Below are 57,671 nucleotides of genomic sequence, written 5' to 3' on the forward strand. Positions count from 1 at the left end.
GCTCAGAAGTGCTGGTGCAAGGGCTGCTGGCTCTGCTCAAAGATGAGGACTCTGATGTCCGTTCCAGCGCCGCGTATGCGTTGGGCAAGTTAGGCAAAGGCTCAGAAGAGGTGGTGCAAGGGCTGCTGGCTCTGCTCAAACATGAGGACTCTGATGTCCGTGACAGCGCCGCGTATGCGTTGGGCAAGTTAGGCAATAGCTCAGAAGTGGCGGTGCAACGGCTGCTGGCTCTGCTCAAACATCAGTCCTCGAGTGTCCGTTCCAGCGCCGCGTATGCGTTGGGCAAGTTAGGCAAAGGCTCAGAAGAGGTGGTGCAAGGGCTGCTGGCTCTGCTCAAAGATGAGGACTCTGATGTCCGTTACCGCGCCGCCGCTGCGTTGGGCAACTTAGGCAATAGCTCAGAAGTGCTGGTGCAAGGGCTGCTGGCTCTGCTCAAAGATGAGGACTCTGATGTCCGTTCCCGCGCCGCCGATGCGTTGGGCAAGTTAGGCAATAGCTCACAAGAGGTGGTGCAAGGGCTGCTGGCTCTGCTCAAAGATGAGGACTCTCGTGTCCGTTTCAGCGCCGCCGATGCGTTGGGCAAGTTAGGCAATAGCTCAGAAGTGCTGGTGCAAGGGCTGCTGGCTCTGCTCAAAGATGAGGACTCTCGTGTCCCTTACTACGCCGCCCAAGCGTTGGGCAAGTTAGGCAAAAAAAATCGTGATTTAGTCACTGCTGTTGTTCAATGGATTGAGCAGCACCAGGATTCAGAATATGTTGGAAATGGGATTGATGTGCTGTGGGATTTGGTGACAGGTGAGTGAGGTAAGCAATTCAAAATTCAAAATTCAAAATTAGACTTCTTGCAAAAACACGAATAAGCTTATACCAATTCTCTGTGACATTGCACTTTATTTACCCCCCGCCTACCGCGTCCCTCCAAGGCATCGGGGGGACTACAGGGGGGTTGAATAAGCGTGCATCTTCATGGAGAAGTTGAGTGTATGCAAATGAAAGGCGTGACAGCTTATATCATGTTCGGCTAATTAGTTATAATTCCCACGTTGACTGCACCCCACCCCGCCAAAGCTGCGCTTAGGCTCCCCTCCCCGCACGCGGGGAGGGGATAAAGGGGTGGGGTTCTTCAGGAATGATAAGTAATCTACCGAACCTGATATTACTTGCTTGTCGGTGTAGGATAAAAAACAAAATTCTTTAACTATGCCCACTCGCAACTACCTTTTTTATGCTCTCACAAATAGCGTTTGCTCGCAGTGTCTCGTCAAAGTAGAAGCAAAAATTATTTTTCAGGACGGTTGCGTCTACTTGGTGAAACACTGTCCCACCCACGGACGAGAAGAGGTTTTGATTGCCGACGATATCGAATACTATAAACAATCTCTGGAATTTATCAAACCTGGGGATATGCCATTGAAGTTTAATACACCGATAAAATATGGCTGTCCTTATGATTGCGGGCTTTGCCCAGATCATGAACAACATAGCTGCTTAACTTTAATAGAAGTGACAGATAGGTGCAATCTTTCCTGTCCCATTTGCTATGCTGACTCTGGTGCAGAAGAAGTTTCCGCAATTTCGCATCAACCCCGCCGTCACCGCAGTTTAGCAGAAATTGAAAGAATGATTGATGCGGTGGTGGCGAATGAGGGTGAACCGCAGGTTGTACAACTCAGTGGCGGTGAACCAACACTGCACCCAGAGTTTTTTCAAATCATGGATATTGCCAAAAGCAAGCCAATTCAGCATTTGATGATTAACACGAATGGCGTCAGGATAGCAAAGGAGAAATCTTTTTGCGATCGCCTGAGTCAATATATGCCTGGAATTGAAGTTTACCTACAATTTGACAGCTTTGAGGCGGAAGCTTTACGCGAATTGCGTGGCGCAGATTTACGCATTATTCGAGAACAGGCGATCGCAAATCTCAATGAATACAATATCTCCACAACCTTAGTCCTCACCCTAAAAAAAGGGCTGAATGACCACGAAATCGGCAAAATTATTGAGTATGCATTGCAACAGCGATGCGTACGGGGTGTCACGTTTCAACCCATCCAAGCTGCTGGACGGTTAGAGGGATTTAATCTCAAGCGAGACAGATATACTTTAACAGAAGTTCGCAGGGCAATTTTACAACAAAGTCCTTACTTTAAACCAGAAGATATTCTCCCAGTTCCTTGCCATCCCGACTGCTTAGCAATGGCGTACGCGCTGAAACTCAATGGTAAAGTGATACCACTGACTGGGTTAATCAATCCAGATACGTTTGTAAAAATTATGCCCAACAGCGTACTTTACGAACAGAATGAAGAACTAAAGCGCCACATTTTTCAGCTATTTTCTACGAGTCATTCACCCAGTTCAGCCGCAACTTCATTAAAGCAGTTGTTATGTTGTTTGCCAATGGTTGCCGTCCCTCAAGGTATTAGCTATTCCAATATCTTTCGGATAATGATTGTCCAGTTTCTTGACCCTTTTAACTTTGATGTTCGTTCAGTGAAGCGTTCCTGTATTCATATTGTCCACCCCGATGGTAGGATTATTCCCTTTGATACTTTCAATATGTTTTATCGTGAAGGTAGCGCTGGCTATCACTTAGTTAATAATCGTTTTATTTAATTAAGTAGAGCTTGTCTGCGCTTATTAGGGTGTTAATTTATGTCACAAAAAAATGAAATTTTAGGTGTTTTTTTAGGCATACTCTTGTTAATTGCTATGCATATTTTAGCGATACTAGCAATAGTTTTACTTAGTTTTATTAGAGGTATTTACGGTGGTCAAATTTTGATTATTGGGGCTTTTGGCTTTTTCTTGTGGCAACTTCTCTATGTCATTCCAGTCACTCTTTGGCTAAAAAGACGGCGGCAATATGGCTTAATGAAAGGAGTAATTATTGGTGCGGTTATTACCGCTTTATTAAATGGAGGTTGTTCTTTATTGTTTTCTTTTCAAGGATTTCGATAATATGCTCAGTTTAAAAATAGCTCTTGTGGGGTTGGTCTAGAAAGCCGTCTCTCATCTACAAAATAAGTGAAGACTTCTGTCCCACAAGAAATAGGTTAACTTTTTATTTCGGATTTTTGAGATTTTTTAACAGAATGTGCAATTGTGAAGGAAGGTGAATCATCAAGCAGGGGTTGTTCCAATGTTGCTTCACTCGTTGCATTACTCAAGTAGGAGCCAAAAAGCTTATCGTAGTTGGAAGCAACAGCCAAAAACGCCCCACCTAATATATATATAGGTAGCGGTAGGGTAAATTCTTTCACCCAGTCAAACAGTTCCGCTAGGGCAAACAGCACCAAAAAGCAGGCTAGCCAAACTCTCATGTTTCTACCCCTGGGATTCAAACGACTTTATTAATTGTAGATAGGTTAAAGACACTTTATATGTACCACAACAATAATTGGATGAAAACGGGGGTGATGTGTACGCCTTTCACATCCTACACCCTTATATCATGTTCGGCTAATGACCCTTAATTCCCCAAGAACCCCACCCCGCCTTTGACTTACGTCAAAGTCTCCCCTCCCCGCAAGCGGGGAGGGGATTAAGGGGTGGGGTGCAGTCAGCGTGGGAATTATGGGTAAGCAACCGGAGATGATATCACGCCTACTATTATTCTCCTGCGTTGGCAGACAAAGGAGGAATTTTTGCTAAAATTCCTTTTTTAAGCGGTTCTGGTCTTTCTGCCCAGGGTAACAATCCTTGAGGATGAGTGTAATACTTACTAGCACACTCTAACACCCCGGCTATTTGTGAGGGTGACAAATCTGGCGATAAATCACCAAAAAGATAAGTATATTTACCAACAGATGCCAAAGAAATTGTACAAGAGCGATCGCAAGCACTCATGCATTCTACTGGTTGAATAGCAAATTCTTCATGCAACTTCCAGTCTTGATACTGTTGTTGCAATCGCTTGAATAATGTTTCGCCACCACTTTCACCGACACGTTTTCCATCTTTCCACACACTTGAGCAAGTGGTGCAGACAAATAAATTATGTTGCGCTTTCATCCATACCTCGTAGACGTGCTAAAGCAGAAGTTAACTAGTCGGTGGGTATTCTGACTGACAAGGAAACCCTTGATTACAGCTGCGGGACAGCGTTGGACTTACACCAGACTTTCCCCGTTACCTCTGATGGCTGATCCCCAACAGAACCGTCTACCTGGCTATCATATAGCATTTGAGCAGTTGTGGAAGGAAAAACCTTTTACCAAGAAAGAACTCAGGAATCAGAACTCAGGAGTCAGAATATTAAACGCGCTTTTCGAGCATGAATTAAGAGTAGAGACGCCCATAGAGCGCGTCTGTACTGAGTGTTGGTAAGACAGCCCCCGGCTCCGTGGAGACCAAGAAAGTTTTTCCGCACTTATTTCCCCCGGATTCACTCGTTTTGGATATTCTGATTACTGTGTTCTGTGTTCTTCTTAACCTTTGTCCTTTGCTTTCGTTCCCCCGTGAGTCAAGAGGTTTGACAGCCTGTCTTTTGACGACACGCGGTGTGAACAAGAGAATTATGAAGGATATTCTCTAGAATGCGTCGATTCATAGAGGGAACACGGGATGAAAAAGATTTTTTTAGTATTGTTGCTGGGCATAGCAATTTTTACCTTTGCCTTGAATCGTCCAGCTTTTGCTGCAGATGCTGTTAAGGGAGCCAAAGTCTTCTCTACCAATTGCGCTTCTTGTCATGCGGGTGGAAAGAATTTGGTTCAAGCTAACAAGAACCTGACAAAGGAGGCTTTGGAAAAGTATGGAATGTACTCTGAGGAAGCCATTATCGCTCAAGTGACAAATGGTAAAAATGCCATGCCCGCTTTCAAAGGTCGTTTAAAACCCGAGCAAATTGAAGATGTAGCTGCATATGTGCTGGGAAAAGCCGATAAAAGCTGGAAGTGAACTACCTACACGCTCCCTTGCGGTGAGCGTGTAGGCTTCCCAATTCACCGGGGATTGCCTCTGTTTTCGTGGATTTTTTACGCCCAGAAGACTTTGGTCTTACATCCCCTCCAAGGGCAGAAGCGCTAGTTCCTAACGCCCATAATCGCAAACCTTCATTTCTAATATTTATGGCAGCATTGATGTCTCTATCATGCTGTTTCTGGCAGTGTGGACAATCTACAAACCTGACACCCAATGAATCATAACCATTTTGCAGTATTGGTATTGGTAGTAGAGTCTCACTACAAAGTTGAGAAGATGGGAAGAAACGACCTATTTCTTGATAAGTATGTCCAAATCTCTCAGCCTTGTATTTCAGCATGGTTAAAAACATTCCCCACCCTTGGTCACTAATAGATTTCGCCAAGTTAGGATTCTTCACCATGTTCTTAACTGCCAAGTCTTCCACACAAATCACTTGGTTTTCGTATGCTATTTTGCGAGATAGCTTGTGTAGAAAATCCTCTCGAACTCTAGCTATTTTACTAGAAACTCTGGCAAGTGAACGTTTAGCCTTACGACGTTTGTTAGACGTTTTGTCTATCTTTCTAGATAGCTTCTTTTGTTTACGCTTTCTATTGTTCTCTAGCAAAGCTAGTTGTTTCTTGGGGAGGTCATATTTTGACCCGTCAGAAGTTACTGCAAAGTTCTTTAATCCTAAATCAACCCCAATAGCTTCATTAACTGCAACTACTGGGTTGTCCTCTTGATTAAACAGAATAGAAGCGTAGTATTTACCATCAGCATTTTTCGATATAGTTACAGTCGTGAATTTTACGTTTGGTAGGTCTTTATGAAACACGGTTTTGACCATCCCCAATAACCCCGGAAACTTAATCACAGAATCCTGTGGCATTAGCTTCACATTTTGAGGATATTGGATTGATTGCTTACCATGCTTGGATTTGAAGTTGGGATATTTAGCACGTCCCTCAAAAAAATTGACAAACGCACTTGAAAGATTGAAAGTTACTCTTTGCAATACTTGACTGTAGGCAAGTCCTAACCATTCGTATTCCTTCTTTAATCCTGGCAACAACTTGTCCATTGCAGCCTTAGAAAGTCCTTTCCCTGTTTCTTTATATGCTGTGGTTGTGGCATGAAGCATATAATTCCACAACCAGCGAGTATTACCGAAACATTGAGCTAAATAAGATTCTTGCTCATCAGTGGGATAAATTCTAACCTTGACTGCTCTATACATGCTGAGTCCAGTTGGCGGTGTCGGTTTCCGTCCCGCCAAACTGGCGAACCCGGAGGGCATCGACCTGTTACTGTGTTTATAAAATCATGGTAACCTAACTATGTGCAGCATGACCATAAAAATAAAAAATTGTTCGTTTCCTCCATATCTCCCTCCCACGAAGAATCGTATTGGTCGGGAGATTGTCGTCAACTCACAAAGCAATTCATCAAGGGCACTGACCGCAACGGGCGTCAGTGTGAGCCTTCTTGCTGGTTCAGGTAAATAGGATGAATTAAGCAACACTAGTGTGAAATCGCGATTTCGTCACAGTACTAGCTTTCTCTTCCAGGGTTGCTTTCACTACCTGCTATATATTCAGATTTGCACAGCTAAATAACTAAAGTTAGTTCTTTTAATAAGCCTTAAATTAAATTTGTCGAAAATTGCATACAGTAAAAACGATTCATGATTTGATTACAGCAGTTTTCACTTATTTAGACCACATTTTTAGGCGTTCTTCTTTGCGTTTTTGCAACGCCAGTCGCCGTGAGAGCGGGAAAGCCGTCATTCGCGCTGGCTCGTCTTTGCGCGACACAAAAAAGGTCTATTTACCTGAAAATAGCTGTAAAGTAACCTCACAGAAACTGGTTTGGAAATTGCCTTTGCGCCCGCTGCGGTTCTATTAGAGGAGTCAAGCGCTATAGAACTATTGGTGACGGCTCAAAAAACCCCAACTTTTTTACAACGAGTGGCGATCGCCCTGTGGGCGGGTACTTCGTGCGATCGCCTTTATGCGGGGTTTTGCCCATCGCGCCTTTAAATCAATACGGGTTCAGTTAAGATTTTTTGTGATAGTGAACGCTCTTTACGGCAGCGCATAGCACGAATGTGCCGCCGTTGTACACGTGCTTTGACGTTGCATACAACGCCTGTTCCATTGGTTATCATTTTTGCAAGTTGTCTTATCGGCAACCGTATTGCCCTATATTCCTCCACCAATACACCGCTCACTGCTATAATTTTGACTGCTTTAATTGAGGAAATATCCCTGAGGTAAGCTAATGAGCGTCTTCATCACACTTTTTTTCATCAAGACAGTCCTGAGTTCTTCTTGAGTTTTGAACAGCAGTTTGGAAAAAGAAGGGGGAACTTCCAAGGGCACAGTGGCTCATCTGTTGGAGCTTAGGTTTTGCAACCACTGCCTTCTCAACACTGTTAACTCCCCTTATGACGAACGATCCAAGATTATTTGTGTAACGTACTAACGCTTTATAACTGCTCTATAATGTTAAATTTAGCAAAAATTTTCTATCTGTAACGAGACGTTTACGCTACGTAAATGGGAATGCTTTATTAGAGGAATTAACCAATGGGATATGTGATTGCTACTGCAAATATGAAGGGCGGAGTTGGCAAAACCACCCTTACTGTTAATATGGCTACTTGTTTAACGAAAAATTATGGCAAGCGGGTGCTTGTCCTTGATTTAGATAGCCAAATTAGTGCCACACTCAGTCTCATGTCTCCTGTAGACTTTGCTAAGCTGCGCAAACAAAGACGGACATTGAGATATCTGATAGATGATATTATCAACCCCTCGTCAAGGGCAAAGTTGACAATTCGGGATATCATTCAGACCCAGGTTTGCAATCTCCCTGGATTAGATTTATTACCAGGAGATATTGACCTGTACGATGAATTTGTTGTCTCAGAAATGCTGCATCAACAAGCAGTGAATCTGGGTGAAAATGAATTTGAAACGATTTGGAATCGGTTTGAAAGAGTCTTGCTAGGTAAAATCTTAGAACCAATTCGGGAAGAATATGATTTTATTATCTTAGACTGCGCTCCTGGATATAATCTTTTGACGCGTAGCGCTTTGGCAACTAGTAATTTCTACATACTTCCTGCTAAACCGGAACCATTATCTGTGGTAGGTATCCAATTACTGGAAAGACGCATTGCTAAGTTAAAAGAAAGTCACGAGCATGAAGCAAAGATAGATATACAAATGCTGGGTATTGTCTTCACAATGTCCAACGCCAACTTTCTCAGCGGAAGATACTACAAACAAGTTATGCAACGTGTTTCTCAAGATTTTGGTGAGGCAAAAATTTGTCAGACACAAATACCAACTGATGTGAATGTTGCTAAAGCAGTTGACAGTTTTATGCCTGTTGTTTTAAACAATTCCGGCACAGCAGGGTCAAAAGCATTCCTTCAATTAACTCAAGAGTTGTTGCAAAAGCTAGAGTCTGCTGAGCGTGAAAAGCAACAAAGAACTAATTTAGAATTTGCCACACCGTAGAAGAGATAAGGGAGATGAGGGAGATGAGGGAGATGGGGAAGAAGTAAAAATTCTCCCTTGTCCTCCTCATCCGACAGCATCCTCTTTTCCCCTTGTCCTCCTAAAACTGCCCTGCCAAGGCGGGAACACACCGTTCGCAAAGCAGGGGATGTTCAGCAAATTCTCCGACATGAGTTGAGTAGTTCCAGCAGCGATCGCATTTCTGCCCTTCTGCATTCACAACTCCTATTTCCCACGTATCGGACTGCAATTTGTACTCCAACCCTTGCACCCCTTCAGGAGAATCTAACAAGTCCACTTGCGAGGTGATAAACAGGTAGCGCAGTTCGTCTATTCCATTCTGACTCGCATTCAATGCTTTTACTGAGGAACGTAACTGCTCATCTGCTACATACAGCAATACCTTTGCCTCCAGGGAAGAACCAATCATTTTATTGACTCTGGCTTCTTCCAGTACCTTGTTCACTTCAGTGCGGAGTTGTCGCAATTGTTGCCACAATGCTGCTAATTCTGGATTTTGCCACTTTTGGTCTAACTGCACCCAGCCAGCTTCAAACACCGACTTGTAGGGTGTCTTGTACGGAAGAAATTGCCAGATATCCTCTGCCATGTGGCACAGCACAGGGGCGATCGCTCGTGCTAAATTTTCCAAAGCAATCTTCAGCACTGTCTGACAACTGCGACGGCGGAAAGAATTCGGCGCACTGATGTAGAGTCTGTCCTTAGCGATATCCAAATAAAAGTTGGATAAATCGACCACGCAGAAATTCTGCACCGTTTGGAAAAAGCGGAAGAATTGGAAACTGTCAAATGCTTCTGTAACTTCCTTAAACACCTCCGTCATGCGGTGCAGCATATAGCGGTCAAGCTGCGTCATTTCCTCAAATGGTACCGCATCCTTTTCCGGGTCGAAATCGTGCAGATTGCCCAACAAGAACCGCGCCGTATTACGAATCTTGTTTCTGATATCCGTCAGTTGCTTGAGGATATTTTTACCGAGAGGCACATCTGAGGTGTAATCTACCGACGACACCCATAAACGCAACACGTCTACACCATAGCCAGGTTCTTGTTTTTGATTTTTCCCACCCTCGATAACGATTTTGGGGTCAATCACATTTCCCAGCGACTTACTCTGCTTGCGTCCTTGTTCGTCTAGGATAAAGCCGTGGGTCAACACCTTTTTATACGGTGCACAGTCATTAACTGCCACGCTGGTGAGCAAACTCGACTGGAACCAACCGCGATGCTGATCTGAACCTTCCAAATACAAATCAACAGGATAGCCCAACTCTGGTCGCCGTTCTGCCACAGCTGCCCAGGATGAACCAGAATCAAACCACACATCCATCGTATCAGTCCCCTTACGGTAAGACCGACCGTTGTTGCGGTATTTTTCTGGTAATAACTCTTGGGCTGAAAGTTCCCACCAAGCATCAGAACCCTTTTCGGCAAATATCCCTTGCACGTGGGAAATAGTTTCCTCATTTAGCAGAGGTTCGCCAGTTTCTTCATCGTAGAAAACAGGAATTGGCACACCCCAACTCCGCTGACGAGAAATACACCAGTCAGAACGTTCCGCAACCATTGGTCTGATGCGGTTTTCACCTTGCGCGGGAATCCATTTCACTGAGGCGATCGCCTTTAGCGCCTCATCTCGAAATCCTTCTACTGAAGCAAACCACTGTTCTGTAGCACGGAAAATCGTCGGTTTCTTCGTCCGCCAGTCATAAGGATACTTGTGTTGGTAAGCTTCCTCCTTCAGCAGAGAACCCGCCGCCGTCAGCGCATCAATGACTGCTTGGTTTCCATCACCCAAGACATTCAACCCAGCAAACTGTCCCGCCTCTTCGGTAAAGTTGCCATTGTCATCTACTGGCGCAAGAATAGGCAAGCCGTAACGCTGACCAACGATGTAGTCTTCTTGACCGTGACCGGGGGCAGTATGTACTAACCCTGTACCTGAGTCAGTTGTGACGTAATCACCGCCAATGACAATCGGACTTTCGCGGTCAAATAAGGGATGACGGTAGGTGGAGTGTTCTAAATCTTTCCCTTTGATTGTGGCTTTTACCGTTAGCTGAGTTCCCAGAACCTCAGATAGACGTTCCACCAAATCAGCCGCAACGATAAGGTAGCGGAACCTCACCCCCTCAGTCCCCCTCTGCCCAAGGGGAGAGGGGGAGGAAACTTCCTTACTTTCTTTGTGTGCTTGCAAAGAGGAAGAAGCATTCTCTTCACTCCCCCTCTCCGCTTGCGGGGAGGGGGTAGGGGGGTGGGGTTCCACTTCCACCACCGCGTACTTCAAAGATGGATTGAGAGCAACAGCCAAGTTACCCGGAATTGTCCAAGGCGTTGTTGTCCAAATAGCCACACCCAACTCAGGTAAAAATTCCCCAAGTACAGGTTTGACAGCTTCCGATAAACCTGTCATTGGGAAAGCAGCATAGATACTACGCGAAGTGTGACCTTCAGGATATTCCAACTCAGCTTCTGCCAACGCCGTTTTAGAACTGGGACTCCAGTGTACTGGCTTCAGTCCACGATAGATGTAGCCTTTCAACACCATCTGACCGAAAACACCAATTTGAGCCGCTTCGTATTGCGGTTTCATCGTCAGATACGGGTGTTCCCAATCACCCCAAATACCGTAGCGTTTGAAACTTTCGCGCTGTTCATCAACTGTGGAAAGGGCAAATTCTTTCGCTTTTTGCCGTAGTTGCAAAGGCGTCAAGTTTTGCCGTTCTGCCGACTTCATATTCTGCAAAACTTTCAGTTCAATTGGCAAACCGTGGCAATCCCAACCAGGTACATAACGAACTTTACGCCCGCGCAGCAGTTGATAGCGGTTAATAATGTCTTTAAGAATTTTATTTAAGGCATGACCCAGGTGGAGAGAACCATTAGCATAAGGTGGTCCATCGTGCAATATAAATAATTCGCCTGGATTATTCTGAGACAGGCGTTCATAAATCTTATTGTCTTCCCAAAACTTTTGGATTTCTGGCTCCCGCTTGACAGCGTTCGCTCGCATATCAAAGTTCGTTTTGGGCAGGTTTACAGTATCTTTGTATTTTCCAGTTTCTGTCACGATTTCATGCCAAGGAATAGTAAGGTCATCTTCTCACTATTATCAGGGAGAAGGTTTTTAATTTGGATCCAAAACATCCAACCAGGCGACCCGAAGTGTGCCTGCCGAAATACTAGAATATTAAATTCATGGTACTCTATGTTTGTTGTCGGGGGTCTTCTTCAGGCGGATGCCAACCACCCTGCAGCCACAAACGACGTGCTTTAACGATAGAACCTTCATTGTGACGTTCATCATTGACGTCCAAACGATTACAGGTAGCTCGTCCAGTAGGAGTAACCCCGATTATTCTTAAACCATCTGTTGACCAAATAAAGTGATCTGACCACTTTTGCTTACGTGGATGAAATAAAGGGATAACTTCTTGTGTTTGTGGATCAATCCCAGTTGTAAAGTTATAGCGGTATCCATTGCAGCGCTGGCAAGCCAATGCTAAGTTATCAGGGTTATCAGAACCACCAAGAGATTGGGGAAGAATATGGTCGATAGCAAACTTGGCTGCACTGGCTTCTTCTAAAGAATGACAGTATTCGCAAAGAAAGTTAGCTCTTTGTCGTACTAACTTTCTTGTTGCATCATTAACTGTCATGACTCAGCAATTATTCGGGCGTTGAGCAAGGTAAAAATTCTGTCGAGTTCCAATATTCCTGTCAGTTCAGCCTCTTCTTCTGAAGTGAGGAAACCAGCTTTTTTCTTCTGTGAAAGTTCTTCAAGCCGAGACTGGAGTTCATCGGTAAATTTGAACAGATAGAGATTCCTGACTTTGCTGATTTTGACTCCAGATTCTACCCAGAATGAAGGTTGGACCATCATTTGAGTAATCATGTTTTTGTCTTGCTTTGTGGGTGATTGCTCGTATTGTAACAGTGAATCCTCGTCTTTCTGCTTCTTGGAAGGCGATCGCCCCAAAAGAGCGATCGCCTCGTCCCGCATGATTTACTACTTATGAGCTTTGCCCTGGGGGATTTGGTGGTACTTCCCCAGGTGGTGCTTCTGCTGGGGGAGCAAGTGCAGCATCAGGAGCAATTTCCTCAACTGGAATTTTTGCTAATTCCTCTGCCACAGCCTCTCCTTCAGCAGCAGCTTCAATTGCCGCTTCTACCAATTCCCTTGATGGCGGATTCGGTGGAACAGCTTCTGGGACACTCTCAGTTTTAACTTCCCTAGGGGCAGATGGAACTGCTTCTGCTGGTTGATCTAATGTCGGAGTTTTTGCTTCGATATCAGTCACGCTAGCAGAGGTCACTACTGATTGTTCTGTTACAGGAGTACGTTGATCAACAATCTCAACTGTAGATTTACCTGCTGGTGCAGGAGTTTCGGTCGTTTTAGGTTTGTCAGGTGTCTTTTTACCCACAGTTTGCACTCGGTCTTTCGCACCCGAAAAGGTTCTACCAATACTCTTTTGCACCTGCGCTAGCCTTTCGGGAAGCGATAACTTAGAAACCTGCTCCTGAATGTTTGTTTTTACTGTTTCAGTGCTGGGTATTTGGGTTTGTTGTGCCTGTGGCGTCACTTGACGACGTAATGACAGTGTTTGCCAGCCAAACCAACTCAAAAGAGCGACACTAGCCACATGACCCAGCAAAAGACCTCCAGTAATGCGTTGGGCAAATATCCATAAGACCAAGGCGTAGAAGAGTCCTACACCACTCCATATAAAATCATTCTTACGGTGGATTTCAGGGAAAAAGAAAGCTGCTAAGTAAAGCGCTACACTTCCAAGACCGACAGTCAACGCTAGGACATATGCCAGCATTTTGTGGTTACTCCTTACTGTGTCATTTCACTAGGGATTTGAGATTGGGGATCAGAAGTTGGGAATTTTTCGCTGTCAGTGGTGGCTGTTAGTTGTCAACCCTCTAACCACTCAACAGTCCACTCAACAGTAGAAGTACTCACTCCCAAGTATCTACTCCCCAATCGCTTAACTAGATATCTCAATTTTGCAAATTTTGCCAGAAAGTTGTTGATTCAGATACAAATTAAAATTTTTTATGTGTGTAGCTTGGGTATCCTTGCTTTGTGCATGAACTCTTAATGTCTTCTTTAGGAGAGAAGCAGAAATCTCGGACTACCCTTAAAGATAAAGAGAAACTGCAAGAGTTAGCCAGAATTTTATGACACAGCAAAGCTTTGGTGTGATTGGTTTAGCTGTTATGGGTGAAAACATCGCTCTCAATGTGGAGCGTAACGGCTTTCCAATCGCAGTTTACAACCGCTCGCGCGACAAAACTGATAAATTCATGGCGGAGCGTGCCCCAGGAAGAAATGTCAAAGCCGCTTTTACTCTAGAAGACTTTGTTGCTTCCTTGGAACGTCCCAGAAGAATTCTCATCATGGTGCAAGCTGGTAAACCTGTAGACGCAGTGATTAATCAGCTCAAACCCTTGCTGGACGAAGGCGACATTATTATCGATGGTGGCAACTCTTGGTTTGAAGACACGGATCGCCGTACCCAAGAATTAGAACCTGCTGGGTTTCGGTTCATTGGTATGGGCGTCAGCGGTGGTGAAGAAGGAGCACTCAATGGTCCTTCACTCATGCCAGGAGGTACGCAAAGCTCTTACCAGTATCTGGAGCCAATTTTTACGAAAATTGCCGCCCAAGTCGATGATGGTCCCTGTGTGACATACATTGGTCCTGGTGGTTCTGGTCACTACGTCAAAATGGTACACAACGGTATTGAGTACGGCGATATGCAGCTCATTGCCGAGGCATACGATTTACTGAAAAATGCCGCAGGACTTGACCATAATCAACTCCATGAAGTTTTTGCCCAATGGAACACCACGGACGAACTCAATTCGTTTTTGATTGAAATTACGGCAAATATTTTCCCTTACATTGACCCAGATACAAATTTACCTCTGGTAGATTTGATTGTTGACTCCGCAGGTCAAAAGGGCACTGGACGTTGGACGGTACAGACTGCTTTGGAATTGGGTGTTTCCATACCGACGATTATCGCCGCAGTCAATGGTCGCATCATCTCTTCTTACAAGCAAGAACGGGTAGCAGCATCTAAAATCCTCACAGGTCCCACTGGCAAGTATGACGGGGATACCAAAGAGTTTATCAACAAGGTGCGTGACGCCCTCTACTGCTCGAAAATCTGTTCCTACGCCCAGGGAATGGCGCTGCTTTCTAAAGCTTCCCAAACCTATAACTGGAATTTGCAACTGGGTGAATTGGCTCGGATTTGGAAGGGCGGCTGTATCATTCGCGCTGGATTTTTGAATAAGATTAAGAATGCATTTGGCGAAAATCCATCACTGCCAAACCTCCTGTTAGCTCCTGAATTCAAGCAGACAATTCTCGACAGACAAACAGCTTGGCGGGATGTGTTGGCAACAGCAGCAAAACTGGGAATTCCAGTGCCAGCATTTAGTGCATCTTTAGATTACTTCGATAGCTATCGTCGCGATCGCTTGCCTCAAAACCTCACACAAGCTCAACGCGACTACTTCGGCGCGCATACCTACGAGCGTTTGGATAAGCCTGGTGCCTTCCACACAGAATGGGTACCCATTACTGAGAAGTCCTAGTCAACTTCAACGGCAGAATCACTGCCAGATTAACAACCAACAACACCTTCAAGTTCTACGGTAAATTTTGAGTGACTCTGAAAACCTCAGAGTCACTTTTTTTGAATAGACAAGATTGCATCTGTTTGATTCTATCTGTGTCCATCTGTGTCCATCTGTGGTTCATTATTCTTTTTTTTGGAATGAATGCAAGAAGTCTAATCCTTAACTGAACCGTATTGCCATATAGCGGTTTTAAATTTCAGTAAAAATTAGTAAAAATAAAGTTTTATAATTTACAACCTAAAATTCACCATTTTTATATTTAGCCTTTAATTCTTCCAATTCTGCATCTATTTCGCTTTTGCTAGAAGAAGGCTGGGGTGTTTGCGGCTGAGGCTGAAACTCAGTTTTCTTATTGCTTTTGGCATGACCACCTTGAAGAAACAGAGTTTTCATTTCCTGTAATTCTATATCTATTTGACTAGTCGTTTTATTGATAGAAACAGGTGTAGAGGTAGGTGGTGATGAAGTAACAGGTTTTACTGGTTGGCTTACAGGTGTTGGAGTTAATTGCTGCCCCCCGTTTAAGTCTTGGAGAACTTCATCTACAGTTTGGTAGCGCCGAACGGGGATGCTTTCTAGCATTTTGTCCAGAATACGGCTCAACTCATTGCTCACCGGGCTTTTTAGATATTGCCGCCAAATCCAAGCGTCGTTGTTAATGTCGTATAAGTCAAAAGGAGAAAGTTGGGTTAAGAGATGAACGCAGGTAACACCTAAGCTGTATATATCACTGGCAAAAATAGCTCTTCCTCTAATTTGTTCGGGTGCTACATATTCTGGGCTGCCAATACTGGTTCCTGTTCTGTTTAACGCTGTGTAAGTGGCTTCTTTTGCAGCGCCAAAATCAACCAGAACTAAATTTCCATTGCTTGATTGGGGAGTTATACGACGAATAATATTTTCCGGCTTGATATCTCGATGAATGACTTGTCTTGCATGACAAAATTGCAGCACTGGCAATAAATCATTCAGCAGTTGGCGAATTTGAGTTTCATTGAAAGCACCTTTTTGTTCCAATTCTTGAGCTAAGTTCAGTCCATCGATAAATTCTTGTACAAGATATTGCCGATCATCTTGAGTAAAATAAGCCAAGAGTTCCGGAATTTGGGGATGCCTGCCCAATTCATCCAACCGCATTGCCTCTTGGGTAAATAACTCTACTGCTTTCTGCACTGTGCTAGTCCCTTGAGCTTGGGGATAGAATTGCTTAATCACGCAGGGCGGTTTAGAGGGTTTATCCTCATCTATTGCTAAGAAGGTTCTGCCAAAACCGCCTTGCCCTATCGGTTTGATAGCACGGTAGCGTTCTTTGAGAAGTAACTTGGAACCACACGTCAGGCAAAACTTTCCACCATTCGTGTTAACAGGCTTGGGACAATTGGGGTTTAAGCAATAGCTCATGTGACAAATAAAGGCTTTAGCGTAGCTCTTAATACACTGGGCTACGCGCTTATATGTTTTTATTTTGCCACGCCTAAACATGAAGACGAATGTTGGTAAGAAACAATTGTCAATTTTCAAGTGATGAACGCTGAGTTTTTTGCTGGAGGAGTGCTTTCCAATCTTGTAAAGCCTTCTCTGTCCACAGCCAATTTTTACCCAATTCTCTCATCTCAAAATTAATTGGATCTTCTTTTATGACCATTTGACGTAGCTTGATTGCTTCATTGAGATATTGCTCACGTTTTCCAGCAGGTTGATTACTTGCAGTTTTATACAAGCCAAGGGCTAAGCCAGCATAAGCTGTTAAAGCATCCCGAGGCACTGGCTTTGAGGGAGAAAATGCTGTGGGAGAAGCAGCAGTTCTATTTTGCTCTCTAACTGCTAAACTCAATGCCTTGAACCAGGAGTCATTTGCCCGGTTGATATTACCTTGTGCGTAGTAAGCAAATCCTAATGCGTTGCTATACAAAACTGAGTCTGGTTGAGCCTTAAGTGCGCTTTCCCAGTAACGACGGGCGTCATCGACGCTGTATTTGTTGTCTCCTGTCTGGATAGATTGCCACGCCAATCGCCCTTTGAAAAAGTAGATAGATGGATTGTCTGCTGACGCTTGGGGAACGGCGTTCAAGGCTGATTCAGCGTTAGAAAGTACATTACGGTTGAGCAGTTCTTCCACAGCCTGAAGCCCTACTTGCAAGTCACCCTGGCTCAATTTTTCGGTGGCGAGCGCACTGACAGATTGGGTGTCAACCGTTTTGAGATTGATTTGTGGGGTGTTAGAGTTTGGTTCAGACTGATGAATTGCCACTACCGACGGCTGTTTCGATATTTGTTGATTGTGCGACCACCAGTTGAAACCGACAACAGCGGCGATCGCACTCACTCCCACAGCGCCAACAACGCCCAATAATTTGCGTCTTTTGCCTCGTTTTGCCTTCGGTGTTTGTGATGCAGGCGTGGTTCTTTGAGCTAACGACCCGGCATTTGAGTCGTCCCAACCTGCTTGCAATCCAGCTTCTTGACGAGTCAGTTCACTATTGGAGGGGTGTTCGCGACTTCCAGATGCGCCCAGCTTACCATAAGAAGCCGCTTTGCGGACTTCTTCCCACATCCGGACATCGTTTTCCAGCGAAGCTATTTCACCGGAAACTTCTGTTTCGTCAAGACCATCTTCCCCAAATTGCACAAGTTCAGCCTTCATGGAAGATTGCTCGGATGTCTTTTGTTTATCTAGTTGCCGAAACAAATCCGAAACAATCGCTGAATCTTCTTCGTAGCTTGGGTCATCGTACTCAATTTCATCAACAAGGTCGCCCCAGGTTTCTTCACCCAGCCAGTCTAAGTCAGAGGGTTCCCTTGTCAAATCTGAGGGTAACATATCCTCAATGGGTAATGCCATTTCGGCGTCATGTGCCGGGTCTGAATAAATTGTCGCTGTAGTTTTTAAAGAGGAATTATACTCATTAAATAATTCTTCATCTTCAGGTAAGAAAACTCCTGGGCTGAGATAGCCATCGAATTCTGGCTGGAGATATAAAATTGGCAATGCCCAGTAAAGTTGGTGAGAACCATAGCCAGCAATCAATCCTTGGCGCATCCGACTCACGCACAAATCCAGAGAATATCCCTGAGATAAGTTGCGGTAAAACAATTGTGTCAGCAGCAGCGCCACTTCATCGGGGATGCGTTCTGACATTGCCAAAACGCTCCTAATCCCCCGCTTTACCAAGGTTTCTGTCAAATTGCGTTCGCCTGTGTCTCCTGTGGGGTCCGAAGAGGTGGCTGCATATGTTCCCAAGCAGGAGTTAAACACTGCCATCTGGATGTTATTATTGACCAGCAAACCCGCCAAGTCATCGCCACTTAGGGTTTCCCTTAAACCAGTTCTGTTACTGACAAGATAAATTTCTCCGCCGTTGGAGGCGATGTTACTGTGACCAGAGTAGTGCAGAACGTGGTATCGTCCTTGTTCTAGGGCTTGTGTCAATTCTTCCCGCCCTGGTTGTTCGAGTAAGGTGAGTTCTATCTGCGGTAGTGAATTGCCACCTTCTCCATCACGATGAAGTTCGGCTTGGAGTTTGATAGCTTCTTGTTTAAGCAGATCCAGACGCACAAGATCCGTAGGAGAAGCGATCGCCATCAGTACTTTTATGCCACCTTCGTCTGTTGGTATTGGCATACTTGTCGAAGGTAAACGAGAACCCCCGCCAATGCCACTTTGATAGCGAGAAAAAGCAATATACGGTCCTGTCGCAATCGGGCGATCGCCTGCATGCATCACTTCCCAAGGTAACCGCGCTAACCTTGTGTCTTTCAGTCCCAAGCGCAGACGCAACACCTGTTGGTGGTTTTGGGCAATCCCTTGTGCCGTAATCCAACTATCTCTGAGGGTGCCTTGAAACAGTGCGTTATAAAATTGCTGACCCAACGCCACCAAGTTGACGGAGTTTCTTGCTAAAGCATCTCCCTGCAGCACCGACTTCAACGGGTCATTCATCAAATGTCCCGCAGCCGTCAACCAATCACCTACAGGCCAAGTCACCAGTTCTTCTGCCAATGGCACCCCAGGCGCGACTTGTTCCGTCCGCACCAAGTAGTCATTTTGCCCTACTGGGGTTACGGAAATGTGAAATTCCTGGGTCACAACTGCTCCTGTTTGCCTCCTAAATTTGGTTTGAAACGCGATTCATTTTCCACTCAATGTTTTGCTTCTTCTGATACCTTAGATGCATCCTGCCACTGATTGTTTCTGATTCACGTTGTTTTGCTCATACCTGTATTACCTGTAAGAACTCATAACCCACGAGTCAGAATTTATTCTGTATTCTCTACGACTGGGTTCTGAGTCCAAGTTCCAAGCCTCGACATTTGGTTACTGCGGAGAAAAAATTCTTTGTTCATAAAACTACATTCCGTAGGCTGACTTCTTCTAAAATTTTGAATTCAGCAATTCAGTCTCCTTTCATCACTTTATCCGGATCTTGTTAGTTTCGCCCAGAACATTCTTAGTGGTAGATGCACCTTGATCTTCAACTCCCATGTAGGCTAACACCCTCTGGGAGTTTTCTGTCTTAAGAGTTGAAGACTTTTGCGCTCGTCTCAGGGAAAATAATTTCCCTACACCGTTCACACAAACCTACTCATATCTGGTCATTGCTAGACACACCTAGGACTTGCGCATTCGCGCTGGAGTCAACCACAGAGCGTGATACAACGGCAATCCCTGCTTAATTCCCTACACCCAAATTAATGCTCTGTTGATCATCAACTCCCCTAGTTTCTTAACACCCTCTAGGTTTTTTTCGTCGTTTACAAATCGCAACTATTTCTGATACACGTAAAATCATCCAGAAAAAGGTAGTTATCTCCTTACCATAGGATTGGTAGATGCACCCTGACAACTGACTTCCCTGGTAGAATTTCGGCTACTTACGGTTTTCTTATTTTTAGATAAAATCAAAATATTTTTACCTCCATTTTGGAGGATTCATCCGGAAGAGGGTAGTTATCTGTGGAACATAGGATTGGTAGATGCACCCTGATAACTGACTCCCCTAGTGGACTTTCGGCTGCTGGGGGATTTTTTTGACTACTAACACAACTATAACTCTAATTTTCGCGCTTTTTCTCCGGAACCTACTGGTTTTTTCCGAGAACATAGTATTGCTAGATGCACCCTGATAACTGACACCCCTGGCTAGCTACTAGCTACTTGGGGTTTTTTGTTTTTTACACCAACATCCCCAGAATTTTCGCGTTTTTGTCCGGAATACCTTAGTTATTCATAGAACATAGTATTGGTAGATGCACCCTGATAACTGACACCCCTGGCTAGCTACTAGCTACTTGGGGTTTTTTATTTTTTACACCAACATCCCCAGAATTTTCGCGTTTTTGTCCGGAATACCTTAGTTATTCATAGAACATAGTATTGGTAGATGCACCCTGATAACTGACACCCCTGGCTAGCTACTAGCTACTTGGGGTTTTTTATTTTTTACACCAACATCCCCAGAATTTTCGCGTTTTTGTCCGGAATACCTTGGTTATTCATAGAACATAGTATTGGTAGATGCACCCTGATAACTGACACCCCTGGCTAGCTACTAGCTACTTGGGGTTTTTTGTTTTGAACAAAATAACAGCAGCTACAATTCTTAATATTTTTTCTATAATTTTTTGCGTTGTATACTGCTATGTTGTTCTTTGAGCCAAAAGCTAGTGTTAGTAGCTAGAGAGTTGCAGAGCCATGAATTTAGCTGTCATTAAGTTTTCTTCAGAAGACTGCGGTATTTGCCATAAGATGTCTTTCTATGACAAAAAGGTGTCTGAAGAGCTGGGCTTGCAATTTATTGATGTCAAAATGCAGGATACAGCTAGTTATCGTAAGTATCGTAAGATTCTGCTCACTCAGTATCCTGATAAATCAGAAATGGGATGGCCTACTTATATCGTCTGTGATTCGCCAGAAGGAGAATTTCAGATTTTGGGTGAGGTTAAAGGTGGTCATCCCAAAGGGGAATTTAGAAGTCGCCTGCAAGAAGTTCTGAATTCAGAAGCGTCTAACCAGAACTAAGGACTTCAAAAGATTTTACTTCCAGCACTGGACCAATCATCGCAATGGTCATAACATCTTCACGCACCTGTCCAGTGACTTTTGCTTTTTGTCCTTGTTTGAGTAAGCTTTTGTCAGATTTTTTAGAGATTTCATAGGTCACACCATCATCAGTAACTAACGCCCAAGCGCCAGTACCAATGTCACGGCGTTCAACGGTACCTGTAACTGTAATGCTCATATTTAGTAACCTCCGGTGTTGAGGGGATGAGGGGGATGAGGGGGATGAGGGGGATGAGGAAGTAAATAAACAATGACTTCTTCCTTGTCTCCCCCTACTTCCACATCTCTCGTTAGGCTGGTTGTTCTTCGTTTTTGACTGCTAAACGAGCTAAACCGAAACATAGCAGGGCATTAACGAGCAAGAACATACGAGCTAGGATACCACTGCCTAATCCCCAAACTGCGGGATCTGATACCGCACTTACCACCAAACACGCTGCTACACCTAGCGATGAACCAATGGCAAACCACTTCCATTTAGGATTTCCTAGCAATAATGCCATTAAGACTAAGGGAATCAGCACGCTGGCAAACAGCGGATTAAAAGCATTTGTTCCTTGCAGGGTGTTGCCTAATTCCGGAATGGAACTGCCTAACAAGCGGAAGGGCCATTGTGGAAGGTCAAAGATAAAGATTCCTTTGAGGGGGAATAATCCTGAACTACCAGCAATCAAACCGCAAGATAAAGTCCAGCCCCAGCTGAACGGAAAGTAAACCCGTAAAAACCAAGCCAGCGCATAGGAACCGAGGATCATCAAAATCTTGGGTAACAGCGCCACAGCACCGCCATCGATCCAAAAACCGGGGTTGAGATAGCCGTTATCCCGTAACCAGCGGAAGAAATCTTGGAAACTGATTTGCCCTTGGGTAGCACGTTGCACTGCGGCATCTGCATTCAGTAGTCCAGCACCATAGTAGTTCAAACCATCATCCTGGACAGTTCGTGCTGACTGTTTAAGGACTTCGAGGATTTCATCTGGTTCTTTGACGCCAGAGGCTTTGACTAATGCAGCAACACCAGCAACGTGAGGCGCTGCCATGCTTGTACCTTGGAAGCCGATAAACACGCCTACACCATTGTTTTCAGGGTCTATGGTTTCTTGCAGAATCTTGCCCGCATCACTGCCACCAGGGGCGGAGATATCGACTCCAGCACCAAAGTTAGAATAGGGTGCTCTTTCTCCATCTGGACCTAATGCCGAAACGCCAATAACATAGGGATAACGCGCTGGATAGGAAGCAGAATTCTGATTTTCATTGCCCGCTGCGGCAATGATGACGACGCCTTTTCTATGGGCATAGTCAATCGCGTCTTTCATCAGATGGCTTTCACCGCCACCGCCCAAGCTCATATTAATCACATCTGCGCCATTATCAGCAGCAAATTTAATCGCTTCGGCAATATCGGCAACAGTACCGCCGCCATAATCGCTAAGCACCTTAAGAGGCATCAGCTTGGCTTCGTAGGCAATACCAGCTACGCCATAGCTGTTGTTCGTGGATTGGGCGATGGTACCAGCAACGTGGGTGCCGTGTCCGTTGTCGTCGTCAGCTTCTACTCTGTCGTTAACAAAGTCGTAGCCAGGGACAAATTCTGTCTCTACTAAGTCACGGACGCGAGTAATGCCAGTATCAATGACCGCAACCGTAATGTCTTTGCCTTTGGTTTGAGTCCACGCGCCTTCAATATTGATATTGTGCAGATTCCACTGCTTGCTGTAATAGGGGTCGTTGGGACCTTTTAATGTCGGTTTCGCTTGGTCAGCCTCTTGTGAGGGCTGCAATAATTCTCCCAGCCAAGCAACTTTACCTGGTTTGGGAATCTTGTAGATATAATTTGGCTCAATAAAATCCATTGCTTGGGCAAATGGCGACTTTTTCAGTTCTTTGAGTCGCTGTTTATCGCCCTTGATGATATAAACATTCTCCTTGGCGGAAAATTGATTATCTAATCGGGGAGTGACGTTGTACTGTTGAGCAATAGCTTGCAGATCCTGCTGCAATACCTCTTTGGGAATATCTTCGCGAAAGTTTAGCACTATCGTCTCAAATTCCCCTTTGGCTGCCAGTCCCTGAAAATTAATAAAATTAAACAGGGCAACACCTAGCCCGATGACAAATAAGCAAAATAATATTAGCTTTCTCATCTCAAACCATTACAGCTTTTTGCCAGTTTGCTCACTACCATAACTCATACACGCGCCTTATTGCTGCGTTTACGAGTAAACTTACAATTTTTACACAAAACTCAGGACAATTTATCAACGATGGAACGCGGTCTTTTATGGTTACCCCTGTTATTTGCATTTTTTTGGTTGGCTTGGCAAGGCTCTAAGGAGTATCAAAAAATTGAGGCATATCGCACTTGGGCGGAGCAATTTGAACGAGCTAAGTTTGATATCTATGCAGTTTTAGGTCAAAAAGGTAACAATATAACTTGGGGCAAACCAACGCCAAAAGGTCCAATTAAGCTAGAAACTTTTTCTTTGCTTGATGTCCAACAAGTTCGCCTTTTAGTAGATGACAAACCAGTAGAGATAGAACAGCCGCCACAAAAAGGTCGTACTATCGAGTTGGAATTTCTGTTTGCTGAAAGAGGGAATTCAGTACGTGTTCCTTTTACGGAAATTCCCTTAGCCGCAGAATGGGGCAAGTTTTTGCACTCAAGAGTCATTAGTCATTAGTCACAGGACTTACGTATGTATTATGAAAAACGAACCGCCAAGGGCGCAAAGGACACAAAGAAATAAGAGTTTCACGACTAGTTCTTGCGTAAGTCCTAAGTCATTAGCAATTTATTCTCATCTTCCCTGGCTTCCTCCACTTCCCTATCTCCCTTTTGTGTGAACTATGAACGCCGAAACAACACCCAAAGTGCCCGTTGCTTTAACCATCGCCGGATCTGATAGCGGTGGTGGTGCGGGTATTCAAGCCGATTTACGCACTTTTGCCTTTCATTGCGTCCACGGTACAAGCGCTATTACCTGCGTCACCGCACAAAATACTTTGGGGGTGAACCGGGTTGATGCTATGGCACCAGAGGCTGTTGTGGCGCAAATTCGTGCGGTATATGAAGATATAGGTGTGCAAGCGGCGAAAACGGGAATGTTACTTAATAAGGAAATTATTGCCGCTGTTGCCCAACAGGTGAAGGCTTTAGAAATTCATAACTTAGTTGTCGATCCAGTGATGGTATCCCGCACGGGGGCGCAATTAATTGATGATGATGCCGTGAAAAGTCTCCGCAATCTCCTCATTCCCCTGGCAACTATCATCACACCGAATCGCTACGAAGCTCAGATTTTGAGCGGTTTACAAATTAATTCCTTAGATGATATGAGAGCAGCCGCGCAAATTATTCACCAGAATACAGGAGCAAAGGTTGTTTTAGTTAAGGGTGGAGGTATGCAGGGGAGTGTGCGTGGTGTTGATATCTGGTTCGATGGACATAAGATGGAAACTTTGACAACAAAACACGTAGATACAAAAAATTCCCACGGTACTGGTTGTACACTCTCGGCTGCGATCGCCGCTCATCTTGCACTAGGAAGCGACTTGCTCACAGCAGTACGAAAGGCAAAGGAATATGTCACTTCTGCACTCTCCTACTCTCTTGATATTGGCAAAGGACAAGGTCCTGTGGGACACTTCTTTCCATTATTGATATCAGGGGAACGTCAAGTGTAAGTCTCTACCAAAGTCGTTCAGTAGTTACGCAAGTTGCAGAAGATCCTGAACTCCTTTTCTACCTAAACTTCCAGTTAACCTCATACCGAATGGGATATATATTCTACTATTGATTGACTTGTATCTTTTTGCCCTAAATTGTAAATTAATAATCTTTCCCCTATGCACACTTTTCCATTATTGTTGGGCATAGTTTCAGAGACTGCTAGTCTCTGATAGCAAATCCGCTTCGTTGACTTAAGTTCTATTTTGATGCTAATCCACCAATGCGAACAATCTCAGATTCTGTTCACAGCAGTACACCCGTAGGAAATACCCAAGCCTATTCTCCCTCTGTACCCATCTCTGTTTATCGGGATTTGGCAACAGAGTTACATGCTTCTCAAGCAAAGTTAGATAGTCTTACCGCCCAAAATCAACAACTGGTACAAGAAAATCAATTACTTCGCCAAGAAATCAAGAAAGCTGTTGAGTCTGTTTTGCGCCTGCAAAAGTTGGTTGATTCACAACCAAAGGTGAGTTTTCACACAGATTCTCAATTTATACCTGATGATAAATCTCAAACCAAACAACCAGTCACCCCAGTGTCTCCCAAAGAACAAGTTTCCCGTGGGCGTGCTTTTTCCGCAGAACCTTCCTCAACACCTGTCTTTCCTCCAGAAATGGAAATTTCGAGTTCCATTTCAGAACCAGTCTTCATAGAAGAGGAGGAAGTCAGCTATTATCCCTACGCCGAATCAGAACCAACGCATGTTAAAGGCTGGTGGTTAATAATAGCTATCTTGTTAATTGTTGTTGTAGGTTTTGGTACTGGGTATTTGGTTGTCCGCCCCTTATTGGAAAACCATAGTCGTTAGGTTAAACCATTCTCCCAGTCAATTGAGCGCTTATCACAATTCATCTTTATTTTCAGTTAAATAAACTACGAAAAAATGATAAATTGAGCTAGAAACCTCAAGTTATTACTTAAAAGACGATTCAGGTAGACAATGCTTACTAATTAGACTTTTATTTGATAAGCAGGGCATCTATCGTGATGCCATGTGCCAATTTCGTAGATATTTATTTGAGGTTGCGCTGCTTTTTTTTAGCGTTACACCACTCCCAAGGCTTGTGCAAATTAAGCGCCAAAGGTTTCATCTTTGGCGTAAACGCACTGGCTTTTCAGCCTACACTCTTATAAACATAGAAGTCAGGAGACAAAAAATGAAAAAAGTAGAAGCTATTATCCGTCCCTTTAAGCTTGATGAGGTCAAAATTGCCCTAGTCAATGCTGGTATAGTTGGTATGACTGTTTCTGAAGTCCGGGGTTTTGGACGGCAGAAAGGTCAAACAGAACGCTATCGTGGTTCTGAGTACACTGTTGAGTTTTTGCAAAAACTTAAAGTGGAAATAGTTGTTGAAGACAACCAGGTTGATATGGTCGTTGACAAAATTATCGCAGCTGCTCGTACTGGTGAAATCGGTGATGGCAAAATTTTCATCTCCCCAGTTGAACAAGTTGTGCGGATTCGGACTGGGGAAAAGAATACAGAAGCAGTTTAGTCGTTAATTGTTAGTGGTTAGTCGTTAGTCAGAAATTTAACTAACAACTAACAACTAACAATTAACAATTAACAATTAGTACTTTCTAAATGAGGCAACTTTTGAAGTAAAGCGGCAAAAGCTTTGCCTCGATGACTAACAGAACGCTTCAATTGTGATGTCATCTCAGCAAATGTCAGTTGCATTTCGGGGACGTAAAAAATGGGATCGTAGCCGAAACCGCCACTACCACGAGGGGCATGGAGAATTTCGCCACGACAAACACCTTCTGATTCTAAAGCAATAGTACCATCTGGACGAGCGATCGCCACTGCACAAACAAATTGCGCTTGCCGATTTGGTGTATCGCCCAATTCGCTCAACAACCTGGCAATGCGATCGCTATCGGTTTTGCCATAACGTGCAGAGTACACTCCTGGTGCGCCACCGAGGGCATCGACTTGCAAGCCAGAATCATCAGCGATCGCCCAATTTCCCGTTGCTTGTGCCACTTGGGATGCTTTTAAGCAGGCGTTGGCAGCAAAGGTGTCCCCCGTTTCTTCTATTTCCAATTCTTCTGGTTTGAGGGTTAATTCCCAACCAGAATCAACCAGGTAAGCTTGCATTTCCTTCAACTTACCTGGATTTCCTGTGGCTACTACGAGTAATGTCATAAGTCTGTTAACAGTTCACAGTTAACAGTTAACAGTTAAGAGTGATAACTGACAACTGATAAAGCACGTTGTTCGTGCATGAAGTACAATGCTCTTGTCTAAAAGCCAGACATAAAGCCCTTTTTACTTCTGAGTTCCTAGCTGCGGTTTCTGAATTCTGTTGTATTACTCTGCCCAGTCTTTCGCCCAAGCTAGAGTTTGATGCACTTGCTCTAGTGTAGGGGCTTCGCAGTACAAGCGTAAAACGGGTTCAGTACCGCTGAAACGAATCATTAACCAACTTTGATCTGCTAGGCGGAACTTGTAGCCGTCAATTGTTTGGCAATCAATGACTGCTTTTCCTGCTATTTCTGTTAAAGGTTGGGTTTGGAGTTGTTGCAGAAGACGCGATCGCACTTCCATACTGGCAAGGGGTAAATCGATGCGATCATATGCGGAAGTGAAACCTGTTTGTTGTTGCAAGTGGCGATAATAGTCGCCTAAATCCAGCCCAGATTCCACAATGGCTTCTAGTACATACAATGCCGACAGAAGTGCATCGCGTTCGGGAATGTGGCTTCCGTAGCCAATTCCTCCTGACTCTTCGCCGCCCAACAACACCTGAGTTTCTAGCATTCTGTCAGCGATGTATTTATAACCTACGGGTGTTTCAAAAATTGACAAATTATGCAGTGCTGCTACCTTGGGCATTAAGTCAGAACCACTGACAGTTTTGACTATTTCACCCTGAAAGCCGCGCCGTAGGGTCAAGTGGTCGATTAATATTGGGATTAAGATTTGTGAACTCAGGAAGTTACCTTGTTTATCAACAGCGGCAATGCGATCGCTGTCTCCGTCAAACACCAAAGCCACCGTTAAACCTGCTTGATTCGTTTCTCGGTGATTTCGCATCACCTCAAATAGATGCGAAAGATATTTAGGTAGTGGTTCGGGTGCGCCGCCACCAAACAGAGGATCGCGATTGCTGTTAATTTCTTTAACCTCATTGCCGAGTAGCATCGCCAGCCCGCCAGCAGCAGCGCCATGCATCACATCGGCAAATACCGTGAGTTTACCTGTGCTTATCGCATTGCGGATTTTCCCTATGTTGACTTTGCCTTCTAAACCTTCACAATAACTGCGCCAAGGGTTAAATATCTCTATCTTGCCTGGAATTGACGCGGGGGGTAGTGCCTCTGCTGATAAAAGTGCTTCTATTTCTTGAGTGACTTCTGGCGGTACGGAACCACCAAAAGCGCTTTTGACTTTTAAGCCCAAATATTTACCAGGATTGTGACTAGCAGTAATAACCAATGCCCCTAAAGCATTTTCTTGCTTTGCCGCCCAACTAAAAGCTGGGGTTGGGGCAAAGGCATCTGTCAGCAGTACATCAAACCCAGCGGCTGAGACAACATCAGCAACTTTACGGGCAAAGTCTTCTGCCATAAATCGTCTATCGTGTCCGACAACGATTGTCCGGCTGCCTACTTTTTCTCCATATGTATTAAGTAACACTTTTGCGGCAAGTGGAGCGACCAAGGCTACACGTTCAAATGTGAACTCATCGCCTATCACACCACGCCAGCCATCTGTACCAAACTTGATTGAGTTAGCTGCTACTGGCATTGAGGTATCCCTACTTCCTAACTGAGGATTCTAGCATTCACACAGGGCACCCGGTAAAAAACGTATCTAGTATACAAAATGTAACAGTAATACCACGCTATTGATGACACCTTAGCAAACGAGTATGTTCCCTACTCACTTAATGGAAACTTATCTGTCGCTTCAATTAAGGCACTGCGAATTCCTGGTTCACTCATCGAATGTCCAGCATCGGGAATCACAACAAATTTTGCTTCCTGCCAAGCACGATGTAATTCCCAAGCTGATATCATTGGACAAACGACATCATAACGCCCTTGAACAATCACAGCAGGTATATGGCGGATGCGGTCAACATTTAAAAGTAATTGATTTTCTGTTTCAAAGAATCCCTTATTCACAAAGTAATGACATTCAATTCGCGCAAATGCCTCGGCAAAGTCATTCTCGCCAAACTTTTGGATAAGTTGTGTATCTACGAACAATCGACTTGTACTCGCTTCCCAAATTGACCAAGCACGCGCTGCTTCTAACCTAATTTGTGAATCTGGGCTCGTCAACCGTTTGTAATAAGCTGTGAGCAAATCGTCACGTTCAGCAGGTGGAATTGGTTTTAAATATTCTTCCCAAGTATCAGGAAAAATATAGCTAGCCCCCTCTTGGTAGAACCAGCGCAATTCTTTTTGCCTCAACATGAATATGCCGCGTAGAATCAGCCCCGTGCATGAAGTGGGATGAGTTTGGCTGTAGGCTAATGATAAAGTACTTCCCCAACTGCCCCCGAATACCACCCACTTTTCTATACCTAAATGCTCTCGTAGCTTTTCAATATCACTGACCAAATCCCAAGTGGTGTTCTCGCGCAGTTCCGCATGAGGTGTACTTTGACCGCAACCGCGTTGGTCAAACATCACCAGACGCCATTTTTCTGGGTGGAAATATTGTCGATAAAAAGGCGGACATCCACCTCCTGGTCCTCCATGTAGCAAAACAATCGGCTTGCCCTGAGGGTTGCCTGACTCTTCAAAATGAATCGTGTGGAGGTCGGAAACCTTTAATTTGCCTTGTTTGTAAGGTTCGATGGGTGGGTAGAGTTCTCGCATTATTGACATTAAGGTATTTCACTAACCTGTTATGACATAAAAATGACCAAATTTGTACTCTGGTTAGCACAAGTGCGTACCCCTAACGCGCTACTCCTAAGGGTTTACACTATTGGCATGGCAAGCATCTACCGTAACGACTAGGAGAGCAATTCAGTACTAAATTAGAGATTTTTCCGGAATTATCTTACTTGCGTGAGGTAGGATTAGATAACAGCACACTCCCGCTTCATTAAAACCGGAAAAACTGCGGTGCCTCATTACTAAGCGCGTTGGTTTAGCGCCAACGATCTGGGCGCTAAGATGCCCCAAACGTAGATTTTTCGGAAAAAATGAGTATTTATACATGGGCGATTTTTCCGGAGGCTGGCAGATTTTTCAATCGTTGTGACCCAACCCTACACACGCACTTATGACTAGATATGTCACACCGCGAGAAGCGATGCAAATCCTCCAAGTTTCAGAAAAGACTCTCAGAGACTGGGACAAAGCCGGAAAAATACGTACAGTTAGAACTCCTGCGGGACATAGACGTTACGACATTGACAGCGTACTTAGTCCACAATCAACCAAGAAGCGAAAGGTCATCCTTTATTGCCGAGTCAGTTCCCATAAACAAAGAGACGATCTCAATAGACAAGCTGACTACCTCCAGTCCTTGTTCCCACATGGAGAAGTCGTCAAGGAAATTGGCTCAGGACTCAACTACCGAAGAAAAAACTTACAAGCCCTTTTGGGACAAATTCTGTCTGAAGATATCGAACAAGTTGTATGCAGCTATAAGGATAGACTTGCAAGATTTGGAATCGAACTCATCGACTACATCTGTCAGCAAAACAATACAAAACTCGTGGTTCTCAACCGCGTTGATTTATCTCCAGAGAGAGAGTTTGTCGAAGACATTTTGGCAATTATCCATGTCTTCAGTTCCAAACTCTATGGACTTAGAAAATACAAACAAAAAATCAAAGAAGATACGGATTTACCCGGAAACAAACCTCAAACTAGTTTATAGGAGGTGGCTGGCTGCATGTCGCTGGTGTTATAACCATGCGCTAGCATATCAGCGTGATTGTTTTGTTAAAGGTGAGAAACAGCCTAGTAAGTACGAGTTACGAGAAATTGTTCTCAAATCTTGCCCAAAATGGGTCAATGAATGTCCCTATTCTCCTAAAGAAGAATCAGTATTTGATGCCAAAACAGCTTTTTTGAAAACTGCTGTTAAGAACAAATTAAATCCAAGATTTAAGTCATGTCGCGAAGCAGTTAAGAGCTTAAGAATAAGTGCTAAATATTGGGGTAATTTTTACACAGGCAAGGGCAAAGCGAAACTTGTTGCTGGGTTTACTCACTATGCTGCCAGTCAGGTCTTAATAAACGGTAAAAATCATGCTATCAAAGATTTACAGCTAAATCCCGTTGAAGCCTTGTGCGAGGAAATGCCATCAGAGTTTACTATCTTACTCGATAAAGGTAGATGGTATATCTGCTTTTCCATAGCATTTGAAGCACAAGATAATCAACGTAAAAATTGTATGGGAGTTGACCCAGGAGTTAGAACATTTTTAACTGGTTTTGATGGTGAGAATATTTTAGAGATAGGTAACGGTTCCATCTCTAAAATAGTAATTCTCTGTCAGCGATTAGATAAACTTCAATCTCAGATTGCTAAATCTAAGGGCAGAGATAATAAGCGTCTACGTTGGAAGTTAAGAAAACAGTCAGAAGCAATAAGAACTAGGATTAGGAATCTCACTAACGAAGTTCATAACAAAGCTTCTGTTTTGTTAACCAAAAATTATAAGCATATTTTCTTGCCGACATTTGACACATCACAGATGGTTGTCAAGAAAAAACGCAAGCTCAACTCTAAGACAGCTAGAAATATGCTTACATGGTCGCACTATCGTTTCAAAAAAACTCTCAAATTCCACGCATTAAAGCGGGGTTGCGTTGTGCATGATGTGACAGAAGAATACACAAGCAAGACTTGCTCAAAATGTGGTCATATCCATGAAAAATTAGGCGTAAACAAAAAGTTCAAATGTCCTAATTGCGGTCATGAAATAGCAAGAGATTGGAATGGTGCAATCAATATTTTCATCAAGTCATTAAATGATTTGGTAAATGCCTCAACTTCTGTTGAGGCTGGGCAGGACGTAGCCCGATACACGGTAGAAACTAGTACTTGTTACTAGAATTTACCGGGTTAAATGATGTCCGTTAGCATCGTATATTTAATAATTAAAACAATAAAGGCTTGAGGGCTGAAAGTAGTGATAGACAATAGGGCAATATCAATCAGTTTGTTTACTGGAGCTGGTGGGCTAGATATTGGGATGGAGCAAGCAGGTTTCCAGACAGTAAGTATGGTTGAGAAAGACCCTGATGCTGCCAAGACTATAGCTCTAAACCGACCTTACTTTAATACTGCTGTATCAAGAGACGTACAGAACATCACTGCTCAAAATCTTTTAGAAGAAGGGGGACGTGTTCTTGACCTTGGCAGATCTCTGTACTCTGGTGAAGTAGATTTGGTGACTGGGGGTCCACCTTGTCAACCCTTCAGCACAGCAGGCAAACGTGGCTCAGTTATCGATCCCCGTGGCAGCCTATTTATGGACTTTATACGCATTGTTGAACAAGTGCAGCCGCGCTTTTTTGTGATGGAGAATGTTAAAGGTTTACTCTCTGCCCCTATCCGTCATAGACCTCACCTGAACCGTGGATCTGGTTATCCTCCTTTGGAACTAGATGAAATGCCAGGTTCTGCTCTTGAAGTAGTGTTGGCAGAAATGAAGCGTCTTGGATATCGAGTTGTGTACAATCTCTTGGAAGCAGCAGATTATGGTGTTCCGCAAAACAGACAGCGAGTGATATTTATTGGCTCAAGAGATGGTGAATCAGTCACATTGCCCCTGCCTACTCATAGTAAAAATGGTGGTGTGCTGCCTAAATGGCGTACTCTTAAAGATGCCCTGATCAATTTAGAAGACCCACACCCAGAATATACTCCCTACTCAGAAAACCGTCTGAAGTACTTACGACTTTTAAAAAGTGGTCAAAACTGGAGAGATTTGCCTGATGACCTCAAGAAAGAAGCAATGGGAGGCGCTTACAAATCTGGAGGCGGTAAAGTCGGTTTTTACAGAAGGCTATCTTGGGATAAGCCATCTCCTACTGTTACAACAAGTCCACACCAGAAAGCTACAGATATGTCTCATCCAGAAGAACTACGCCCTCTAAGTGTCCGAGAGTGTGCAAGGATTCAAACTTTTCCCGACTCATGGGTTTTCTATGGTTCGACAAGCTCTAAGTACCGACAGATAGGTAATGCTGTACCTGTACTCTTAGCCAAAGCAATTGGCGACTATTTACATAGTTTAATCAGGCAAGAGAAACCTAAAGGAATACCAGTTTTTGAACAACTCTCACTGTTTAATCAATAAAACTATATTAATATTTACTGATTGGTTACTCTTTTAAGTGGTGTATTACTTTATGAGCCGCCAGTAGTTACTATCTTCTACATACAATGCTGTGGGGTTTTCAGTGATAGTTTTTCTAACAAAAGCAGAAAAATCTTCTTCAGAAAGTTCTGAACATCCTATCAATTGATTGAGTTCTTTCCAATAGTAAGCTCCATTACTAGCATTGATTCTATGCCATTTTCGGATTAGAGTTCCCTTACGTACACTGCTGCTTGAACTGTTTTCAGAGTTACTGCGGTTCTTAACTTGTAACAGATCACCTTTCTTGGTGCAAAAATCAACCTTGTCTATAGTCTCGCCCCAAGCACAATACCAACCATAAGATGATAGCTTTTCGGCAAGATATTCTTCCAAAAGTAAACCTAATATATTTTCTGCTGACATGGAAAGACGATGAGCAGACTTTATCTGATCAATCTGATCAGTACTGAGAGTAGGAAGACGGGCTGAGATAATCGTATCTATCACTATATCAGGAACAGTACCTATCTTCTTGCTCTTTCGTTTTGATGGTCGATTATTGTAACCGTCAAAATACTTCTTTAACCACTTATTGATGTACTCTAAACGGGAATTGCATCCTTTCAAAGTTGGAAACAGTTCAGGGGAACTACAACATACAGATAAAACTGTTTTTACAGAATCATCCCAAAACATCCCAGCACTATCGTTTGCTATTCTTTCAGCATCAGACACTATGAGTTCAGGATCAAAATCAGGTATCTTTGCTTTAGAAGTCACAGTTATTGCCTAGTACAATCTTCTGCTGATGTATGTTCTTCGAGTTTTCGCAGGAATTCACAGGGACTAGCACCTAAAGCCAAGGCTTTCTCCAAAAACTCCACTACATCTAAACGCCGTTCACCACGCTCATACTTGGAAACATAAGACTGTGGTTTTTGCAGCCTTTTTGCAACCTGAGCTTGTGTAAGTTTCTTAGAGTTGCGAGTTTCAATAAGCAGTAGGCGGAACAAGTTATATTTCTCTGTAAAAACAGATTTAGTCACCTAGCTTGCTTTTTCAAAGTCTCCGACAGTATCATAAAACCTAAGATGGGATAAACCCAAAATAGGTTATTTTAAGCAGTCGTCATTCTTCATAGCCCAAAATTTGTCTTTTGATAATCTGTTAGCTTCAATTTGCAGCGATAACAGAAAACTTCAACTCAGATTAACCTTACCACTAAAATGCGATCGCTCTTTTGGGTAACTTGCACTCAGAAGTCAGCCTTCTGCAGATGATCTCTGGTTAACGCAAAACTATAAAAATTCACAAACATTAAACCTCCTTAACAGGAATTCCCATTAAGGAGGTTTGACAGCAGCGAAACACTTTCACACCCTGAAATTTCCTTAGAAATCATCCAGAAATTGACTAATGCGGCTGATGACTGGGTCAACCTCAGCAGGAGGAGTCGCAGCAGCATTAGTAGGAGTAGAAGTATTATTTATAACTTCTAGCACTGGTGCGCTTTGGGGTGTTGGAGGGGGACTGGTTGATACATGATTAACCATGATAGCCAGTTGAGCCACTTGTTGACTCAGTTGCATGAGATGCTGTTCCATCATCTCCAACCGATTAGATTCCTTGGCAAAAAAACGTTCCTCAAGGTCAGCTATCTGACTTCTTAAGTCAGCAATTTGTTGTTCCACCCCTGGTGTTGCTGTTGCTGCTGCTGGTTTTGGGGCTGGTCTTACAGATTCCGGTACGCACAAAGATTGCCATAAGGCTTCTTTACAAAGGTCGCTGAAAGTCTTTTCAGGATCTTTCTCCAATTGACTTTCGACAAGAGCTAACAAGCTTTCGTCAGCCACCCCTGGGTTGAACGTAACCGATTTAACCACTTTTTTTGACCATTGGAACATCAGTCTTAAGCTCTAGCACGAGCGGGGGATAACTGTGCCTCTCCATAAATGTACTGCCCCAAAGCATTTGCTTGTCGGGATGGTGAAGCTAGATGAGCGTTAATTTTTGCTTCTTTAAGCAAACGTTGAACATCTTCCCAGAAGAATTCTCCACCTCCTCCGGTGAGAATCACATCTGTAACGCGCTCTGGTAGCCATGCTAGCACGCGGTTACAGATTTCGCGAGAAAACATTTCTATAAGATTGGGGAGAAAATCATCGAGATTGGTGGGCTTGCTGGCTCCTCGGGGACGGTAGAAGCGATCGCTCTTGGGTCGGTTGACTGCAGCAATCAGAGACAGTGACTGGCTATCTGCTCCCTCAATTTCGGCAGCCACCAGTTCATAAAACTTGCTCATACCGAAGTCTTCACTCTTGGAAGCACCTCGGGCGAAGCGGAAGTTATCAACCATCAAACAATCGGTAGTTTGATGTCCAATATCTACAATCGCCACAGAGACTTTAGTGAAATCGGGTAGTGCTGCGCCTTTTTTCGGTTGAGCCTCAGTCCAAAGCAAACTGCCATAGCCTTCTGGCATCACCCAAACCTTGGTAACGTTCAGCGATACGGCTTCTCCACGAAAATTCATCACATGAGGACCACTCAGTTGGCTGATGAGCTGTGCTTTTTCCTTTTCAAATTGTTCTTGAGAAAGGTAAGGCAGACCCAGGATCACAGAGACCTCATCCTTGAGCTTAAAGTAGCCAGCGCAAGCTAACACTTTTACCAGTGCGTCTTCAACCTTAGATTGACCCACACCTAGGTTAGCCCCAAAATCTGCTGCCAGTTGACCAACAGCATATCCACTACCTTGATATTCCAGCCACAAATCCATTAATGGGTCAGTAGCACGGGCTTCAAAAACACCCCCGCGCACTTGTTCCATTGACATTTCTTTGACGTTCGCAGATACGAACACCACATTGTTAGGCTCGCGGCTAATACAAGTTTTGGTGGAAGTTCTACCTAAGTCAACACTAAGAATCTTTTTTCCTGCACCGCCACCAACTGCTTGAGGAGGAGCGGCATTTATTGGGGTAGATGCCGAAACTCTATCTCTATTCATTGGGATAGCAGCGGCATTCATCGGAGTGGCGGCGGAAGGTTGGTCTGTCATGAAAGCTCCTAGTACTTACCTTAGCTATAACAAGTTATCATGCCCATCTTACATAAAGGCGTGTATCAGAAAACCTTTATTGCGTCAACTGTACCAAGAAATATGCAAACAATGACGCGCGTCGTTGAGCAAAGCGCGATTGTCCATGTGCCCAGTGCCGGAGGCAATCGCCCCCAAGGGCGCACAGAAAAGCGCGATCGCGCATGATTTTGGCTTATTACCATAAAATAGTAAAGCAGGAGCGAGAGTGACATCGGTGATAACGCTTTGTTTTACCCAAAAAACGCTTGTTTTTCTGCGTTCGTTGGCGACAAGGATTTTTTTACTTTCTCCTGTTTTTTCGCCTCCGCTTGATCACCCAAACAACAAATGCCAGGACGATAACTGCAAGCACAATTTTAGATACAGGAGCCAGGTACTTGTCCACTAGTTCATACTGACTACCCAAGGCATATCCTGAGTATGTTAGCAAAGCAACCCATGCTGCGCTACCCAAAGTTGAGTAAATTAAAAATGGTAGCAAGTGCATATTGCTCATGCCTGCGGGAACGGAAATCAAAGTGCGGACTCCCGGTACAAGACGACCAATAAAAACTGCTTTGCCACCTTGCTGGTCAAACCAGCGCTTTGCCTTGGTGATATCTTTGCTAGAGATACTCAACCACTTACCATATTTGTCAGCCCACGCTCGCAAGCGCTTTTCCCCAAAAATTTTACCGGGATAGTACCAAACAAGTGCGCCTAGTACAGAACCCAGTAGTCCGGCAAAAAAGACTCCTATGACATTAAGTTTAGCCCCTGGCAGATTTGATGTATATCCTGCCAAGGGCATTATCAGTTCTGAAGGAATGGGGGGAAATAGGTTTTCGAGGAACATGAGCAGGGCGATTCCCCAATAGCCTAGGGATTCGATAATCTGTTTTATCCAATCCGTATCTATCATTAAGTCATTCCTGAAGTTACTACAGAAGTTTCGTTGCTAAGTTACAGTTATTACTGTATTAAATAAGCATTATCCGATACTTTTTAACTAATCTTGTTAAAAAAAACACTTCATAAAACGAATAGAGAACAAGGTATAGGTTACAGAACAGAGGTGACAGGTTGTAGGTCACAAAGAGGTTTTATTCTCCTGTCCCTTACAACCTATCCCTTGTTCCCTTTATGTACCCTGTCCCCTGTTCCCTTAAAGAGTAGGTGTCAATGATTGCACTCTTGTTGGTTCGGATTGCCAATCCAATGGGTTCCAAACACGGTCTTCTAGAGCCATTTGTTCGATTAAACTTGCCAATCTGAGGGCTTTGAGCGCTTGTTCACCACCGACGGAAGGCTGATTTCCACCACGCACGCAGTTGACAAAATGCTCCAATTCTGCCCCTAGCTTATCAGTATTGCTCGTACAAACTCTTTCAATCACACCATCCTGCTTGTACAATGCTTGTCGGTAGTCGTTGGTGTGCCGGTGAACCAAAATTTCATTTCTAAGAAAATCTGCTTCAGTAAACGAGTTTTTACAATGGGCAACAATGCGGCGGATTTTGCAGTGAGTGATTTTGCTGGCAGTCACAGTAGCGACAATACCATTGGCAAATCCCAAGGTAGCAGTCACATAATCTAAATAACCAGAGTCCAAAGTGCGATTACCACTAGCTGTTAACTTCTCTACTGGTGCTCCGGCTAATTCCAAAAGTAGGTCAATGTCGTGAATCATTAAATCCAAGACAACTGAGACATCGTTTGCCCGACTTGAGTACGGACTCATGCGATGTGCCTCTAGCGCCAGCACTTCTTCAGTTTTCAACACCTTGCTCAATTCTTGAAATGCTGGACTAAACCGTTCTATATGACCCACTTGTAGGATACATCCAGTTTCGGCAGCAGCATTTACTAGCGATTCTGCTTCAGATATACTTGCTGCAATTGGCTTTTCAATCAAAACATGAATTCCTGCCAAAAGACAGTTAATGCCCACGGCGTAATGCAAGCGGGTAGGGACAGCAACGCAAACTGCGTCTACATGAGGCAGCAGATCGCAATAATCTTCAAAAAAGCGGACTTTATATTTGCTAGCAGTTTCCAACCCTCGCTCGACATTAATATCTGCTACACCGACCAGTTCAACGTCTTTCATCGAACTCAATACGCGGACATGATGCTGTCCCATATTACCCACGCCGATCACGCCTATGCGGATCGGTCGTGGATGGTTGCGCTGTACTTGACCATTTTGTTCCCCTGCTAACATGCTTCTATTTTGCACTCTTATTCACTCCTCAACCACCAAATATAGAGACGCTACGGTCATTGGCTTTGATACTCAATTGCCAATGACCATGCGTCTAAAACCATCCAGATGGTAACATAGAGGTTCTATTTATGAAGAATTTCAAAGTTTCTTGTGAGTTCCCGTCATCTGGATCACTTTTATGTGTTCTGTTCAAATTGATGCTTTTTTTGCACTTTACAAAAACTATAATGAATTTTTTATTGGCTTTAAGAAATAACTAAGACGTTAGTGAAGTTCTGTTTGTTTCACAAAAAAATGAATGAGTGAAAGCAAAATCTACATTAAGGTGTAGGGTGTAGGCAAGACATTTTTCGATAGTTCATCTTTCGATAGATCATCATCCCAGTCGCACGCCAGTTGCACGCCCCTCGGGGGAATCCTCGGTATGCGCTTGACGCATAAGCACAGTGAGCCAGCGCCCTTTGGAGGGTTTCCCGACAGCAGGCGACTGGCGAACCCCGAAGGGGCGCTGTCCTCCTCAACAAAGGACAGCTTTGCAGCCGAAACGCTCTTTCACACGCTGTTTTTGGAAATGACTTTGTTTAAATAAAAACTACTTAGTATGAAAGCTGTCATTCTACTGTCTGGTGGATTAGATTCTTCCACAGTTCTCTACCAAGCGCAAGCTGATGGTTGTGAGTGCTATACCATCTGCTTTGATTACCAACAGCGACATCGACGAGAGTTAAGCTCAGCGTTGGCGATCACTCAAAAAGCTGACGTAGTAGACCATCAAGTGGTAAGGTTTGATTTAAGACAATGGGGCGGTTCGGCACTTACGGATAACGCTATTGATTTACCCCAAAAGCGTGAGCTAGAGGAAATGTCTCAAACTATCCCTGTCACCTATGTTCCTGCTCGTAATACCATCTTTTTAAGCTTTGCCCTTGCCTACGCCGAAACTATTGCCGCACAACGTATTTACATTGGTGTTAACGCCTTAGATTACTCTGGCTATCCTGATTGTCGCCCTGATTACATCCAGGCAATGCAGGAGGTGTTTCGTTTAGGAACAAAACAAGGACGTTCAGGGGAACCTATCTCAATTGTCACACCCTTGATTGATCTAAAAAAAACTGAAATTATCCAACTTGGCAACAAACTGGGAGTTCCTTGGGAACTCACATGGTCTTGCTATGCAGGAGCCGATGTTGCTTGCGGTGTCTGTGATGCTTGCCGCTTGCGTCTTGCTGCTTTTGCGGAACTGGGATTGAAAGATCCTCTGGCTTACGCTGTGTAGGGAGATGAGGGGGAACTGCCTCATCCCCCTCGTCCTCCTCATCCTCCTCATCTTTTTCACTCCTCCTCCAACCGTCGCACTTGAATCTGATGCAGGCGCGGTCCACTGACTGACACGACGGTGAATTCTAGATTTTCATAGCAGAAGGTTTCGCCAAGCGCGGGAACTTTCTGCAACTGGTAAAGTAAGAAGCCCCCTAAAGTTTGGTATTCTTTCTTTAAGGGCAAATTAAGATGCAAAACCTCATTCAGGTCTTCCAAGTTGATCTGCGCCTGCACGAGAAAAATCTGCTCGTCTAAAATCTTGATCAGCAGGTCGTTAGTACTGTCTGGTTCGCCTAGGTTGCCGATAATTTGAGCGATAATGTCTTGGATGGTGACCAGTCCTACAGTACCACCAAATTCATCTACCACCATCACCATAGTTGGTTGCTCTCGCTGCATCATTGGCAACAGTTCGTTTAAGACGGTATGTTCTGGCACAAACCTTGCAGGACGCATCCACGGCTGGATTTGTGTTTCTAAAGTTAGTTTGCCCATAGCTAAGGGTTTTGCCAAGTCTTTGAAGTAAAGAATGCCACGAATATCGTCCAAAGATTCTCCAATAACAGGGTAGCAAGAATGACCTGTAGCTACCATTTCTGCGAGAAAAGTCTGGAAGGTGGCGACTTTTGGCAACGCTACAATGCTGGTACGAGGAACCATGACTGCTTGAACTGTCTGGTAGCCAAACTCAAAGACCTTTTTGAGCAATTCTCTCTCTTTTGCCTGCAAGCCAATCGATTCACGTTCTGTGGAAATAATCAGTTGTAATTCTTCAGATGTAACAGGTGATCTCCAGCTTTGACCAGCGTATTCGATGCGAAAAAGTCGCAACAGCCAGCGAGTTGATTGGTTGAGAATCCAAATAAAGGGGCTAAAAAATCTGACAGTTCCTCTGACCGAGGGTCCCAAAAACCTTGCCAGCTGTTCTGAATACAGCATAGCTACTGATTTAGGACAAAGTTCTCCCAAAACTATTTGCAAATAGGCTATGAAAAAAAAGGTGATTGGGATTGAGAAAGAATGAGCGATAACTGTACTCATCCCTTTAGGTAAAGGTAAAGATAGTAGCGATGCTTTAAAGAGCACAACAACCGTACTTTCTCCAATCCACCCTAATGCCAAACTAGAAAGGGTAATGCCCAATTGAGTTGTAGATAACAATCGATCAATACTGCGTTGCAGCACCTCGACGGCGATCGCCTGAAGATCACCAGCCTGCACAAGCTGATGAATGCGCGATCGCCGTACTGTCACCATAGAAAACTCTGCTGTTACAAAAAAGGCATTGATAGCAATCAACAGCAGCACTGACAACAATCGCAGCCCTACGTCTGTCAAACTTAAGCTAGAAAAACCACTCACTGTCAAAGCTCGTGTAATACTGATGCCCCCAAATTGAAAAATAGTCTGGGAATTTTGGATTGGAAATACATTTGTAGAGACGCGCTGTTTGAAGCGTCTGTACATTTGTTGGTTATGAGCTGTTAGTTGATTTTCCTTCACTAATAACCATTGACTACTAACCCTTCGGGTGAGCCAGTTGCTCATCGGGGAAACCCCTTAGACCGCACTGACTCACCACTAACCAGTACCCAATCTCTCAATGCTCCAAGCTACCTTTCTACAGGAATATTTGACACTTCTAGCCGCAGTCTTTGAGCGGGATAATCTGTCAGAGCAAGAGAAACGCGCTTGACATCATCAAGTAAAGCCGTAGGAATGCTCACCGTGCCAGAATAAGTAGGTCCATTTGCTGGCAATTCTGATGGTAAGCCCTCTGTGCTAGCGCTCAAAGTCCGTCCTTTGTCATCAGAGACATCCAAAAAACTATATAAAAAGCGCACAGAATCTTTACCTTTGTTTTGCATTTTTACTTTTAACAGCAAAGCACCACCAGAAAAGCGAGCAGATTGCACCGAAATGCTGACACCCTCGCTTTCAGTGTTAATGGGAAACCCTGCTTGAGGCTTTTCTTCTTCAGCCACTTGCAAGGGTTTTTCCTCTCGCTTCTTCTTGCTGTTGTTTGTCTCCTCGTCATCGTCGTCTTGTTTCTTTGATTTAGCAGCCTTGGTTTTGCCCTCAATGCGTGATTTGACAATTTTCAAGATTTCATCTTCCTTAAGTAGAGCAAGCCCTGTATGTTGCTCCTTCGCTGATTTACTGCTGGCAAATTTATTTGTGGGACGAGCATCTGGCGATGTGACGCCTTTGAGTGCTGCACTTCCCAAAGTAAATCCCCAAAACGCACTCACAGAACCAGATCCCAACATCAGGATTAACAAAATCAGAGTTAGAAGTACAGTAGAATTTAGTTTCATTGTCGCCAAGCCATTGCACAAGAATGCTGGTCTATTTAAAAGTATCGAAGCTGTTTACTTTAATTCCTAAAGGAACTTAATCAATATTAGTCTGCACTATCGCGTCCTTAAACGGTGTAGTCTAAAAATTAGATCTGATATCTTAGATTGTCAAACTGTGTGAACTTACGCTACAATTGATTCTCGACCAGGGTTGGCCGAGCGGTTGAGGCAGCGAACTCATAATTCGCGTTAGGCAGGTTCAACTCCTGCACCCTGGACTAATAATGAAGAAAGAAAATAAAAGAAATAAGAAAGAATCTGGTTTTAGGGAGTTTCCAATAAAAAATTATCCAACAACCTCTTGTGGAGGCAGACGATACGAGAGGCAAGCTGTCCGGCTCATCCCACAAGATGGATAATTTTTGTTGGAAATCCCTTGTATTGCTTCTTTTTTCTTTGCTTTCACCGAGGTGGTGCGGCTTCAAATTGGAACTGAGTTCCTACTTTAGGTTGATTCGCATTCATGCGAGGAGAGGCGAGTAGTGACGAGTCGTAAGGATTTGGTAAATCCCGGGTACGAATGTATGGATCATGACCAACCTGCTGATTTAGGACATCGCGATACACAATGTTAACTAACTCAGCATCTCGGGCAATTTGATTTTCCGGAAATGAGTTGCGTCCAATAGAACCAGCTCCAAGTATTTCGTTAATTTGACTTTTCAAAGTCTGACTTCCATAAAAATTGGGGTCGTTTCTAAAAAAAGCACGTTCAAACACCTCACTCGGTGTTTCATAATTGGGTGTTTGCGCTTGGGCTTTAAGAGTCGGAAAACTTATAGTAGCTACCAATAGCAATAAACCACTTATGGGTTTGAATTTTATACCCATATTCATTGCTCCTCAAGTATTTAGGCGAATCTTGACTTATGCTGGATTTCAGAACTCCCATAAAAGTGCTGAGTCATTTCCACTTAACACTGAGAAATCATTGCTTAGGGCTTTCTCAGTACCTCAGCACTATTTTCGTGAGTTCAACCTTTTGTGTAGCATAATTTTTTACTAGTTGTAATGACGCATCACGCCGAAACCCTTAACCAGCAAAGTATCTGGGCAGCTACTACTGATTTAGTAACCCTGCGCCAACACTTACTAGATTTATTTTGTCAACTAGCATATCAAGAAGGTGATTTTGTCCTTGCTTCGGGGCTGCGTAGCTCTTATTACATCAATAAAACACAAGTAACGCTCCACCCTCAAGGTGCCTTAGCAGTTGGACGAATTCTATTACCTCTACTCTCTTTAGATACCCAAGCTGTTGCTGGGCTGACTCTGGGCGCTGATCCAATTGTGACAGCAGTAAGTGTCGTTTCTACTTATGAAAACCGACCGATTCCGGCGCTGATTGTTCGCAAAGAAGCGAAAGGACATGGTACAAAGGCATATATTGAAGGTCCCAGTTTGCCGGAAGGTGCAAAAGTCGTGGTTTTGGAAGATGTCGTCACGACTGGACAATCTGCTATGAAAGCAGTAGAACGGCTAAGAGCAGCAGGTTATAGTGTCAATCAAGTCATTGCACTAGTAGATCGCCAGCAAGGGGGAGCAGAGTTTTACCAACAAGCCGGGTTGCAGTTTGAGGCGGTGTTTCAAATTCAGGAGATTCAACAGCGATATAAGGAGCTTGCAAATAGCTAAAAGTAGGGTGGGTATTGCCCACCCTGGTTTACCAATAGAATGCGGATTTCTAGCGCTTCTGGTGTTGCGTGCAATACACGGGTGTAGAGACGTAGCATGCTACGTCTCTACATTATTCGTGGTGGTGTATGTGATTCTTACGAGAACCGCTATAGCTAACTTTGAGTTACCACTTCCTTGTCCTTCGCCAAGAACTTCTCAAGTTCTGTCAGGGCATCAGCATCAACTTTGGTTTGCATTGGGCAGAACTTGGGACCGCACATTGAACAAAACTCAGCAGTTTTGTAAATGTCTGCTGGTAAAGTTTCATCGTGATATTCCCGCGCTCTTTCGGGGTCGAGTGATAATTCAAACTGACGGTTCCAGTCGAAGTTGTAACGCGCAGTAGACAGTTCATCGTCTCTGTCTCTTGCGCCTGGGCGGTGTCTGGCAATATCTGCTGCGTGAGCTGCTATCTTGTAGGCAATCAAACCGTTGCGTACGTCTTCCGAATTCGGCAAACCCAAGTGTTCTTTCGGTGTGACGTAGCATAGCATCGCAGTACCGTACCAACCAGCCATTGCTGCCCCAATTGCGGAAGTAATGTGGTCGTAACCAGGGGCGATGTCCGTTACCAATGGTCCTAGCACGTAGAAAGGAGCTTCAGAACACTCTTCCATCTGCTTTTTGACGTTGAACTCAATTTGGTCCATCGGGACGTGTCCAGGACCTTCTACCATGACCTGTACGTCATCCTCCCAAGCTTTGCGAGTGAGTTTTCCGAGAGTTTTAAGTTCAGCTAATTGTGCTTCATCAGAAGCATCATGGGTACAACCAGGACGCAGGGAGTCACCATAACTGAACGAGACATCATATTTCTTAAAAATTTCAATGATGTCGCGCAAGTGGGTATAAAGCGGGTTTTGCTTGTGATGGTGTAGCATCCATCTTGCCAGAATGCCGCCACCGCGAGACACAATGCCAGTAATGCGACTTCTGACTAAGGGCAAATGCTCAATTAAAATTCCGGCGTGGATAGTCATGTAATCGACACCCTGCTGGGCGTGTTTCTCGATAACATGAAGAAAATCATCTGGTGTCAGCTTTTCAATGTTGCCGTGGACACTTTCTAAAGCTTGGTAAACTGGGACTGTGCCAATTGGCACAGGTGAAGCTTTGATAATAGCAGTACGAATTTCATCCAAGTTACCGCCACCAGTGGACAAGTCCATTACGGTATCAGCACCATACTTCACTGCTAAATTCAGCTTTGCAACCTCTTCATCAAGATTGGAAGAGTTAGGACTCGCGCCAATATTAGCATTTACCTTACACTTGGAGGCGATACCAATACACATTGGCTCCAAGTTCGTGTGGTTGATGTTAGCAGGGATAATCATCCGTCCCCGTGCTACTTCGTCTCTAACGAGCTCAACGGGAAGGTTTTCCCGCTGAGCAACGTAATGGATTTCTTCGGTGATGACACCCTGACGGGCATAATGCATTTGAGTAACATTACTCTGCCCATGCCGCTTGGCGACCCATTCTGTCCGCATATTTGCTTTCCTCGATAAACAGCTTCCCTCCGCCGGTATTACCCGGATTCAGGTGTTAAGGGTGTAATCTCAGCCTATGCAGGCACCCCTAGCATGGGAATTGATTTTACCACCTTCGTTGGGGATGGGAGCAAGAAGTTGACAAATTATGAAGAAACTGAGGTGGAGGGGTTGGTTAAGCAGAAGGTAGAATGCGAAGTATTTTTGTTATAAATTTGCTACAGATGATAAGTAAATCTCCGCACAGAGGTGACGTTGAAAAGCTTATAGTTCAAAAGCTTATAAGTAGGTCGGTGAGAATAACTCAAACTATGTTAAGCAATGTAAAAAATATGGAAATTAACTCGTAGTCACGGCTTCAGCCCTTAAAGTGGGGCTTTAGCCCTCACTACAAACCTTTAATTATTTACGCTGACGTACTTGTATTCATAAGTTTAAAGCACTCAGGGGGAAAGCTAAGAGTGAGGGATGGTAGAGTGCAATTGGCTTTACCACTGCCCCGTTCGGCTGAGCGCTCACGGCGAAGCCTTGGGCGATTGCCCTCGTGCTTCCCACTGCGCTCCGCGCAATCGCCCTTAAGCTCTGGTAAGCTGCAAACAAGGGGAGATGGGGAGCTCTTGAGCTCTTGAGCTCTTGAGCTCTTGAGCAATGACTAATGACAAAGATGTACAGACGCTTTCATTCAGCGCGTCTCTACAATGACTAATGACTAATGACTAATGACTATTGACTATCGATATATTCTGTTTTATAAACCTTATGGCGTCCTAAGCCAATTTACAAAAGACTCCCCGACACGCAGCACCTTGAAAGAGTACATCGAGGTTCCTGATGTGTATCCTGTGGGGCGTTTAGATTGGGACAGTGAGGGGTTACTCCTGTTGACTAACCACGGACAATTGCAACATCGCCTCTCGCATCCTCGGTTTGGACACGAACGTACTTACTGGGTGCAGGTGGAACGAATTCCTGATGCTGCGGCTTTGACACAGCTGCAAGAAGGTGTGATGATCCAAGATTACCGGACTCGACCAGCCTTGGTGCAGCTATTACCAACACCTTCTTTACCAGAACGGGATCCGCCGATTAGATTTCGCAAAAATGTGCCGACAGCGTGGTTGGAAATGACTTTAACAGAGGGGAAAAATCGTCAGGTACGGCGAATGACGGCGGCTGTGGGATTTCCGACTTTGCGCCTCATTAGGGTAGCGATCGCTCACCTACATTTAGATGGTCTGCAACCAGGTCAATGGCGTGATTTGACTCCTCGTGAACTCAAATTGTTACTTGATTTAGCTTTTGCAGGTCGAGGCGCGTAGTTCCCAGAAACGAGGTGTAGGGATGTAGAAATTCCTGCGGCTCAATTATTAAGTATTTTGGAAAACTTTACCACATTCTTAGTAATGACTCTTGGAGACAAGCAAGCACAGGATGAAGAGTGACACTGATACAAAAACATACAAACTACATAGAAGGAACAATGGAAGTTGAAAGTCGGTCTTATAACGCTTGCTTGGCTATTCAACTCTCTGTGCTGCTTGAGGGGTGATTGGAAAGATGAGGAAGAGAAAGAGAATAATACATATGTGACAAATATGACAAATGTGATTTTTTTGACTTTATTATCTCCCTTATCTTCCCACGCCCTAAATTTCCTAAACCTAAAGATATGTGTTGGAATATGCCACAAAGTCTAGCTTTAATGGCAATTTATTGTGAGGAGATATGTTGCCGTATCTGAAATCTATCGTTAATATGCGTAACAATTAAGACTGCCACCAAAATTCGCCAGATGAACCACAATATTTTGTCGGTCTACTGTAGGCAGGTGCTAACAAATGTGGCACTTTTGGATTCTAGTGGCTAGAAGCACTTTGGATCGGGAATTAAGGAACTTCCACAATGCTGATTTGCCCTCAGTGTAACTTTGAAAACCCCAATACCAACAAATTTTGTCAAAACTGTGGCGCTTCTCTGACCCAAAAGGTCTGTCCAGAGTGCAGTACTTATGTGGCTTTGAATGCACAACGATGTGATAACTGTGGCGCAGAATGCGGAACAGTTCTGTGGGCAATTATTACTCAGGAAGGAACTTTTGCGGCTGGGGAAAATAGGGGAGATAGGGAAGCAATATTTTCTTCCTCATCCTTCTTATCCTCCTCATCCTTCTTATCCTCCTCATCCTCCTTATCCTCTTTTCCCTCCCCTCTGTCGGTAGGGTCGTATCTAGACCCACAGAAGCGCTATCAACTGCTAGAACCGCTACCAGCCTTAGGGGAAATTGCTACTAATACTGAGGTGTGCGTTAGGGTTCTAGATTGCCAACCATACCAACTGTCGCTGCTTGAGGTCATGCTAGCAAATGAGCAACAGGGGTTAGCAACGCCATCAGTGGGGGAGCAGAAAATTCCCAGTCTCGCTAAACCTTATATTGCCTTACAATCTTGGTGCCATCTGGGAATACCGCCAATTCATGATGCTTGGCAGCATGAAAATATACAGGTGGTACTGCTCGAAGACCGCTCAAACTGGCAAAAATTACTTGAACTGTGGCGAGAAGATACGACAAGTTCGCTACAAATTGTACACTTTTTTTACCAGATGACCCAACTATGGGCGGTGCTGGAAACAGTAAAGTGCCGTCAAAGTCTGTGGGAGTTGGGGAATCTGCGACTCGATGAAGACCTGTCGCTAGCACTACAGCGCTTGTATGTAGAATTACCAGGTAAGTCATCGGCTGCTGAGTTATCAGAAGATTTAGAACCACAGCTAGAAGCACAGCCCTTTACAGTCCAAATTTTAGGACGAGTTTGGCAGGCGCTTTTTAGACAGTCTCAACGCACTCAATTTGGCTCTATTTTACACCTTATAGGAGAGTTGGAACTCGGAAAGATCCAAACGCTCGTGGAGCTGCAATCACGTTTGGAAGCTATAGCCTCTGAATTGCAAGGCAATTCCACAAGTGTTCCAATTACCCGAACAATGCCCTACAGTACCGCTACGCCCACTGTCTTGCAATTAGATGAGCAAGAGGATGACACTGAATTGAAAACCGATGATATGCCCACACTTGTTCTGCCGATGCAGTTAGTGAGTTTGGAAAATGCAGGGCTTACCGATGTAGGACGTCAACGTGACCATAACGAAGATTACTTTGGTATTGAAACAAAAATTCATAAGCTAGAATTGCCCAACAACCGTACTTTACAAGCACGTGGTTTGTATGTTCTGTGCGATGGAATGGGCGGACACGCTGGTGGGGAGGTTGCTAGTGCCTTAGCTGTCAGTTCTTTGCGCCAGTACTTTCAAACCCACTGGACTTCTGACCAACTGCCCACAGAAGATGATATCCGAGAAGCGGTACGGCAAGCTAATCAAGCCATTTTCGATGTCAATCAACAAGATTCCCGTTCTGGGGTTGGGCGCATGGGTACCACCCTCATTATGGTTTTAATCCAAGATACTCATGTCGTGGTGGCTCATGTGGGAGATAGTCGTCTCTACCGCGTGACTCCCAAAAGAGGACTGGAACAAATCACGGTAGACCATGAAGTTGGTCAACGGGAAATTTCTCGGGGTGTGGAACCTAGTGTGGCATACTCGCGCCCTGATGCTTACCAACTTACCCAAGCCCTTGGTCCTCGCGATGAACACTTGATTATTCCCGATGTACAGTTTTTGGAGATAAATGAAGATTCCCTTTTTGTTCTTGCTTCGGATGGTTTGTCAGATAATGATTTGTTAAAAATTCATTGGCAAACTCACTTAGCCCCTCTCTTGAGTTCTAGTGCCAATTTGGAAACTGGCGTTCAAGCTTTAATTGATTTGGCAAACCATTACAATGGTCATGACAATATTACTGCTGTAGTTATCCGGGCAAGAGTCCGCCCGAATTTAGAACAACAGCAATCAATTTTAGATTAGGGATTTCTTAAAGGAGGATGAGCAAGTAAATGAATAATGGTTAGTCTTTCTCAATACTCGCTTGGCTGTCTTGTGCTCATCTCCTTACTCCCTAATCAAAAATCGTCTATGGTCACGCTGACCCTGTTAGAACCGCAAAAAAAAACACCTCTTAGGCAGTGGCACTTTGACGACGAGTCCATTATACGGATTGGTCGTTCCGCAGATAATGACGTTGTTTTAAGTGATACTTTGGTTTCTCGGTATCATTTAGAACTCAAACAAATCGGTTCTGATAAAAATGGCGGTTCTTGGCAGGTGACTAGTCAAGGCATAAATGGCACTTTTCTCAACGGCGTCTTGGTGACTCAGGCTTTTTTGCCAGATAATTCCCTGCTGCAACTGGCACAAGGCGGTCCCATCTTGAAATTCCAAATGGACCAGCAAACCGCTCCACAATATTCTCCTTTCGCGTCACCCAACACTTGCACGCACGAAGGAAACTCGCCTAACAATTTGTTTTGCATCCACTGCGGTGAACCTCTGTCGGTGATACAGACAATTCGTCAATATCAGGTATTACGAATTCTCGGACAGGGAGGTATGGGGACTACCTATCTCGCTTGGGATGGACAAGGAAAAATTGCCGGACACCCGCAACTGCTGGTGCTGAAGCAGATGAATGCTGATATGGCGAAAATTGCCAAGGCACAAGAATTATTTGAACGAGAAGCAAATACTCTCAAATCCCTCAGCCATGTTGGAATTCCTAAGTATTACGACTTCTTTGTTGAAGGTGGCAAGAAATATTTGGCGATGGAATTAGTCCACGGTCAGGATCTAGAAAAACTTATTTATTCAAAAGGACCAGTTACGCCAAATTTAGCGATTAATTGGATGATTCAAACCTGCGATATTTTGGACTATCTCCATAGCAAAGAACCACCACTGATCCACCGCGATATTAAACCCGCTAACCTCATGGTGCGAAATTCTAATAATCGCATAGTGATGCTGGATTTTGGGGCGGTGAAGGAGATTGGCACGGCACCTGGAACTCGTATTGGTGCAGAGGGTTATTGTGCCCCCGAACAAGAACGGGGACAACCTCTGACTCAATCCGATTTATATGCCATTGGACCAACGCTTATTTTTCTGCTGACTGGCGAAAGCCCATTTAAGTTCTATCGCCAGAGGGGACGCAGTTTCCGGTTTGAAGTCGCAAATGTTCCCACTATTACTCCGCAGTTGCGCGAGGTGATTGACCGCGCTACAGAACCTCTGGCACGCGATCGCTACCAAACTGCTAAGGAATTAGCACAGGCTTTGGCTGCGTGCCAAGTTTAGGGAATAGGGGAACAGGGAATAGGTGACAAGGCATAGGGGATAAGGTAGAAAGTAGAGGCGACACACAAAAGCTTGAACCTTTCATCTGTAACCTGTAACGTATCACCTATCCCCTATTGCCACTTGAGCTGTCAGCTGTAACCTGTTTGCTACTGCTATTCTTCATCCCAAGCTTCCACAGCTAGCAATTCGCTGACTGGATCTTGCATGCTAAACCCAAAGTCTAGCAGTTCTTGCTTCCAGTGTTGCCATTCGTTTCCGAACAGCAAAGCGATTTTCCAAATGCTATCCGTGGGCTTGATAATATTAGAATCTACGAGTGAACTCACATTACGCTGCAACTTCACCATTGGGTGAATTACTTGCTGCTTACTCATAACCTCGATTAAATTCAGATTTGGTTTAGTAAATGCTTGATCAAAACTGCTTTCCGTTCCGGAATTTTTGACGACGCGTAGAGCCTTTTTCTTTGGCAAAGCAAGTCTTAACTTTTTAACTATATCATAACTTACTCAATTGCGTGACCATTAAATTCGGTTTTGTACGGTAATCCCCACAAAGCCAGGTAAGTTTCGCCGCTACAAGCCATTATTGTAAACTGATCTCAAACAAGTCTTGTCCTGTCTTTTGCACAAATAACACTTTTGAGCGATATATGCAAAACGTTATTTGTTTTTCCACCATAATGTATGCAAGTTTTAACAAATTTATATGACTGGAGCTTTTTTGAAGATTCTTGCCCAAAGGCAGACTGTGCAGTGAGATTGACTTATACACACTCTATTAAATGTTATATACAATATCGCAAACATCTCATATTAGATAGAGGAAACAAAGATTTTTATCAAAATTTAATTATTCAGTCAGAGACAAAATTTATAAGATAATACAGTCCCTAAGGAGGAAGGCAACAAATTTATACATAGCTGATGTTTCGGAAGCGGTATAAATCCATCTGTAGCGAAATTGTGAACAAGATTCCCGACTTCGCGGAAGTTGTCGGGAATCTGAGCCAATGGATTTATGCGCTAAGCGCAGGCACTTTCACACAAAGAAGCGGTATAAATTCATCTGTAGCGAAATTGACCCGAAGATACAAAGTTTGGCGTTGCTAATTTGAAGTATGAATCCAAGTGTAGAGACGTACCATGGTAGGTCTCTACAAGGGTTTGGAATCACACGACATCTTTTTCATACATGGATTCAGCAACGCCCAAAGTTTTATGCGGTCTACTGCGATTGGCTAGTGCATGACGGGTAATTGAAATTTAAGTTGATTTTATTTACTTTATTTTTATTCCAAAAAAGTTTAAAAAAGGAGTCATTAGCTTGGTTAAGGTTGTACTTGTTTAGTGTTCGTAGTAAGCACGAAGAGTGCTTATGAGCGCTGAAGCGCTACTACAAACTACTTTTCCAACAGAGTTATTGTTCTTTGACTTAATGGGGTTGGGAATCAAAATGTTGACAACACTGGACAATGATTGATGACTGAGACGAAGCTAGCCGCCACCTGCTGGCGCAGAAGACGAAGCCTGATCCGACTGTGATGACGCGGACGTGTTGTTAGATAGGTTAATGTAGGTTGGGGGGCAGGTAGGAGAGGTTCCGCTACCAGAGGGTGTGTTGAACTCGGCATCTTCTGTACCTGTTGCAGCATTGGCATTATTGATGTCTTTGCCAAATTTAGCTTCACACAATACGGCTACGGTCGTTCCTTCATTTGTGCCAGTTACATTTCCCAGTTTCACGCCACCAATATAGGCTTTGATGCCATCAGTTCGTGGTTGTGCTTGGTTCGTGGCAGTAGTAGTAGCACCTGTCTCGGGAAGAATTGCGTAGTTGTAATTTGTAGTCGTTGTTGCGATACCAAGACCTAACTTATCAAACTCAGTGTTACTTGCAAATGTACCATTTTCCAAGTAATAAGTTTGCTGCGCTCGGTTCATGGAACCTATATAGGTTTTCGCTTCAGTCTGCTTGGCTTTATTCGCTTGATTAAGGAAAGAGGGCAAAGCAATAGCAGAAAGAATACCAATAATAATAATGACTACTAACAGTTCAATAAGTGTGAAACCCTGCTCTTCCTGCTTTTTCTGAAGAATATATCGCAGAAATTTAGCTTTTCGTTGAGTGTTCATACGTATTTTCTGTGAAGTGCACATGGGTTAAAAAGTTCTAAATGTAACTTACCCACTTCACATCGTTTTCATATCACCTTAGTAAAAAATTTTCTTGTTAATAAGACAAGGGCTGATAAGTTGTTGTGCCTTTATAGCAGTTTTCAACTGGCTGCAATACAGGTTGTTTGTAGGGGCTGAGAAATGCCTATGCGTGTCAACAATCACGTTTAAACCTTGATTCCACGTTGGCTTTACCCCACCCCCAACCCCTCCCCGCAAGCGGGGAGGCGAGCAAAAGCGTAAGTTTGGCGGGGTGGGGTCAAATCAAGGTGGGGTAAAGGTCTGAACGTTAAATTGACACCAATGGGCTAGACGAAAGCCCCTACGGTGTGTATATATTTTATGCAAGTGAGAATGGCAATATAGCGGTTCGGGAGTTGAGTGCAATACATCAAGAAATAAAAACCACAGATGGACACAGATGGACACAGATAAATAATTACTTCATCCAAACGAGAAGCGTTATAGTCAGATTCACGTGAGATCTTGCAAGAGTTGCAACAGTGAGTCGGCGAAGCCTCCAAACCCTCGTTACCAGGTTCGCGCATTTCCAGGTTCTACCTGGAAACGAGATTTTAAAAGAGTTTTGGCTTAAATTGACACCAATGGGCTAGACGAAAGCCCCTACCGCGTGTATATATTTTATGCAAGTGAGAATGGCAATAGTCAGATTCACGGAAAATTTCCCATTTCTATCCCAAAAGTACATAAGCTGATTTTGCTTACACTTTAATTAAAGAAGGAAGGAAACAAAATAATATAATACACATAATTATTTTTTTGTCAATATGTGAAACAGAGAATAAATTTTCTGGCAGATTGGCACCGAAATGCAATGACTCTGCCCTCCCCCTTCCCAAGCTCGGAAATAATTTGCTATACTAAGTCGTAGTCGTTATGAGTTTATATAAATAATCATGACCAACGCGACAGTAGAAAACGTAGTGATTATAGGTTCTGGTCCAGCAGGCTATACTGCTGCTATCTACGCAGGACGAGCTAACCTCAAACCGGTTGTCTTTGAGGGTTTCCAAGCGGGGGGGTTACCAGGTGGTCAGCTGATGACAACGACTGAAGTGGAGAACTTTCCTGGGTTTCCCGAAGGAATTACCGGACCAGAACTGATCGATTTGATGAAGGCTCAAGCGGAACGCTGGGGAGCTGAGTTATATACAGAAGATGTTATTGAAGTTGATTTAACTCAGCGTCCTTTTACAGTTCGCTCTGAGGAACGGGAATTTAAAACTAATAGCGTTATCATTGCCACGGGTGCGACAGCAAAGCGGTTGGGTTTAGACAGCGAACATCAATTCTGGAGCCGAGGAATTTCTGCTTGTGCTATTTGCGACGGTGCTACGCCTATTTTCCACGGCGCGGAATTAGCTGTGGTGGGTGGCGGCGACTCGGCGGCGGAAGAAGCAATTTACCTGACCAAATACGGCTCTAAAGTGAATTTGCTGGTACGCTCTGAGAAGATGCGGGCTTCTAAAGCGATGCAAGACCGCGTTTTGAGTAACCCCAAAATCACAGTTCACTGGAACAGTGAACCACTAGATGTGTTTGGGAACGACAACCACATGGAAGGGATAAAAATCCGCAATACCAAAACTGGCGAAGAGAGCAAACTGCACGTTAAGGGATTATTCTACGCCATTGGTCACAATCCCAATACGTCTTTATTCAAGGGACAACTGGAACTGGATGATGTGGGTTACATTGTCACCAAGCCTGGTTCTCCAGAAACAAGCTTAGAAGGTGTTTTTGCCGCAGGCGACGTACAAGACCATGAGTACCGTCAGGCAATTACTGCCGCTGGTAGTGGTTGTGCGGCGGCGATGTTAGCAGAACGCTGGTTGTCTTCCACTGGTTTGATTCAGGAATTCCATCAAAAAGCGGAAACTCCAGATAATGAACTAGAACACCCAGCCGAGAAGAAAACTGAGGAACAGGAAGCTGCGGAATTTGATTTGAATACAACCCGCCATCACGGGGGTTATGCTTTGCGGAAGCTGTTCCATGATAGCGATCGCCTGATTATCGTCAAATACGTCTCTCCTGGCTGCGGTCCTTGCCATACCCTCAAGCCGATATTAAATAAAGTGGTGGATGAATTTGACGGCAAAATCCACTTTGTCGAAATTGACATCGATAAAGACCGCGACATCGCCGAAAATGCTGGTGTCACAGGAACACCCACAGTTCAGTTCTTCAAGGATAAGGATCTGTTGAAGGAACTCAAAGGCGTCAAGCAAAAGAGCGAGTATCGCCAATTGATTGAAAGCAATTTGTAAGTCCTCGCCCACTCTGCACTTAAGTGCAGAGGAGGACACTTTGCTTGCGTTCCCAAGTAACCTCGGCATACAAGTGTCCTCGCTCATCGCTCAAGTTCCTAACTCTTGGAGTTCTGACTACTTTTTTTGTCGATAGATGACTTTTGCAACAAGTCTATTGAACGCACCCCAACTAAATCAAAGATTATAGTTGAGGATTCTTTCGCTAAAAAATAGCGTTACCAGAAAAGCTGGCGTACGAGCGCGTGTCGTTGGAACTTTTGCCGACGAACACTCTAGTAAAAATTAGCAATAATCTATGATTGCTATAAAAACTTGGTCGTGCCTCCACGAAGCAACGTTAAAGCCGTAGCACTATTATCCTACCATAATGTTGCTTCGCTTTTTATATTGGTTTGGCTTAGCCTACCCAAACTTACGTTATGGGTAGGCTAAGCCAAACAAGTCTATTCAAATGGAGTGCAAAATTTGACCGAGTTCTATGCGTGAGGAGTTTTGCTATTAGCCAGAAATTAAAATCTCTGGCTGTTGCGGGCTAGTGCAAGATGTCATTTGTGTTGCACTGGGTTCATGCACCCTATTTTTCTCTGCCAATACTCGCTTCGCTCTTTACCCTATCAGCCTGAACGTCAGCAAATGACAAGCTTAACACCCATTGCCCTCTACCATCTCGAAAACGACTTCATGTTTGCTATGGGGCTTTTGCTCACGCAATAACTGAAGGTATCCTTCTGCATCAATGCGACTCCGGTGGCGGCTGACGACTACCTTTTGTGAGGAGGACAGTGAATGAACAACTGCCCAGGGTTTGAGGCGCTCTTGATAAGCCATAATGAAATTATCTCCTTTGATAATTAGGAGCCAAAGCCAGCACTGTCACTTTCCAGGGTTAGGTGCTGGCTTCTGACTACTTTAAATGATATTATTGCCCTGTTAAATATTGTTACAAATATTTATAAGTCTTTTTAACTAAAGCCAAGAATTTAAACCAAGGTAGTAAGGGCAAGGATGCTACTAGGCTCTCCCAAAGAAGCAGGAAATCTAAATCTTGAGGTTTAGAAGCCGTCGGTGTACCACTTTGTGGCGATCGCCGGGAGATGTCACTTATTTATAATGCAACACGTAAACATTGTAGCCGTTATCGGCTTTGTGTCTTTGCAAAGATGGTGCAACACCCGCCTTCTCAGTAGCAAAAGACGCTCCTTTGTGCCTTCACCCAGTGGGAGCTTACGCGCTTGGCACAAGCCTCCTCCGGACTTACGGCGATTGGGCTTTGCCCACTGCCAAAGGCAATCGCACGAAACAACCTGATAGGTAAAATGGTCATCTGTAGTTACCAGCTTGCAACTCCTTACGGCTTCTTGTATTTATGACCATCACAAAAAGTCCCCCGATTCGATTTTTACGGTTTGCTAAAAACCCCACGCTTTCCCAACGACTGATGTTGATTGGGTTAACGATAACTTTGTTTTTCATCTTCCTGGCTTTGTGCGCCCCCTTACTCCAGGCTTTCGGTTGGCTGCAAAACCCCCTAGATTCCTTGACTAACCCCATTCAAGAACCACCCTCACTCCAACATTGGTTTGGCACCAGTCGCGAAGGCTATGATGTATTTTCGCGCACGCTATTTGGCGCTCAAGCTGCCTTGCAAGTGGTTTTATTGGCTACAGCACTCAGTATGTTTATTGGTGTGCCTTTGGGCATGGTAAGTGGCTACCTAGGCGGTAGATTAGATAAAGCATTACTATTTGTTATGGATAGTATCTACACCCTACCAGGCTTGCTGCTTTCGGTAACGCTGGCATTTATCGTAGGACGTGGAATATTAAACGCCGCTCTTGCCATCAGCATTGCTTATGTCCCGCAATATTACCGTGTTGTCCGCAACCACACTGTTAGCGTTAAAACAGAAGTGTTCATCGAAGCAGCACAAGCAATGGGTGCTAACACTTGGCAAGTTCTTTCTCGGTACTTATTTTTCAATGTCATTCAAAGCGTACCCGTCCTTTTTACCCTCAACGCCGCTGATGCGATTTTGATTCTGGGGAGTTTGGGTTTTTTGGGCTTAGGGCTTCCAAGAGAAACGCCAGAATGGGGACGCGATTTACAACAAGCTTTGCAAGCACTACCTGTTGGTGTTTGGTGGACTGCCTTTTTCCCCGGATTAGCGATGACAATTATGGTTGTGGGGCTGTCGCTACTCGGTGAGGGGTTAAATGAATTTATTAATCCCCGTTTACGCAAAGACATCCGGAAATAGTCAAGAATTATTTGTTAATAATCATTAGTCATTGAGTCTCTTTTCATTTGTCGTTGGACAAATGAGAAAAAATAACCATTATCTGTTTGCTACTCTAATATCTGTTGTACTTATCATTGAGAGATCTGTGTGAAAGATAATATTTCTTTAATTGCTGCCGCTGCTGGTGGCTTTATGCTTTCCGTCGCCCTGACTGGCATCTTAAGAGGTTCCCCAGTAGCATCTTTACAGAGTCAGCCTAGTTTTCATCCCCTGACTGTCGCTGCTTTACGACCAGCACCAAATGACTCTGAGAATGTAGAATTTTTTGGTAGCGAA

The 57,671-nt window shown here is 44.1% G+C and carries 52 protein-coding genes, 1 tRNA gene and 2 riboswitches (1 of these 55 running past the window's edge); of the genes, 26 read left to right on the top strand and 27 right to left on the bottom strand.

The genetic code is table 11. The features are described from left to right. From AACT52_RS25575 to AACT52_RS25585, 3 genes are all read left to right on the top strand, one after another. Positions 1-803: HEAT repeat domain-containing protein (locus tag AACT52_RS25575; protein WP_143172880.1), on the top strand; the 803-nt coding region annotated here is incomplete at its 5' end. A 397-nt stretch (positions 804-1,200) separates the two neighbouring features. After that, on the top strand, positions 1,201-2,619 hold the full coding sequence (locus tag AACT52_RS25580) for a radical SAM protein (protein WP_073633854.1): 1,419 nt from the start codon (positions 1,201-1,203) through the stop codon (positions 2,617-2,619). 39 nt (positions 2,620-2,658) lie between these two features. Next, entirely contained in the window at positions 2,659-2,964 is a 306-nt protein-coding gene (locus AACT52_RS25585; protein WP_073633855.1) for a hypothetical protein, read from the top strand. A 95-nt stretch (positions 2,965-3,059) separates the two neighbouring features. On the opposite strand, the gene AACT52_RS25590 is transcribed toward AACT52_RS25585, so the two are convergent. Next, positions 3,060-3,326 carry a hypothetical protein gene (locus AACT52_RS25590; RefSeq protein WP_073633856.1) on the bottom strand — a complete coding sequence of 89 codons (267 nt, stop codon included), beginning with the start codon at positions 3,324-3,326 and terminating at the stop codon, positions 3,060-3,062. A 289-nt stretch (positions 3,327-3,615) separates the two neighbouring features. Continuing rightward, complete coding sequence (locus tag AACT52_RS25595; RefSeq protein ID WP_073633857.1) at positions 3,616-4,017, bottom strand: DUF1636 family protein; 402 nt, start codon at positions 4,015-4,017, stop codon at positions 3,616-3,618. A 23-nt stretch (positions 4,018-4,040) separates the two neighbouring features. Continuing rightward, positions 4,041-4,183, bottom strand: a riboswitch (cobalamin riboswitch). Positions 4,184-4,569: 386 nt separating this feature from the next. On the opposite strand from AACT52_RS25595, the gene petJ reads away from it, so the two are divergent. Continuing rightward, positions 4,570-4,905, top strand: coding sequence for a cytochrome c6 PetJ (gene petJ, locus AACT52_RS25600; protein ID WP_073633858.1), 336 nt, complete (start codon positions 4,570-4,572; stop codon positions 4,903-4,905). A gap of 1 nt (position 4,906) precedes the next feature. Here petJ and AACT52_RS25605 read toward each other — a convergent pair whose 3' ends face one another. After that, positions 4,907-6,151: an RNA-guided endonuclease InsQ/TnpB family protein gene (locus tag AACT52_RS25605; protein WP_073633906.1), complete on the bottom strand. Its 1,245-nt coding sequence runs from the start codon at positions 6,149-6,151 to the stop codon at positions 4,907-4,909. Between the two features lie 631 nt (positions 6,152-6,782). On the opposite strand from AACT52_RS25605, the gene AACT52_RS25610 reads away from it, so the two are divergent. Continuing rightward, positions 6,783-6,953 (top strand): hypothetical protein, encoded by a 171-nt coding sequence (locus AACT52_RS25610; RefSeq protein ID WP_158054778.1) that lies wholly within the window; start codon positions 6,783-6,785, stop codon positions 6,951-6,953. Between the two features lie 549 nt (positions 6,954-7,502). Beyond that, positions 7,503-8,441, top strand: coding sequence for a ParA family protein (locus tag AACT52_RS25615; protein ID WP_073633859.1), 939 nt, complete (start codon positions 7,503-7,505; stop codon positions 8,439-8,441). A 100-nt stretch (positions 8,442-8,541) separates the two neighbouring features. Here AACT52_RS25615 and ileS read toward each other — a convergent pair whose 3' ends face one another. The 4 genes from ileS to AACT52_RS25635 all read right to left on the bottom strand — a co-directional run bounded on the left by ileS (position 8,542) and on the right by AACT52_RS25635 (position 13,291). Continuing rightward, entirely contained in the window at positions 8,542-11,532 is a 2,991-nt protein-coding gene (gene ileS / locus AACT52_RS25620) for an isoleucine--tRNA ligase (protein WP_073633860.1), read from the bottom strand. Between the two features lie 136 nt (positions 11,533-11,668). Beyond that, a complete protein-coding gene (locus AACT52_RS25625) occupies positions 11,669-12,121 on the bottom strand; it encodes an HNH endonuclease (RefSeq protein ID WP_073633861.1) in 453 nt (150 codons plus the stop codon). Then, entirely contained in the window at positions 12,118-12,357 is a 240-nt protein-coding gene (locus AACT52_RS25630) for a hypothetical protein (protein WP_073633907.1), read from the bottom strand. Before AACT52_RS25630 ends, AACT52_RS25625 begins: the two co-directional genes overlap by 4 nt. A 118-nt stretch (positions 12,358-12,475) precedes the next feature. Next, positions 12,476-13,291, bottom strand: coding sequence for a Ycf66 family protein (locus AACT52_RS25635; protein ID WP_073633862.1), 816 nt, complete (start codon positions 13,289-13,291; stop codon positions 12,476-12,478). Between the two features lie 361 nt (positions 13,292-13,652). On the opposite strand from AACT52_RS25635, the gene gndA reads away from it, so the two are divergent. Beyond that, positions 13,653-15,080: an NADP-dependent phosphogluconate dehydrogenase gene (gene gndA, locus AACT52_RS25640; RefSeq protein ID WP_073633863.1), complete on the top strand. Its 1,428-nt coding sequence runs from the start codon at positions 13,653-13,655 to the stop codon at positions 15,078-15,080. 282 nt (positions 15,081-15,362) lie between these two features. Here gndA and AACT52_RS25645 read toward each other — a convergent pair whose 3' ends face one another. Continuing rightward, the gene (locus AACT52_RS25645) at positions 15,363-16,526 is read right to left on the bottom strand and encodes a serine/threonine-protein kinase (RefSeq protein WP_073633864.1); all 1,164 of its coding nucleotides are present in this window, start codon (positions 16,524-16,526) and stop codon (positions 15,363-15,365) included. A 109-nt stretch (positions 16,527-16,635) separates the two neighbouring features. Beyond that, positions 16,636-19,212, bottom strand: coding sequence for a cell division protein HetF (hetF, locus tag AACT52_RS25650; RefSeq protein WP_073633865.1), 2,577 nt, complete (start codon positions 19,210-19,212; stop codon positions 16,636-16,638). Between the two features lie 1,605 nt (positions 19,213-20,817). Here hetF and AACT52_RS25655 point away from each other — a divergent pair. Further along, complete coding sequence (locus tag AACT52_RS25655; protein WP_073633866.1) at positions 20,818-21,144, top strand: thioredoxin family protein; 327 nt, start codon at positions 20,818-20,820, stop codon at positions 21,142-21,144. Here the strand turns inward: AACT52_RS25655 and AACT52_RS25660 are convergent. Together AACT52_RS25660 and AACT52_RS25665 are read right to left on the bottom strand one after the other, a co-directional pair. After that, entirely contained in the window at positions 21,131-21,364 is a 234-nt protein-coding gene (locus tag AACT52_RS25660; protein ID WP_073633867.1) for a hypothetical protein, read from the bottom strand. The genes AACT52_RS25655 and AACT52_RS25660 overlap by 14 nt on opposite strands. A 112-nt stretch (positions 21,365-21,476) precedes the next feature. After that, positions 21,477-23,333, bottom strand: coding sequence for a DUF5942 domain-containing protein (locus AACT52_RS25665; protein ID WP_073633868.1), 1,857 nt, complete (start codon positions 23,331-23,333; stop codon positions 21,477-21,479). A 120-nt stretch (positions 23,334-23,453) separates the two neighbouring features. On the opposite strand from AACT52_RS25665, the gene AACT52_RS25670 reads away from it, so the two are divergent. The 4 genes from AACT52_RS25670 (at position 23,454) to AACT52_RS25685 (ending at position 26,418) form a co-directional block, all read left to right on the top strand. Further along, positions 23,454-23,870 (top strand): hypothetical protein, encoded by a 417-nt coding sequence (locus AACT52_RS25670; protein ID WP_073633869.1) that lies wholly within the window; start codon positions 23,454-23,456, stop codon positions 23,868-23,870. Between the two features lie 166 nt (positions 23,871-24,036). Continuing rightward, complete coding sequence (gene thiD, locus AACT52_RS25675) at positions 24,037-24,873, top strand: bifunctional hydroxymethylpyrimidine kinase/phosphomethylpyrimidine kinase (protein WP_073633870.1); 837 nt, start codon at positions 24,037-24,039, stop codon at positions 24,871-24,873. 266 nt (positions 24,874-25,139) lie between these two features. Then, complete coding sequence (locus AACT52_RS25680) at positions 25,140-25,730, top strand: hypothetical protein (RefSeq protein WP_073633871.1); 591 nt, start codon at positions 25,140-25,142, stop codon at positions 25,728-25,730. A 349-nt stretch (positions 25,731-26,079) separates the two neighbouring features. Then, the gene (locus tag AACT52_RS25685) at positions 26,080-26,418 is read left to right on the top strand and encodes a P-II family nitrogen regulator (protein ID WP_017749852.1); all 339 of its coding nucleotides are present in this window, start codon (positions 26,080-26,082) and stop codon (positions 26,416-26,418) included. Positions 26,419-26,486: 68 nt separating this feature from the next. Here the strand turns inward: AACT52_RS25685 and rdgB are convergent, their stop codons facing one another. From rdgB to pip, 3 genes are all read right to left on the bottom strand, one after another. After that, the gene (gene rdgB, locus AACT52_RS25690; RefSeq protein WP_073633872.1) at positions 26,487-27,071 is read right to left on the bottom strand and encodes an RdgB/HAM1 family non-canonical purine NTP pyrophosphatase; all 585 of its coding nucleotides are present in this window, start codon (positions 27,069-27,071) and stop codon (positions 26,487-26,489) included. A 165-nt stretch (positions 27,072-27,236) separates the two neighbouring features. After that, positions 27,237-28,676, bottom strand: coding sequence for a phosphoglucomutase/phosphomannomutase family protein (locus AACT52_RS25695; RefSeq protein ID WP_073633873.1), 1,440 nt, complete (start codon positions 28,674-28,676; stop codon positions 27,237-27,239). Between the two features lie 131 nt (positions 28,677-28,807). After that, positions 28,808-29,758 (bottom strand): prolyl aminopeptidase, encoded by a 951-nt coding sequence (pip, locus tag AACT52_RS25700; RefSeq protein WP_073633874.1) that lies wholly within the window; start codon positions 29,756-29,758, stop codon positions 28,808-28,810. Positions 29,759-30,170: 412 nt separating this feature from the next. On the opposite strand from pip, the gene AACT52_RS25705 reads away from it, so the two are divergent. The 3 genes from AACT52_RS25705 (at position 30,171) to AACT52_RS25715 (ending at position 33,207) form a co-directional block, all read left to right on the top strand. Then, positions 30,171-30,773, top strand: a complete 603-nt coding sequence (locus AACT52_RS25705; protein WP_073633875.1) for an IS607 family transposase — start codon at positions 30,171-30,173, stop codon at positions 30,771-30,773. Continuing rightward, positions 30,676-31,956 (top strand): RNA-guided endonuclease InsQ/TnpB family protein, encoded by a 1,281-nt coding sequence (locus tag AACT52_RS25710; protein ID WP_083630546.1) that lies wholly within the window; start codon positions 30,676-30,678, stop codon positions 31,954-31,956. The genes AACT52_RS25705 and AACT52_RS25710 overlap by 98 nt, the downstream gene beginning before the upstream one ends. Before the next feature lie 78 nt (positions 31,957-32,034). Then, positions 32,035-33,207 (top strand): DNA cytosine methyltransferase, encoded by a 1,173-nt coding sequence (locus AACT52_RS25715; protein WP_083630548.1) that lies wholly within the window; start codon positions 32,035-32,037, stop codon positions 33,205-33,207. A gap of 45 nt (positions 33,208-33,252) precedes the next feature. Here AACT52_RS25715 and AACT52_RS25720 read toward each other — a convergent pair whose 3' ends face one another. The 4 genes from AACT52_RS25720 to AACT52_RS25735 all read right to left on the bottom strand — a co-directional run bounded on the left by AACT52_RS25720 (position 33,253) and on the right by AACT52_RS25735 (position 36,271). Further along, positions 33,253-33,990, bottom strand: coding sequence for a SinI family restriction endonuclease (locus tag AACT52_RS25720; RefSeq protein ID WP_073633878.1), 738 nt, complete (start codon positions 33,988-33,990; stop codon positions 33,253-33,255). Between the two features lie 2 nt (positions 33,991-33,992). Next, positions 33,993-34,256 (bottom strand): helix-turn-helix domain-containing protein, encoded by a 264-nt coding sequence (locus AACT52_RS25725; protein WP_073633879.1) that lies wholly within the window; start codon positions 34,254-34,256, stop codon positions 33,993-33,995. 345 nt (positions 34,257-34,601) lie between these two features. After that, positions 34,602-35,114 (bottom strand): plasmid segregation centromere-binding protein ParR, encoded by a 513-nt coding sequence (locus tag AACT52_RS25730; RefSeq protein ID WP_073633880.1) that lies wholly within the window; start codon positions 35,112-35,114, stop codon positions 34,602-34,604. Between the two features lie 5 nt (positions 35,115-35,119). Beyond that, positions 35,120-36,271, bottom strand: a complete 1,152-nt coding sequence (locus AACT52_RS25735; RefSeq protein WP_073633881.1) for a ParM/StbA family protein — start codon at positions 36,269-36,271, stop codon at positions 35,120-35,122. Between the two features lie 39 nt (positions 36,272-36,310). Between AACT52_RS25735 and AACT52_RS25740 the strand changes: the two genes are divergently transcribed. After that, complete coding sequence (locus tag AACT52_RS25740; RefSeq protein ID WP_158054780.1) at positions 36,311-36,478, top strand: hypothetical protein; 168 nt, start codon at positions 36,311-36,313, stop codon at positions 36,476-36,478. A 115-nt stretch (positions 36,479-36,593) separates the two neighbouring features. On the opposite strand, the gene AACT52_RS25745 is transcribed toward AACT52_RS25740, so the two are convergent. Beyond that, complete coding sequence (locus tag AACT52_RS25745; protein WP_073633882.1) at positions 36,594-37,214, bottom strand: DedA family protein; 621 nt, start codon at positions 37,212-37,214, stop codon at positions 36,594-36,596. A 243-nt stretch (positions 37,215-37,457) separates the two neighbouring features. Further along, positions 37,458-38,516, bottom strand: a complete 1,059-nt coding sequence (locus AACT52_RS25750) for a Gfo/Idh/MocA family protein (RefSeq protein ID WP_198940992.1) — start codon at positions 38,514-38,516, stop codon at positions 37,458-37,460. A gap of 604 nt (positions 38,517-39,120) precedes the next feature. Here AACT52_RS25750 and queC point away from each other — a divergent pair. Continuing rightward, positions 39,121-39,798 (top strand): 7-cyano-7-deazaguanine synthase QueC, encoded by a 678-nt coding sequence (gene queC / locus AACT52_RS25755; protein ID WP_073633884.1) that lies wholly within the window; start codon positions 39,121-39,123, stop codon positions 39,796-39,798. A gap of 56 nt (positions 39,799-39,854) precedes the next feature. Here queC and AACT52_RS25760 read toward each other — a convergent pair whose 3' ends face one another. Next, positions 39,855-41,204: a hemolysin family protein gene (locus AACT52_RS25760; RefSeq protein WP_233154071.1), complete on the bottom strand. Its 1,350-nt coding sequence runs from the start codon at positions 41,202-41,204 to the stop codon at positions 39,855-39,857. A gap of 251 nt (positions 41,205-41,455) precedes the next feature. Further along, on the bottom strand, positions 41,456-42,160 hold the full coding sequence (locus AACT52_RS25765) for a hypothetical protein (RefSeq protein WP_073633885.1): 705 nt from the start codon (positions 42,158-42,160) through the stop codon (positions 41,456-41,458). Positions 42,161-42,347: 187 nt separating this feature from the next. Between AACT52_RS25765 and AACT52_RS25770 the strand changes: the two genes are divergently transcribed. Beyond that, a tRNA-Ile gene (locus AACT52_RS25770) sits at positions 42,348-42,420 on the top strand. Between the two features lie 184 nt (positions 42,421-42,604). Here AACT52_RS25770 and AACT52_RS25775 read toward each other — a convergent pair. Then, the gene (locus AACT52_RS25775) at positions 42,605-43,033 is read right to left on the bottom strand and encodes a hypothetical protein (protein WP_073633886.1); all 429 of its coding nucleotides are present in this window, start codon (positions 43,031-43,033) and stop codon (positions 42,605-42,607) included. A gap of 180 nt (positions 43,034-43,213) precedes the next feature. Here AACT52_RS25775 and pyrE point away from each other — a divergent pair, with 180 nt between their 5' ends. Further along, complete coding sequence (gene pyrE, locus AACT52_RS25780; protein ID WP_073633887.1) at positions 43,214-43,837, top strand: orotate phosphoribosyltransferase; 624 nt, start codon at positions 43,214-43,216, stop codon at positions 43,835-43,837. Between the two features lie 155 nt (positions 43,838-43,992). Here pyrE and thiC read toward each other — a convergent pair whose 3' ends face one another. Further along, positions 43,993-45,372, bottom strand: a complete 1,380-nt coding sequence (gene thiC, locus AACT52_RS25785; protein WP_073633888.1) for a phosphomethylpyrimidine synthase — start codon at positions 45,370-45,372, stop codon at positions 43,993-43,995. Between the two features lie 7 nt (positions 45,373-45,379). Then, a riboswitch (TPP riboswitch) is annotated at positions 45,380-45,472 on the bottom strand. A gap of 619 nt (positions 45,473-46,091) precedes the next feature. On the opposite strand from thiC, the gene AACT52_RS25790 reads away from it, so the two are divergent. The 3 genes from AACT52_RS25790 (at position 46,092) to AACT52_RS25800 (ending at position 50,622) form a co-directional block, all read left to right on the top strand. Next, the gene (locus AACT52_RS25790; RefSeq protein WP_073633889.1) at positions 46,092-46,691 is read left to right on the top strand and encodes an rRNA large subunit pseudouridine synthase E; all 600 of its coding nucleotides are present in this window, start codon (positions 46,092-46,094) and stop codon (positions 46,689-46,691) included. A gap of 583 nt (positions 46,692-47,274) precedes the next feature. Beyond that, positions 47,275-49,296 (top strand): serine/threonine phosphatase, encoded by a 2,022-nt coding sequence (locus AACT52_RS25795; protein ID WP_073633890.1) that lies wholly within the window; start codon positions 47,275-47,277, stop codon positions 49,294-49,296. A gap of 108 nt (positions 49,297-49,404) precedes the next feature. Beyond that, complete coding sequence (locus tag AACT52_RS25800; protein ID WP_073633891.1) at positions 49,405-50,622, top strand: FHA domain-containing serine/threonine-protein kinase; 1,218 nt, start codon at positions 49,405-49,407, stop codon at positions 50,620-50,622. A gap of 155 nt (positions 50,623-50,777) precedes the next feature. Here the strand turns inward: AACT52_RS25800 and AACT52_RS25805 are convergent, their stop codons facing one another. Both AACT52_RS25805 and AACT52_RS25810 read right to left on the bottom strand, forming a co-directional pair. Next, positions 50,778-50,999: a DUF4327 family protein gene (locus tag AACT52_RS25805; RefSeq protein ID WP_073633909.1), complete on the bottom strand. Its 222-nt coding sequence runs from the start codon at positions 50,997-50,999 to the stop codon at positions 50,778-50,780. A 1,122-nt stretch (positions 51,000-52,121) separates the two neighbouring features. After that, on the bottom strand, positions 52,122-52,760 hold the full coding sequence (locus tag AACT52_RS25810) for a type IV pilin-like G/H family protein (RefSeq protein WP_073633892.1): 639 nt from the start codon (positions 52,758-52,760) through the stop codon (positions 52,122-52,124). 959 nt (positions 52,761-53,719) lie between these two features. On the opposite strand from AACT52_RS25810, the gene trxB reads away from it, so the two are divergent. Further along, positions 53,720-55,093, top strand: coding sequence for a thioredoxin-disulfide reductase (gene trxB / locus AACT52_RS25815; protein WP_073633893.1), 1,374 nt, complete (start codon positions 53,720-53,722; stop codon positions 55,091-55,093). 645 nt (positions 55,094-55,738) lie between these two features. On the opposite strand, the gene AACT52_RS25820 is transcribed toward trxB, so the two are convergent. Beyond that, complete coding sequence (locus AACT52_RS25820; protein ID WP_073633894.1) at positions 55,739-55,924, bottom strand: hypothetical protein; 186 nt, start codon at positions 55,922-55,924, stop codon at positions 55,739-55,741. A gap of 282 nt (positions 55,925-56,206) precedes the next feature. Between AACT52_RS25820 and AACT52_RS25825 the strand changes: the two genes are divergently transcribed. From AACT52_RS25825 to AACT52_RS25835, 3 genes are all read left to right on the top strand, one after another. Beyond that, positions 56,207-56,404 (top strand): hypothetical protein, encoded by a 198-nt coding sequence (locus tag AACT52_RS25825; RefSeq protein WP_143172881.1) that lies wholly within the window; start codon positions 56,207-56,209, stop codon positions 56,402-56,404. Positions 56,405-56,462: 58 nt separating this feature from the next. Then, positions 56,463-57,353: an ABC transporter permease gene (locus tag AACT52_RS25830; RefSeq protein ID WP_073633895.1), complete on the top strand. Its 891-nt coding sequence runs from the start codon at positions 56,463-56,465 to the stop codon at positions 57,351-57,353. Positions 57,354-57,482: 129 nt separating this feature from the next. Continuing rightward, positions 57,483-57,671: the 5' portion of a hypothetical protein gene (locus AACT52_RS25835; RefSeq protein WP_073633896.1), read on the top strand. 15 nt of this gene lie beyond the right edge of the window; the window shows 189 of its 204 coding nt (coding positions 1-189); it begins with the start codon at positions 57,483-57,485; its stop codon lies beyond the right edge, outside the window.

The organism is Scytonema sp. HK-05 (assembly GCF_963872035.1).
Lineage (GTDB): Bacteria > Cyanobacteriota > Cyanobacteriia > Cyanobacteriales > Nostocaceae > Kalymmatonema.

What these genes read in the sequence shown, in the direction of transcription:
- AACT52_RS25580 (WP_073633854.1), top strand. Translation starts at nt 1,201, where the DNA reads ATGCCCACTCGCAACTACCTTTTTTATGCTCTCACAAATAGCGTTTGC.
- AACT52_RS25585 (WP_073633855.1), top strand. Translation starts at nt 2,659, where the DNA reads ATGTCACAAAAAAATGAAATTTTAGGTGTTTTTTTAGGCATACTCTTG.
- AACT52_RS25590 (WP_073633856.1), bottom strand. Translation starts at nt 3,326, where the DNA reads ATGAGAGTTTGGCTAGCCTGCTTTTTGGTGCTGTTTGCCCTAGCGGAA.
- AACT52_RS25595 (WP_073633857.1), bottom strand. Translation starts at nt 4,017, where the DNA reads ATGAAAGCGCAACATAATTTATTTGTCTGCACCACTTGCTCAAGTGTG.
- petJ (WP_073633858.1), top strand. Translation starts at nt 4,570, where the DNA reads ATGAAAAAGATTTTTTTAGTATTGTTGCTGGGCATAGCAATTTTTACC.
- AACT52_RS25605 (WP_073633906.1), bottom strand. Translation starts at nt 6,151, where the DNA reads ATGTATAGAGCAGTCAAGGTTAGAATTTATCCCACTGATGAGCAAGAA.
- AACT52_RS25615 (WP_073633859.1), top strand. Translation starts at nt 7,503, where the DNA reads ATGGGATATGTGATTGCTACTGCAAATATGAAGGGCGGAGTTGGCAAA.
- AACT52_RS25625 (WP_073633861.1), bottom strand. Translation starts at nt 12,121, where the DNA reads ATGACAGTTAATGATGCAACAAGAAAGTTAGTACGACAAAGAGCTAAC.
- AACT52_RS25630 (WP_073633907.1), bottom strand. Translation starts at nt 12,357, where the DNA reads ATGATTACTCAAATGATGGTCCAACCTTCATTCTGGGTAGAATCTGGA.
- AACT52_RS25635 (WP_073633862.1), bottom strand. Translation starts at nt 13,291, where the DNA reads ATGCTGGCATATGTCCTAGCGTTGACTGTCGGTCTTGGAAGTGTAGCG.
- gndA (WP_073633863.1), top strand. Translation starts at nt 13,653, where the DNA reads ATGACACAGCAAAGCTTTGGTGTGATTGGTTTAGCTGTTATGGGTGAA.
- AACT52_RS25645 (WP_073633864.1), bottom strand. Translation starts at nt 16,526, where the DNA reads ATGAGCTATTGCTTAAACCCCAATTGTCCCAAGCCTGTTAACACGAAT.
- AACT52_RS25655 (WP_073633866.1), top strand. Translation starts at nt 20,818, where the DNA reads ATGAATTTAGCTGTCATTAAGTTTTCTTCAGAAGACTGCGGTATTTGC.
- AACT52_RS25660 (WP_073633867.1), bottom strand. Translation starts at nt 21,364, where the DNA reads ATGAGCATTACAGTTACAGGTACCGTTGAACGCCGTGACATTGGTACT.
- AACT52_RS25665 (WP_073633868.1), bottom strand. Translation starts at nt 23,333, where the DNA reads ATGAGAAAGCTAATATTATTTTGCTTATTTGTCATCGGGCTAGGTGTT.
- AACT52_RS25670 (WP_073633869.1), top strand. Translation starts at nt 23,454, where the DNA reads ATGGAACGCGGTCTTTTATGGTTACCCCTGTTATTTGCATTTTTTTGG.
- thiD (WP_073633870.1), top strand. Translation starts at nt 24,037, where the DNA reads ATGAACGCCGAAACAACACCCAAAGTGCCCGTTGCTTTAACCATCGCC.
- AACT52_RS25680 (WP_073633871.1), top strand. Translation starts at nt 25,140, where the DNA reads ATGCGAACAATCTCAGATTCTGTTCACAGCAGTACACCCGTAGGAAAT.
- AACT52_RS25685 (WP_017749852.1), top strand. Translation starts at nt 26,080, where the DNA reads ATGAAAAAAGTAGAAGCTATTATCCGTCCCTTTAAGCTTGATGAGGTC.
- rdgB (WP_073633872.1), bottom strand. Translation starts at nt 27,071, where the DNA reads ATGACATTACTCGTAGTAGCCACAGGAAATCCAGGTAAGTTGAAGGAA.
- AACT52_RS25695 (WP_073633873.1), bottom strand. Translation starts at nt 28,676, where the DNA reads ATGCCAGTAGCAGCTAACTCAATCAAGTTTGGTACAGATGGCTGGCGT.
- pip (WP_073633874.1), bottom strand. Translation starts at nt 29,758, where the DNA reads ATGCGAGAACTCTACCCACCCATCGAACCTTACAAACAAGGCAAATTA.
- AACT52_RS25705 (WP_073633875.1), top strand. Translation starts at nt 30,171, where the DNA reads ATGACTAGATATGTCACACCGCGAGAAGCGATGCAAATCCTCCAAGTT.
- AACT52_RS25710 (WP_083630546.1), top strand. Translation starts at nt 30,676, where the DNA reads ATGTCTTCAGTTCCAAACTCTATGGACTTAGAAAATACAAACAAAAAA.
- AACT52_RS25730 (WP_073633880.1), bottom strand. Translation starts at nt 35,114, where the DNA reads ATGTTCCAATGGTCAAAAAAAGTGGTTAAATCGGTTACGTTCAACCCA.
- AACT52_RS25735 (WP_073633881.1), bottom strand. Translation starts at nt 36,271, where the DNA reads ATGACAGACCAACCTTCCGCCGCCACTCCGATGAATGCCGCTGCTATC.
- AACT52_RS25740 (WP_158054780.1), top strand. Translation starts at nt 36,311, where the DNA reads ATGCCCATCTTACATAAAGGCGTGTATCAGAAAACCTTTATTGCGTCA.
- AACT52_RS25745 (WP_073633882.1), bottom strand. Translation starts at nt 37,214, where the DNA reads ATGATAGATACGGATTGGATAAAACAGATTATCGAATCCCTAGGCTAT.
- AACT52_RS25750 (WP_198940992.1), bottom strand. Translation starts at nt 38,516, where the DNA reads ATGTTAGCAGGGGAACAAAATGGTCAAGTACAGCGCAACCATCCACGA.
- queC (WP_073633884.1), top strand. Translation starts at nt 39,121, where the DNA reads ATGAAAGCTGTCATTCTACTGTCTGGTGGATTAGATTCTTCCACAGTT.
- AACT52_RS25765 (WP_073633885.1), bottom strand. Translation starts at nt 42,160, where the DNA reads ATGAAACTAAATTCTACTGTACTTCTAACTCTGATTTTGTTAATCCTG.
- AACT52_RS25775 (WP_073633886.1), bottom strand. Translation starts at nt 43,033, where the DNA reads ATGGGTATAAAATTCAAACCCATAAGTGGTTTATTGCTATTGGTAGCT.
- pyrE (WP_073633887.1), top strand. Translation starts at nt 43,214, where the DNA reads ATGACGCATCACGCCGAAACCCTTAACCAGCAAAGTATCTGGGCAGCT.
- thiC (WP_073633888.1), bottom strand. Translation starts at nt 45,372, where the DNA reads ATGCGGACAGAATGGGTCGCCAAGCGGCATGGGCAGAGTAATGTTACT.
- AACT52_RS25790 (WP_073633889.1), top strand. Translation starts at nt 46,092, where the DNA reads ATGACTATTGACTATCGATATATTCTGTTTTATAAACCTTATGGCGTC.
- AACT52_RS25795 (WP_073633890.1), top strand. Translation starts at nt 47,275, where the DNA reads ATGCTGATTTGCCCTCAGTGTAACTTTGAAAACCCCAATACCAACAAA.
- AACT52_RS25800 (WP_073633891.1), top strand. Translation starts at nt 49,405, where the DNA reads ATGGTCACGCTGACCCTGTTAGAACCGCAAAAAAAAACACCTCTTAGG.
- AACT52_RS25805 (WP_073633909.1), bottom strand. Translation starts at nt 50,999, where the DNA reads ATGAGTAAGCAGCAAGTAATTCACCCAATGGTGAAGTTGCAGCGTAAT.
- AACT52_RS25810 (WP_073633892.1), bottom strand. Translation starts at nt 52,760, where the DNA reads ATGAACACTCAACGAAAAGCTAAATTTCTGCGATATATTCTTCAGAAA.
- trxB (WP_073633893.1), top strand. Translation starts at nt 53,720, where the DNA reads ATGACCAACGCGACAGTAGAAAACGTAGTGATTATAGGTTCTGGTCCA.
- AACT52_RS25820 (WP_073633894.1), bottom strand. Translation starts at nt 55,924, where the DNA reads ATGGCTTATCAAGAGCGCCTCAAACCCTGGGCAGTTGTTCATTCACTG.
- AACT52_RS25825 (WP_143172881.1), top strand. Translation starts at nt 56,207, where the DNA reads ATGCAACACGTAAACATTGTAGCCGTTATCGGCTTTGTGTCTTTGCAA.
- AACT52_RS25830 (WP_073633895.1), top strand. Translation starts at nt 56,463, where the DNA reads ATGACCATCACAAAAAGTCCCCCGATTCGATTTTTACGGTTTGCTAAA.